This is a genomic window from Myxococcus sp. MH1 (genome assembly GCF_059738865.1).
Map to the genome: position 1 here is coordinate 3,424,251 of NZ_AP026947.1, position 57,542 is coordinate 3,481,792.

At 71.1% G+C, this 57,542-nt stretch carries 42 protein-coding genes (1 of these 42 only partly in view); 22 read left to right on the plus strand and 20 right to left on the minus strand.

All coding sequences use genetic code 11. The features are described 5' to 3' along the window. Positions 1-12: 12 nt before the first annotated feature. On the minus strand, positions 13-369 hold the full coding sequence (locus tag AC6JA9_RS13825; protein ID WP_223751534.1) for a YciI family protein: 357 nt from the start codon (positions 367-369) through the stop codon (positions 13-15). 234 nt (positions 370-603) lie between these two features. On the opposite strand from AC6JA9_RS13825, the gene AC6JA9_RS13830 reads away from it, so the two are divergent. The 4 genes from AC6JA9_RS13830 to AC6JA9_RS13845 all read left to right on the plus strand — a co-directional run bounded on the left by AC6JA9_RS13830 (position 604) and on the right by AC6JA9_RS13845 (position 5,283). Further along, entirely contained in the window at positions 604-1,938 is a 1,335-nt protein-coding gene (locus AC6JA9_RS13830; RefSeq protein WP_223785054.1) for a replication-associated recombination protein A, read from the plus strand. 117 nt (positions 1,939-2,055) lie between these two features. Further along, complete coding sequence (locus AC6JA9_RS13835; protein ID WP_223751536.1) at positions 2,056-3,327, plus strand: RNA polymerase sigma factor; 1,272 nt, start codon at positions 2,056-2,058, stop codon at positions 3,325-3,327. A 149-nt stretch (positions 3,328-3,476) separates the two neighbouring features. After that, positions 3,477-3,749 (plus strand): DUF2277 domain-containing protein, encoded by a 273-nt coding sequence (locus AC6JA9_RS13840; RefSeq protein ID WP_046717748.1) that lies wholly within the window; start codon positions 3,477-3,479, stop codon positions 3,747-3,749. A 97-nt stretch (positions 3,750-3,846) separates the two neighbouring features. After that, positions 3,847-5,283: a glycoside hydrolase family 43 protein gene (locus AC6JA9_RS13845; protein ID WP_497959903.1), complete on the plus strand. Its 1,437-nt coding sequence runs from the start codon at positions 3,847-3,849 to the stop codon at positions 5,281-5,283. Positions 5,284-5,332: 49 nt separating this feature from the next. Here the strand turns inward: AC6JA9_RS13845 and AC6JA9_RS13850 are convergent, their stop codons facing one another. From AC6JA9_RS13850 to AC6JA9_RS13870, 5 genes are all read right to left on the minus strand, one after another. Continuing rightward, positions 5,333-6,211 (minus strand): hypothetical protein, encoded by an 879-nt coding sequence (locus tag AC6JA9_RS13850; protein WP_497959905.1) that lies wholly within the window; start codon positions 6,209-6,211, stop codon positions 5,333-5,335. Beyond that, on the minus strand, positions 6,208-6,426 hold the full coding sequence (locus AC6JA9_RS13855; protein ID WP_141331497.1) for a hypothetical protein: 219 nt from the start codon (positions 6,424-6,426) through the stop codon (positions 6,208-6,210). Before AC6JA9_RS13855 ends, AC6JA9_RS13850 begins: the two co-directional genes overlap by 4 nt. Before the next feature lie 270 nt (positions 6,427-6,696). Beyond that, entirely contained in the window at positions 6,697-7,311 is a 615-nt protein-coding gene (locus AC6JA9_RS13860) for a PH domain-containing protein (protein WP_223751539.1), read from the minus strand. Positions 7,312-7,375: 64 nt separating this feature from the next. Then, positions 7,376-8,908 (minus strand): L-piperidine-6-carboxylate dehydrogenase, encoded by a 1,533-nt coding sequence (gene amaB, locus AC6JA9_RS13865; protein ID WP_223785058.1) that lies wholly within the window; start codon positions 8,906-8,908, stop codon positions 7,376-7,378. 15 nt (positions 8,909-8,923) lie between these two features. Then, a complete protein-coding gene (locus AC6JA9_RS13870; protein ID WP_223751541.1) occupies positions 8,924-9,847 on the minus strand; it encodes a LysR substrate-binding domain-containing protein in 924 nt (307 codons plus the stop codon). 124 nt (positions 9,848-9,971) lie between these two features. Here AC6JA9_RS13870 and AC6JA9_RS13875 point away from each other — a divergent pair, with 124 nt between their 5' ends. Next, positions 9,972-10,868: a DMT family transporter gene (locus AC6JA9_RS13875; protein ID WP_473570760.1), complete on the plus strand. Its 897-nt coding sequence runs from the start codon at positions 9,972-9,974 to the stop codon at positions 10,866-10,868. A 37-nt stretch (positions 10,869-10,905) separates the two neighbouring features. Here the strand turns inward: AC6JA9_RS13875 and AC6JA9_RS13880 are convergent, their stop codons facing one another. Further along, on the minus strand, positions 10,906-11,769 hold the full coding sequence (locus AC6JA9_RS13880; protein WP_223751543.1) for a hypothetical protein: 864 nt from the start codon (positions 11,767-11,769) through the stop codon (positions 10,906-10,908). A gap of 152 nt (positions 11,770-11,921) precedes the next feature. Between AC6JA9_RS13880 and AC6JA9_RS13885 the strand changes: the two genes are divergently transcribed. Next, entirely contained in the window at positions 11,922-12,899 is a 978-nt protein-coding gene (locus tag AC6JA9_RS13885; RefSeq protein WP_408891036.1) for a class I SAM-dependent methyltransferase, read from the plus strand. On the opposite strand, the gene AC6JA9_RS13890 is transcribed toward AC6JA9_RS13885, so the two are convergent. Further along, positions 12,884-13,642 carry an RNase H family protein gene (locus tag AC6JA9_RS13890; protein ID WP_223751545.1) on the minus strand — a complete coding sequence of 253 codons (759 nt, stop codon included), beginning with the start codon at positions 13,640-13,642 and terminating at the stop codon, positions 12,884-12,886. The genes AC6JA9_RS13885 and AC6JA9_RS13890 overlap by 16 nt on opposite strands. A gap of 220 nt (positions 13,643-13,862) precedes the next feature. Here AC6JA9_RS13890 and AC6JA9_RS13895 point away from each other — a divergent pair, with 220 nt between their 5' ends. Next, positions 13,863-14,450, plus strand: a complete 588-nt coding sequence (locus tag AC6JA9_RS13895) for a hypothetical protein (protein WP_408891035.1) — start codon at positions 13,863-13,865, stop codon at positions 14,448-14,450. A gap of 4 nt (positions 14,451-14,454) precedes the next feature. Beyond that, on the plus strand, positions 14,455-14,970 hold the full coding sequence (locus AC6JA9_RS13900) for a hypothetical protein (protein WP_223751547.1): 516 nt from the start codon (positions 14,455-14,457) through the stop codon (positions 14,968-14,970). A gap of 134 nt (positions 14,971-15,104) precedes the next feature. On the opposite strand, the gene AC6JA9_RS13905 is transcribed toward AC6JA9_RS13900, so the two are convergent. Both AC6JA9_RS13905 and AC6JA9_RS13910 read right to left on the minus strand, forming a co-directional pair. After that, complete coding sequence (locus AC6JA9_RS13905; protein WP_408891034.1) at positions 15,105-16,499, minus strand: di-heme oxidoreductase family protein; 1,395 nt, start codon at positions 16,497-16,499, stop codon at positions 15,105-15,107. 102 nt (positions 16,500-16,601) lie between these two features. Then, complete coding sequence (locus tag AC6JA9_RS13910; RefSeq protein WP_223751549.1) at positions 16,602-17,423, minus strand: hypothetical protein; 822 nt, start codon at positions 17,421-17,423, stop codon at positions 16,602-16,604. A 739-nt stretch (positions 17,424-18,162) separates the two neighbouring features. Between AC6JA9_RS13910 and AC6JA9_RS13915 the strand changes: the two genes are divergently transcribed. Then, a complete protein-coding gene (locus AC6JA9_RS13915; protein ID WP_267696984.1) occupies positions 18,163-19,683 on the plus strand; it encodes a cytochrome-c peroxidase in 1,521 nt (506 codons plus the stop codon). Positions 19,684-19,946: 263 nt separating this feature from the next. Continuing rightward, entirely contained in the window at positions 19,947-21,746 is a 1,800-nt protein-coding gene (locus AC6JA9_RS13920) for a hypothetical protein (protein ID WP_408891032.1), read from the plus strand. A gap of 1,098 nt (positions 21,747-22,844) precedes the next feature. Here the strand turns inward: AC6JA9_RS13920 and AC6JA9_RS13925 are convergent. From AC6JA9_RS13925 to AC6JA9_RS13935, 3 genes are read right to left on the minus strand one after another with little or no spacing between them, the layout of a single operon-like run. Next, positions 22,845-25,034, minus strand: coding sequence for an ATP-binding cassette domain-containing protein (locus AC6JA9_RS13925; RefSeq protein ID WP_267696982.1), 2,190 nt, complete (start codon positions 25,032-25,034; stop codon positions 22,845-22,847). Next, complete coding sequence (locus AC6JA9_RS13930; RefSeq protein WP_408891031.1) at positions 25,031-27,727, minus strand: ATP-binding cassette domain-containing protein; 2,697 nt, start codon at positions 27,725-27,727, stop codon at positions 25,031-25,033. Before AC6JA9_RS13930 ends, AC6JA9_RS13925 begins: the two co-directional genes overlap by 4 nt. A 3-nt stretch (positions 27,728-27,730) precedes the next feature. Further along, the gene (locus AC6JA9_RS13935; RefSeq protein WP_223752202.1) at positions 27,731-28,930 is read right to left on the minus strand and encodes an HlyD family secretion protein; all 1,200 of its coding nucleotides are present in this window, start codon (positions 28,928-28,930) and stop codon (positions 27,731-27,733) included. A gap of 2,275 nt (positions 28,931-31,205) precedes the next feature. Here AC6JA9_RS13935 and AC6JA9_RS13940 point away from each other — a divergent pair. Continuing rightward, positions 31,206-32,147, plus strand: a complete 942-nt coding sequence (locus AC6JA9_RS13940) for a hypothetical protein (RefSeq protein WP_497959909.1) — start codon at positions 31,206-31,208, stop codon at positions 32,145-32,147. 66 nt (positions 32,148-32,213) lie between these two features. Here the strand turns inward: AC6JA9_RS13940 and AC6JA9_RS13945 are convergent, their stop codons facing one another. The 3 genes from AC6JA9_RS13945 to AC6JA9_RS13955 all read right to left on the minus strand — a co-directional run bounded on the left by AC6JA9_RS13945 (position 32,214) and on the right by AC6JA9_RS13955 (position 36,000). Then, positions 32,214-33,041 carry a mechanosensitive ion channel family protein gene (locus AC6JA9_RS13945; protein WP_223785062.1) on the minus strand — a complete coding sequence of 276 codons (828 nt, stop codon included), beginning with the start codon at positions 33,039-33,041 and terminating at the stop codon, positions 32,214-32,216. A gap of 223 nt (positions 33,042-33,264) precedes the next feature. Continuing rightward, positions 33,265-35,046 (minus strand): leucine-rich repeat domain-containing protein, encoded by a 1,782-nt coding sequence (locus AC6JA9_RS13950; RefSeq protein ID WP_497959910.1) that lies wholly within the window; start codon positions 35,044-35,046, stop codon positions 33,265-33,267. A gap of 57 nt (positions 35,047-35,103) precedes the next feature. Further along, positions 35,104-36,000, minus strand: a complete 897-nt coding sequence (locus AC6JA9_RS13955; RefSeq protein ID WP_223752206.1) for a PilZ domain-containing protein — start codon at positions 35,998-36,000, stop codon at positions 35,104-35,106. A gap of 113 nt (positions 36,001-36,113) precedes the next feature. On the opposite strand from AC6JA9_RS13955, the gene AC6JA9_RS13960 reads away from it, so the two are divergent. The 3 genes from AC6JA9_RS13960 (at position 36,114) to AC6JA9_RS13970 (ending at position 40,206) form a co-directional block, all read left to right on the plus strand. Continuing rightward, complete coding sequence (locus AC6JA9_RS13960) at positions 36,114-36,851, plus strand: lysophospholipid acyltransferase family protein (protein ID WP_223752207.1); 738 nt, start codon at positions 36,114-36,116, stop codon at positions 36,849-36,851. A gap of 26 nt (positions 36,852-36,877) precedes the next feature. Beyond that, entirely contained in the window at positions 36,878-38,551 is a 1,674-nt protein-coding gene (locus AC6JA9_RS13965; protein ID WP_223752208.1) for an amidase, read from the plus strand. A 197-nt stretch (positions 38,552-38,748) separates the two neighbouring features. After that, entirely contained in the window at positions 38,749-40,206 is a 1,458-nt protein-coding gene (locus tag AC6JA9_RS13970) for a glycoside hydrolase family 6 protein (protein ID WP_223785064.1), read from the plus strand. A 10-nt stretch (positions 40,207-40,216) separates the two neighbouring features. Here AC6JA9_RS13970 and AC6JA9_RS13975 read toward each other — a convergent pair whose 3' ends face one another. Further along, entirely contained in the window at positions 40,217-40,675 is a 459-nt protein-coding gene (locus tag AC6JA9_RS13975) for a YaiI/YqxD family protein (RefSeq protein ID WP_141325926.1), read from the minus strand. Between the two features lie 79 nt (positions 40,676-40,754). On the opposite strand from AC6JA9_RS13975, the gene AC6JA9_RS13980 reads away from it, so the two are divergent. From AC6JA9_RS13980 to AC6JA9_RS13995, 4 genes are all read left to right on the plus strand, one after another. Continuing rightward, positions 40,755-42,413 (plus strand): M14 family zinc carboxypeptidase, encoded by a 1,659-nt coding sequence (locus tag AC6JA9_RS13980; RefSeq protein WP_267696979.1) that lies wholly within the window; start codon positions 40,755-40,757, stop codon positions 42,411-42,413. Positions 42,414-42,575: 162 nt separating this feature from the next. Further along, positions 42,576-43,706 (plus strand): sensor histidine kinase, encoded by a 1,131-nt coding sequence (locus tag AC6JA9_RS13985; protein WP_497960688.1) that lies wholly within the window; start codon positions 42,576-42,578, stop codon positions 43,704-43,706. A gap of 273 nt (positions 43,707-43,979) precedes the next feature. Beyond that, complete coding sequence (locus AC6JA9_RS13990) at positions 43,980-44,792, plus strand: LytR/AlgR family response regulator transcription factor (protein WP_223785066.1); 813 nt, start codon at positions 43,980-43,982, stop codon at positions 44,790-44,792. 147 nt (positions 44,793-44,939) lie between these two features. After that, positions 44,940-45,866, plus strand: coding sequence for a TolB family protein (locus tag AC6JA9_RS13995; protein ID WP_497959913.1), 927 nt, complete (start codon positions 44,940-44,942; stop codon positions 45,864-45,866). Between the two features lie 67 nt (positions 45,867-45,933). Here AC6JA9_RS13995 and AC6JA9_RS14000 read toward each other — a convergent pair whose 3' ends face one another. Next, positions 45,934-47,940, minus strand: coding sequence for a COG1470 family protein (locus AC6JA9_RS14000; protein ID WP_223752213.1), 2,007 nt, complete (start codon positions 47,938-47,940; stop codon positions 45,934-45,936). Positions 47,941-48,335: 395 nt separating this feature from the next. Between AC6JA9_RS14000 and AC6JA9_RS14005 the strand changes: the two genes are divergently transcribed. Next, the gene (locus AC6JA9_RS14005; protein ID WP_408891022.1) at positions 48,336-49,778 is read left to right on the plus strand and encodes a hypothetical protein; all 1,443 of its coding nucleotides are present in this window, start codon (positions 48,336-48,338) and stop codon (positions 49,776-49,778) included. A gap of 60 nt (positions 49,779-49,838) precedes the next feature. Further along, positions 49,839-51,200: a TAXI family TRAP transporter solute-binding subunit gene (locus AC6JA9_RS14010; protein ID WP_223752215.1), complete on the plus strand. Its 1,362-nt coding sequence runs from the start codon at positions 49,839-49,841 to the stop codon at positions 51,198-51,200. On the opposite strand, the gene AC6JA9_RS14015 is transcribed toward AC6JA9_RS14010, so the two are convergent. Beyond that, positions 51,136-52,119: an RNA polymerase sigma factor gene (locus AC6JA9_RS14015; RefSeq protein ID WP_497959915.1), complete on the minus strand. Its 984-nt coding sequence runs from the start codon at positions 52,117-52,119 to the stop codon at positions 51,136-51,138. The genes AC6JA9_RS14010 and AC6JA9_RS14015 overlap by 65 nt on opposite strands. Between AC6JA9_RS14015 and AC6JA9_RS14020 the strand changes: the two genes are divergently transcribed. Together AC6JA9_RS14020 and AC6JA9_RS14025 are read left to right on the plus strand one after the other, a co-directional pair. Beyond that, the gene (locus AC6JA9_RS14020) at positions 52,118-53,683 is read left to right on the plus strand and encodes a sigma 54-interacting transcriptional regulator (protein ID WP_408891021.1); all 1,566 of its coding nucleotides are present in this window, start codon (positions 52,118-52,120) and stop codon (positions 53,681-53,683) included. The genes AC6JA9_RS14015 and AC6JA9_RS14020 overlap by 2 nt on opposite strands. Positions 53,684-53,770: 87 nt before the next feature. Continuing rightward, complete coding sequence (locus AC6JA9_RS14025; protein WP_223752218.1) at positions 53,771-54,265, plus strand: hypothetical protein; 495 nt, start codon at positions 53,771-53,773, stop codon at positions 54,263-54,265. A gap of 11 nt (positions 54,266-54,276) precedes the next feature. Here the strand turns inward: AC6JA9_RS14025 and AC6JA9_RS14030 are convergent, their stop codons facing one another. Beyond that, positions 54,277-57,542 carry the 3' portion of a serine/threonine-protein kinase gene (locus AC6JA9_RS14030; protein WP_497959916.1) on the minus strand. It continues 778 nt past the right edge of the window, so the window shows 3,266 of its 4,044 coding nt (coding positions 779-4,044); the start codon falls outside the window, past its right edge; it ends in the stop codon at positions 54,277-54,279.

A 57,542-nucleotide genomic window follows, 5' to 3' on the forward strand; every position in this document is an offset into this window, starting at 1 on the left:
TGACGCGGGGGGCTACTCGAAACAGCTGTTCGCGATCTCGCGCAGCTCGACGATGCCCCAGTCGCTCATGGGACACATGTGGGCATATTCGAGCGCCTCGTCGCGGCTCTTGCAGTTGAGCAGGAAGAAGCCGCCGATGATCTCCTTCGACTCGGTGAAGGGGCCATCGCTCACGGTCCGCCGCCCATTGATGCTCTCGATGCGGATGGCGTTGTCGTCCGGCTTGAGGGCCTCTCCGGCGACGAGCACGCCCTTGTCCTGGAGCGTCTTCTGGAAGGCCATCATCCGTGCGTAGGCCTTCTGGCCCTCCTCGAGCGGCCGCTCCTGTCGCTTCCCGGGTGCCTCCATCATCAGCAGCATGAAAGACATCGCGCTCCCTCCTTTTTGGGGACGGCGATACTACGACGCGGCCGTGACACGCCGTCGAGGGGGCCCGGGTGGGAGTTGCTCGGTCCTGGTCGCTCGCGAGCCAACGCCACGGTGTGATTTCCGCGCGGATGGACGGGCGCGCGCGGCGTGTCCGCTTTCCGACGGCTGTGGAATGCGCTCCGCACCATGGGTGAGGGTTGACCGCGCGCTTCGGAGAGGGGAGCTTGCGGTGCGATGAGCGCCGGCCCCGACCTGTTCTCCGCCTCCGTGGATGTGAACCGCTTCGCGCCGCTCGCTGAGCGGATGCGGCCGCGCACGCCCGACGAGTTCATCGGGCAGGCGCACCTGCTGGGCCCCGGAGGTCCGCTGCGCGGGCTGATGGAGCGCAAGCAGCTGGTGTCCTCCCTCTTCTGGGGGCCGCCCGGGGTGGGCAAGACGACGCTGGCGCGGATGCTGGCGGCCAACGTCGACGCGGAGCTGGTCATCCTGTCGGCCGTGTCGGACGGAATCCCGCGCATCCGCGAGGTGGTGGCCGAGGCCGAGCGCGCGCGCAACCAGTACTCGCGCCGCACGGTGCTCTTCGTGGACGAAATCCACCGCTGGGCGAAGAACGTCCAGGAGCAGGCGCTGCCCCACGTGGAGAGCGGGCTGTTCATCCTGCTGGGCGCCACGACGGAGAACGTCAGCTTCGAGGTGCGGCCCGCGCTCGTCAGCCGGTGTCGCGTCTTCCAGCTCCAGGAGCTGACGCTCGCGGACATCCAGGGCGCGCTGCGCCGGGCGCTCACCGACGAGAAGCGCGGGCTGGGCAAGCGCCGGCTGACGGTGGGGGAGGAGGCCCTGGCGCTGCTCGCGCGGGGCGGCGCGGGGGACGTGCGCAAGGCGCTGGGCGCGCTGGAGATGGCGGCGGGGCTGACGGCCGACGGCGGCGAAATCACCGTGGACGTCGCGCGCGAGTCGGTGGGCGTGGGCCTGTCGCGCCACGACAAGGACGGGGACCAGCACTTCGACCTGCTCAGCGCGCTGCAGAAGTCCTGTCGGGGCTCCAACGCGCAGGGCGCCATCTTCTGGGCGGCGAAGCTCTTGCAGACCGGCGACGTGGTGTCGCTGTGGCGCAGGCTCAAGGTCATCGCGGTGGAGGACGTGGGCATGGCCATGCCGGAGGCCATCACCATCGTCCGCGCGTGCGAGGAGGGCTTCCACTCCACGGGCATGCCGGAGGGCCGGCTGTTCGTCGCGCACGCCGTCATCACCCTGGCCACGGCGCGCAAGAGCAACCGCGCCTATGCCGCGATGAACGCGGCGCTGGAGGCGCTGGAGGCGAACCCCAACGTCGGGCCGCCGTTGAACCTGCGCAACGCGCCCACGGACCTGCTCAAGGAGCTGGGGCACGGCAAGGGCTACCAGCCGCCGTGGGACTTCAAGGACCACTACGCGCCGGGACAGACGTACCTGCCCCCGCCGCTGGAGCGCGCCGTGTTCTACCGCCCGAGCAAGGAGGGCTACGAGGCGGAGGTCCACGAGCGCATGACGCACTGGTGGCGCGAGGACAAGGCGAGCAAGGGCGAGTAGGGCGCCCCGGCCCATGTGGGCCTCCCCCTCCACCCAGGCGACATCCTCGTCGTCGGCCGACACGCGACGTGCGCGTCGACCTTGCATCGTGAAGCGGGGGTGCTCTAGTCCGGCGCCGTGACGTCCCCCGAGAGACACCGCGCCATCGAAGCCGTGTGGCGGATTGAATCCGCGCGCCTCATCGCGGGCCTGACGCGCATGGTGCGCGACGTCGGGCTCGCGGAGGAGCTCGCGCAGGATGCCCTGGTCGCGGCGATGGAGCGCTGGCCCGACAGCGGCATCCCGGACAACCCGGGCGCGTGGCTGATGGCGACCGCCAAGCGCCGCGCCATCGACGAGCTGCGCCGGGGCAAGCGCGTCGAGCGCAAGCACGAGGAGCTGGGACACGAGCTCGAGTCCGACCAGGCCCACGGGCAGCCGGACCTGGACACAGCGCTCGACAACGACGTGGGCGATGACCTGCTGCGGCTGATGTTCATCGCCTGCCACCCCATCCTCTCCACGGAGGCGCGCGTCGCGCTCACGCTCCGGCTGCTCGGTGGGTTGACGACGGAGGAGATCGCCCGCGCGTTCCTGGTGCCCGGGCCCACCGTCGCGCAGCGCATCGTGCGCGCCAAGCGCACGCTGTCCGAGGAGAAGGTGCCCTTCGAGCTGCCCCACGGCGAGGCGCTCGCGGCGCGGCTGTCGTCGGTCCTGGAGGTCATCTACCTCATCTTCAACGAGGGCTACTCGGCGACGGCGGGCGATGACTGGATGCGGCCGGAGCTGTGCGCGGACGCGCTGCGGCTGGGGCGCATCCTCGCCGAGCTGGCGCCCCTGGAGCCGGAGGTGCACGGCCTGGTCGCGCTGATGGAGATCCAGGCGTCGCGCTCGCGGGCGCGCGTGGGCCCCTCCGGGGAGCCGGTGCTGCTGCTCGAGCAGAACCGGGGCCTGTGGGACCAGCTGCTGATTCGCCGCGGGCTCGCGGCGCTGGAGCGGGCGGAGAAGCTGGGCGGCGCGCAGGGCCCGTACGCGCTGCAGGCCGCGCTCGCCGCCTGCCACGCGCGGGCACGCACGGCGGAGGAGACGGACTGGGCGCGCATCGCGTCGCTGTATGGCGTGCTGGTGCGGCTGTCGCCCTCGCCGGTGGTGGAGCTCAACCGCGCGGTGGCCCTGTCCATGGCCTATGGCCCCGCGGCGGGCCTGGCCGTGGTCGACACGCTGACGTCGGAGCCCACGCTCGCGAACTACCACCTGCTGCCGAGCGTGCGCGGAGACCTGCTGCGCAAGCTGGGGCGCTTCGACGAGGCGCGCAAGGAGTTCGAGCGGGCGGCCTCGCTGACCCGGAATGCCCGCGAGCAGGCGCTGCTCCTGGAGCGCGCCCAGGACTGCTCCCGCCGCAGGGCGTGAGCGTGGGGTGGCAGTCCCGCGGGAATCTTCCGCGCTCCATGCAGCGCAAGCGTCGACCAGCGAGCGTCCGTGCTCGCGGCGAGGGACGGAGGCCGTCCTGGAGCACGCGTGCGGGGTGGACCCGCACCGGGATGGTCTACCCTGGGCGCATGTGCCGGAACATCAAGCCCCTCTTCAACTTCACCCCGCCCGCCACGGATGACGACATCCGCGCGGCGGCGCTCCAGTTCGTCCGGAAGATCGCCGGGACCCGCAAGCCGTCGAAGCAGAACACGGACGCGTTCGACGTCGCCGTCGAGGAGATCTACCAGAGCTCGAAGCGGATGCTGGACGGGCTGGTGGCCACGACGCCCCCCAGAGACAGGGTGCGGTTCGAGGCACTCAAGCGCCTGCGCTACAAGAAGGCCGCCGACGCGGGCTGAGGCCCCGGGCGCCCCGAAGCGCTGACCGACTGTTCCCACGCAGTGCACACACGGCGCGCGGTGCCGAGGTGGCCCGTCGTGCCCTGGAGGTCGTCCGATGAAGCGGTCCCCGTGGTGGTCCGTCGTTGGCTGTCTCTGCTTCGTCCTGTCCTTCGGCGCGGGCTGTGGCGCCGAAGCGCCCCAGGACGCCCAGGCCCCGGAGCAATCCCGCGCGGCCCTGGCCTGCTCCACGCGCATCACCTACGGCGACCGGTGGATCCACCCCGCCAACCATCCCAATCAATACGACGTGGCCTCGGACCTGGTGACGTGGGACGGCGCCTGCGTCAACGAGGGCTCCAACTCCTACGCCCTGCTCTCCAACGGCTGGAAGCCGTACTTCACCGGCAACAACGCCTGCGTGCTCGCGCTGGACACGGACTGTCCCGGGGCCTCCGCGTGCGCGACGCGCGTCACCTACGGCCCGGCGTGGATCCACCCCGCGAACCACCCCGCCCAGCACGATGACACCGGCGGGCGCGTGTTCTGGGACCGCGCCTGTGTGAATGCGTCGCCCAACTCGTACGCGGTGCTGTCGAACGGGTGGGGGCCGTACTTCACGGGCACCAACGCCTGCGGCATGTCCTTCCGCTACACGGGCTGCGGCGGGCTCTACCAGAACCCCGTGGTGCCCACGGACTGCGCGGACCCGGGCGTCATCCACGACGGCACGCGCTACGTGGCGGCGTGCACCTCCGGCGGCGCGGCCAGCGCCTTCCCGCTGCGCGTCTCCACGGACCTGGTGACGTGGACGAGCGCCGGCTCCATCTTCCCCTCGGGCACACGGCCGTCCTGGGCCACCGGTGACTTCTGGGCGCCCGAAATCCACCGCGTGGGCGGCCGCTTCGTCGCGTACTACACGGCGCGGCACTCCAGCGGGAAGCTGGCCATCGGCGCCGCCACGGCCACGAGCGCGCTCGGTCCCTTCACCGACCTGGGCCGCCCCCTCATCCTGGATTCGGGCATGGGGATGATCGACGCGACGTTCTTCACGGACGCCGCGGGGACGGGCTACCTGGTGTGGAAGGCGGACGGCAACGCGGTGGGCCAGCCTACGCCCATCTACGGGCAGGCGCTCTCCGCGGACGGCCTGTCTCTGGTGGGCACGCGCCGCACGCTCATCACCAACAACCTGGGCTGGGAGGGCGGCGTGGTGGAGGCGCCGTGGGTCGTCGCGCGCGGCGGCTACTACTACCTCTTCTACAGTGGTAACGCGTACTACAACAGCACCTACGCTGTCGGAGTGGCGCGGGCCACGAGCCCCCTGGGGCCGTACACCAAGGCGGGCGCGCCGATTCTCGCGACGGGCGGAGGCTGGGTGGGGCCGGGCCACAACTCGGTGGTCAACGGGCCGGGCGGAGACACGTACATGGTCTACCACGCCTGGAACAGCGCCCACACCGCGCGGGTCATGCTGGTGGACGCCATCACGTGGCCCAACGGCTGGCCCGCGGTGCCGGAGGCGCCCTCGGCCGGCTCGCGTCCCCGGCCGTAGCGCGTGAGGTCCTCGGGGGCACGGGGTTTGTCCGTGCCCCCGGGGGACGTCAGGGCGTTCCGGTGGACGCCTGGAGCGAGGGCTCCGGCGCCTCGAACTTCTGCGGCCCCAGGGCGGAGCGCTGGAACCAGCCGGCGAGCCCCAGCAGCACGAGCCCGGACGTGCGCAGCGTGCGCAAGAGCTCCGCGCCCAGCGCCTCGTCACCGGGCAGGAGCGCCGCCAGCCACACGCGCGCGTCGTAGAGCAGCCACGTGGCGCCCGACAGGCCCATGGCCCACCACACCCAGGCGAGCCTGCCGCCGCGCAGCATGTACGCGACGCGCAGGATGGGGGCGACCAGGAAGATGGTCGTCATGTCCGCCAGCGTGGAGGCCAGGCTGATGACGACCGACGGCGCCGGGCTCTGGCCGGACAGCAGGTTGCGCACCTCGGTGACCAGCGACGGCACGCCGACGGCCAGCGCCGCCAGCGCCGTCACCGCCCACAGCGCGCGCGAGCGCGGGCTGGACGGAGGATGCAGCCCGGACTGCTGATAGGTCATGGCCAGGAGCACGAGCGCGTACGTGGTGGCGATGTTGGCCAGCACGACGACGACCATCCGGTACGGCAGCAGGGGGGACGCCGTGAAGGGGACGTCCGGCACGGTGTGCAGCCAGTAGCTGCGCATCGCCGCGCTGACCAGCGACAGCACGGCCCCCGCCGTGAGCCCGCCCCAGACCTTGCGCAGGTAGTCGCCGGAGACGAACGCGCTGGCCGCCGCGAGCGTGCCGCCCACGGCGAGCAGCCCGCTCAACCAGCCGGCCACGTCGTGCACCAGCCCCAGCTTCGCGGGCTCGGAGCTGGCCACCGCGAACAGGTGCGCGGCCTGGAGCACCACGACGGCGCCGAACCAGGGCGCCACGGACGAGGAACGCGAGGACGCCGTCATCGCGCCTTCTCCAGCGACGTGGCGATTTCCGCGAGGATGACCTTGGCGTGCAGCGCGCCAATGAAGGTGTTGAGCATCGGCTTGAGGCCTTCGAGCAGTTGCGGGAGGTCCTGGGGGGTGACCTGCTCGGGCGGACGCTTGAGGGCGCGCAACGCGGCCGTATGGATGGCCATCTTGGCGGTGAAGCCTCCGAGCAGGGGTTCGAGGTGACGCACGAGGATGTCGTGCCAGCCGGCGGGGGCGGTCTGGGAGGACGGGTTCAGAATCGCGAACACTCCTGTTGGGGAGGCACACGCTAGAGCGATTTCTCAAGACATACGAGAGGCCCGTCCGTCCCCCGCGTCGATTGCCGCTCGTTCCGCAAGGAATTCCGGGAGGCCCTGTCTTTGTCGCCACGACAGGTGTAGGGGCCGCTGACGCGGCGTGCAGCATGCCCGGCCGCCGGGCGAGCAGGTGCGCCGGCGGCGGGCGTCATCCAACGGGTATCAGGCCTTGATGTAGCGCTCGAACACGGCGCCGAAGTCCTTCACCCAGTACTTCTGCTGGGCGCCGGTGAGCCAGGCGAAGGCGGCCTGGTTGAGCTCCTTGAAGGACTCGACGACGGGCGCGCCGCCGGACGAGCCGCGGCCGAGCGTGGTGGAGGCGACGTCCAGGCTCGTCTTGGCGTGGGCGAGCGACAGCTCGTTCTCGTGCTGCATCTCCGAGATGCGGAACAGGGCCTTGTAGAGGTCCTTCACCTGCTCCAGCTGCTTCTTGTGCACGTCGATGGAGTAGTCGCGGTTGCCCAGGCGGAACTTGATCTCCACGTCCATGTCGATGGTGCCGGCCGTCTCCAGCATGACGTTGGAGATGGGATTGGCGGCGTACGTGAAGCGACGCAGCATGCGCTTCTTGCTGGCGGCGCTGGTGCCGTCCAGGTGGATGAGCGCCCGGTTCGTGAAACAGTACTCGTCGGACTTGGACTTGATGAGGAAGTAGATCTTCTCCTGGTCCTCGTGATTCACATAGTCATCCGCGTCGACCTTGTCGTAGTCGGCCGGAGCGATGACCGAGCCGACGTCACTGAGGCCGAGTGCGTCCGCGGCGAGCTTCCCGAACATGCTGTGTCTCCCTGTGTGTACCGCCGGGCCCCCAAGGCCCGGCGGGAGCATAGGGGAGAGCCCCTCACAGGTCGAAGCGAATCCCTTGCGCCAGCGGCAGCGCGTCCGAGTAGTTCAGCGTGTTGGTCTGCCGCCGCATATAGGCCTTCCACGCGTCGGAGCCGGACTCGCGGCCGCCGCCGGTGTCCTTTTCACCCCCGAAGGCGCCGCCAATCTCCGCGCCGGACGTGCCGATGTTGACGTTGGCGATGCCGCAGTCGGAGCCGGAGGCGGACAGGAAGCGCTCGGCGACCTGCAGGTCCTTGGTGAACACCGATGACGACAGGCCCTGGGGCACGCCGTTCTGGATGACGATGGCGTCCTCGAGCGTGCGGTAGGGCATGACGTAGAGGATGGGCGCGAAGGTCTCCTCCTGGACCCACGCGTCGGTGGGCTCCACGTCGGTGACCAGCGTGGGCTGCACGTAGTGGCCGGGGCGCTCCAGCGCCTTGCCGCCGCTCACCACGCGGGCCCCCGCGGCGCGCGCCTTCTCGAGCGTGGCCTCGAAGCGCTGCACCGCGGCCCGGTCGATGAGCGGGCCCATCAGCGTGCCGGCCTCCAGCGGGTCTCCGATGCGCTTCTCCACCTGGGCGTAGGCGCTGGCGAGCTTGTTCAGCACGTCGTCGACGATGGACTCGTGGACGATGAGCCGGCGGGTGGTGGTGCAGCGCTGGCCCGCGGTGCCCACCGCGCCGAAGACGATGGCGGGGATGGCCAGCTTCAGGTCCGCGGTGGCGTCCACGATGATGGCGTTGTTGCCACCCAGCTCCAGCAGGCTGCGGCCCAGTCGCTGCGCGACGCGCACGCCCACCTGACGCCCGACGGCGGACGAGCCGGTGAAGCTCACCAGCGCGACGCGCGAATCGTCCACCAGCCGCTCGGCGCGCGCGGTGCCCGCGGCGTTGAGCAGGAAGAACACCTCCGGGAAGCCGCCGGCCTTCAGCGCCGCGTTGCAGATGCGCGTGGCGGCGATGGACGTCAGCGGCGTCTTGGGGGAGGGCTTCCAGATGGACACGTCGCCGCACACCGCGGCGATGAACGCGTTCCAGGACCAGACGGCCACCGGGAAGTTGAAGGCGCTGATGATGCCGACGAGGCCCAGCGGATGCCACTGCTCGTACATCCGGTGGCCGGGGCGCTCGGAGTGCATCGTCAGGCCGTAGAGCATGCGCGACTGGCCGACGGCGAAGTCGGCGATGTCGATCATCTCCTGCACCTCGCCGTCGCCCTCGGCCTTCACCTTGCCCATCTCCAGCGACACGAGCGAGCCGAGCGCGTCCTTGTGGCGGCGCAGCGCCTCGCCGCACAGGCGGATGGCCTCGCCCCGACGCGGCGCCGGCAGGGCCCTCCACGCGACGAAGGCCTGGGCCGCGGCGTGCATCATCCGCTCGTACTCGTCCGCCGTCGCCGACGACACGGTGGCGAGCTGCTGTCCGTTGGAGGGATTGAGGACCTCCAGCAAGGGCTCGGAGCGGGAGTCCGCCCACTCGCCGTCGCCGAGGTAGCTGCCGGGGTTGTGCTCGCCGAGGCCGAGCGCGTCGAGAATGGGATGGAGCATGGCGTTTGGGGCTGCTTACAACGTCGGGGGCTTCGTGGCGACCCGCGTCGGGGCGGGGCGTCCGGGCTGGGTCAGCAGCCAGTCCATGAAGGCGCGTGCCGCGGTGCGCAGTCGGCGGTGGGAGGGGTACACGACGAAGTAGGAGTAGCGGGTGGGCAGCGCGGGGCCGGGCAGTCGCAGGAGGCTGCCGTCGGCGAGGAAGGTCTCGCAGACGCGCTCCCGGGCGAGCGCCGCGCCCAGGCCCCACACGGCGGCCTGCATCGCGTTGGTGGTGTCGCTGAAGCTGTGGCGCACGTCCAGCGTGGCACCATGGACGTCCGCGGCGCGCAGCCAGTCCGGCCACGACTGTCGCGCCAGGTCCTCGACCAGCGGCAGCCGGGGGATGTCCGCCGGCGTGCGCACCGCGTCGACGCCGGGCAGGCGAGGGGAGGCCACCGGGAACATGGCGTCGGGCATCAGCGCGTGGGCGGTCATCCCGGGCCAGTGGCCCAGGCCGTAGCGGATGCCCAGGTCCGGGCCGCCCTCCTCGAAGCGCGACAGCGCCGTCTCCGAGTCGATGCGCACGCGCAGGCGGGGATGCTGGGCGTTGAAGTCCGCCAGCCGGGGCACCACCCACGTGTGCGCCAGGGAGTGCATGGTGGTGACGCGCACCAGGTGGCGCTCGCTCCGGGCATCCGAGAGCTCGCGCACCACGTCATGGATGTCCGTCAGCGCGCCGCTCGCCGCGTCCGCCAGCTGGCGCCCCTCGACGGTGAGCTCCACGCCGCGCGCGTGGCGCTGGAAGAGGGTGACGCCGAGCATCCCCTCCAGCTTGCGCACGTGGTGGCTGACGGCGCTGGCCGTCAGGTGCAGCTCCTGGCCCGCGCGGGCGAAGTTCTGGTGTCGCGCGGCCGCCTCGAAGGCCGCCAGGGCCGGCAGCCACGCCGTGGGAAGAGTCATGGGAGCCTCAAATCATACGCGTGGCTGACCGCAAAACCATGCGGTTGTGACTCCCGTGCCAGAGGCGCAGATAAGGGAGCGACCGGAGTCAGATTCGTGCCTCGCTCCACCTGGTGAACCGCCCATGACCACTCCCTCGCTTGTCCGTCCCGTCGTCCCGACGTTGTCCGGTGCCTGGCTGACCTTCCTGGAGCTGGGGCTCCTGGGGGCCCTGTGGGGCTCGTCCTTCATGTTCATGCGCATCGCGGCGCCGGACTTCGGGCCCCTGCCGCTCGTGGTGGTGCGGCTGGTGCTCGGCTCGCTGGTGCTGCTGCCCCTGCTGCTGCGCGCGCGCGCCTCCATCACCCCGTCGCACTGGCCCAAGCTCGCGCTGGTGGGGACGCTCAACGCGGCGGTGCCCTTCGCGCTCTTCGCCTGGGCGGCGCAGCGCGTGCCCGCGGGCATCAGCGCCATCAGCAACAGCATGACCGTGCTCTTCACCGCGCTGGTGGCCTTCCTCTTCTACGGCGAGCGCATCGGCTCGCGTCGTGGGGTGGCGCTGGTGGTGGGCTTCGCGGGCGTGGTGGTGCTCGCCAGCGGGAAGATCGAGGGCGCCAGCCCCGGGCTGGGGGTGGCCGCGGCGCTGACGGCCGCCTTCTTCTACGGCATCTCGGCGAACCTGGTGCGCAGGCACCTGCAGGGTGTGCCGGCGGGCGCCGTCGCGGCGGCCACGCTGGGCTGCGCGGCGCTCCTGACGCTGCCGTTCGCCGTCGCGACCTGGCCCGTGCAGCCCATCCGCGGCGTGTCCTGGCTGTCGGCCGCGGCGCTGGGGATGCTCTGCACGGGGCTGGGCTACGCCATGTACTACCGGCTCATCCAGCGCATCGGCGCTTCCCGCGCCGTCACCGTCACCTACCTGTTGCCCCTGTTCGGCGTGGCCTGGGCGTGGCTCCTGCTCGGCGAGCCGGTGACGCTGTCCATGGCGGTCGCCGGCGCGCTCATCCTGGGCAGCGTCGCGCTGAGCCAGCGGCAGTCCGCGTGAGCGTGCGCGCGGACCGCCGCCGGGGCGCCAACGGCTCTCAAGGACAGCCGGAGCTGACCTGGAGCGCGTCGTAGGCCATCCAGCCGTTGCGCTTGGTGCCGGTGGCCGCGATGACGTAGCCGTAGAGGAACTTCATCTCCCCCGACTGCTGGCGGTAGCGGCCCGCGCTGTCCTGGACCCAGAGGGGGATGTCGATGGAGGGCACGCCGTGCTCGGTGGGCACGTCCAGGCGCTGGAACTTGGTGCCCGCGGGGAAGTGGTCCACCGCGGGGCCGCCCAGCGCCATGCCGGGCACGTTGAAGACCAGGTTGACGGAGCGCTGCCCGTTGGCGCGCACCAGCGGCAGGTAGTCTCCGGCGCGCTCGTGGGTGGCGTCGCTGTCGTAGACGACCTTCTTGAACTCGAGCACCGGGTCATGCGTGTTGCGCACGGCGTAGCAGCCCAGCTTCGCCAGCCCCGCGCCCAGGGCGGAGACATGGCCCACCTTCTGCTCGAAGGACGTGCGCCCCAGGATGCTGGAGATGGGCAGCCACCCCGCGCTCGAATTGGACGTGGAGACGGCGAAGGCGTGCAGCTCCCCGGCGAACGTGCGCGTCTGGCCGTGGTTGAAGGCGGCGCTCGAGCGCGTGTTGGTGCCCACCACGGTGCCGTTGCCGTCGCGGATGGGCACGCCCGTCACCAGCCCCCAGTTGTCGTCCGCCGGGTCGTTGGTGGGGACGCGGTTGCCCCCGCTCACCTGCAGCTTGCAGTTGTACGCGCTCACCAGACAGTACTCGCCGTTGACGCCGGAGAAGGCCGCCTGCTCGCGCGTCTGGAGCGCGCCGTCGTCGGGCTCGAGGCCCCCTCCACACGCGGTGACGAGCAATCCGAGGGATGCAATCGAGATGGTCGTGATTTTCATGCTTAGTATGAGAAAGCGACCAGCGCGGACCCGTCAACGCGAGCCTCGTCGAGAGGCCGGAGGGCGAGCGAGGGATGTTGAGCCCCGGTCAAAGGGACGGGTGCCAACGCACCGCGTCCTGAGGTGCCGCGTCGAGGTACGCTGCCGGCGCGATGTCCCGCCACCCCGATGCCCTGCTCCCCGCGCGCCGCTTCCACGACGAGCCGCTCATCCTCATCCTCCGCCACCTGAAGGCGGGGCTCACGGAGGCGGGCCGGGTGCGCATCGAGGTGCCGGACCCGGACCTCGGGGCCGGGCGCTATCCGGGCGAGCGGGTGGGGCCGGAGGGGGGCCTGGTGCACCGTCCGCTGCGCCACTGGTGTGATCTGGCGGAGGGGCTGGGCTGCCGGCTGCGCACGCCGCGCGGCGTGGAGGCGACGCACGTGTCGCTGACCTTCGAGTCCCTGGGCGCGGAGGCCTCGTGGCACGCGGGGAGCGCGAGGACGGAGGCGGCGGTGCCCGCGGAGGAGCGATATGGGGCGGACTCCGCCTTCGCGCGCGTGCGCAAGCTGGAGGACGCGGGCTTCCTGTTGCCGTGGTTGGCGGCGCTGGGGCGCGTGAGGTTGCCCGCGGGCGCGAGGGTGTTGGACCTGGGCGTCAATCGCGGGGACGAGCTGGACGCGTTCTCCTGGCTGGACGAGGTGCCCGACGTCTCCTTCGTGGGCGTGGACCACAGCGCCTCCGCGATTGCCCAGGCGCGCGCCCGCTTCCCCGACGCGCGTCACGCCTTCCACGTGGCGGACCTCAACGCGCTGCCCGCCGCGCTGGGGCGCTTCCACCTGGTGGTGTCCGTGGGCACGTTGCAGAGCCCCGGGGTGGATGACCACGCGTTGTTGCGGACGCTGGTCCAGGAGCATCTGGAGTCCGAGGCGACGCTCGTGCTCGGCTTCCCCAACTCGCGCTTCCGCGACGGCGAGGTCGTCTACGGTGCCCGCGTGCGCAACCTGCGCGAGTCGGACCTGTCCCTGCTCGTGAAGGACCTGTCGTTCTACCGCCGCTACCTGCACCAGCACGGCTTCCGCACGTTCCTCGGCGGGAAGTTCGACCTGCTGCTCACGGCGGTGCGCGGCGGGGCTCAGTCCTCCGACTGAACGTCCCCGGGCTTGACGCCCCAGTCCGCGAGCACCTGGGCCTCGTCCTCGGGGCTCTTGGTCTTCTTGAAGCGCGCGTCGGAGACGCCCTTGACGCGGCGCTCGCACGCGGCCCACGTGGCGTGGCGCTTCACGCTGCGGCCCACCTGGCTCAGGTACGAGTGCGCCTTGGCCGCGGGCTGTCGGGGCTTCTCCTCGGGGAGCGAGGTGTCCTCGGGGACGTCGTAGACGTCCACGTCGTACGTGGACAGCGCGCCCGAGTAGAGCCGCACGCCCTTGCCGCGCGAGTAGCCCACGGCGATTTCATCGACCCGCTCGTTGCCGGGCACGCCCACGTGGCCGCGCACGTAGTGCCACTCGACGGCGGCGGCCTCGCCGGAGTGGGTCTGCTTGCGCTGGGCGAGCAGCGCCATCAGCCGCCTCCAGTAAGGGGCGTTGGCCACCTCCTTTCCCTCGGCCGTCTTCCAGCCGCGCTTGCTCCAGCCGAACGCCCACTTCGTGATTCCCTGAATCACATAGGTGGAGTCGGTGTGGATGCGCAGCGGGCCCGCCGTGGCCTCCAGGTGGCGCAGCGCCATGCCCACGGCCGTGAGCTCCATCCGGTTGTTGGTGGTCTCCCGCTCGTGGCCGCCCAGCTCCGTCACCTGTCCGTCGGGCGTGGCGATGATGACGCCCCAGCCCCCGGGGCCCGGGTTGCCGGAGCAGGCTCCGTCGGCGAAGACGACCGTGGCGTGGCTCTTCATGCGGCGCACCCTAGGCGGCCTCGGGGCGGGGCGGCCAGGACGACTCGCGACACAGGCGTCCTCGGGCTGACATGAAAGTCATGATTCCACCGGGAGCCCGAGTCCTCCTCACCTGGAGGCGTGAGCGTGGTACGTGGCTTGCTCAAGCCGCGAGGGCTCGGGCGGGAGCGCCGGTGCCCGAGGGAAAGCCATCCACACCACCATGTCGACCGAGCACTCCATGTCCTCCCAGAGCGATTCCAGGCCCGTCTCCTCGCGCGGCAGGGCGTGGGCCGCCAGGCTCGCGCTGCTGGTGGCGGCGGCCGCCTCGGTGGCCACGTCGCGCAGCGCGCCGAGCCCCCGCGTCGAGGAGTCGGCGCCGGGCGCGCTGAGGCTGACGGCGGACGCGCCCTCGGCCAGCGTGGTGTTGCCGGTGCGGCTGGCGGTGCCGAACGGCTCCACGCAGACGGTATGGGCCACGATGCGCGCGCCGCTCTCCGCCCGTTGGACGCACGACGAGGGGGGCTCACGGACGGCGCCGAGTCTCACGGCGACGCTGCGCTTCGGGCCCCATCCGCTCAAGCCGAGGACGCAGGAACTGGGGGTGTCGGAGGGGGCGGCGGTGACGTTCGACGCGGAATCGGACGGGGATGTCTGCCGGCTCCAGCAGCCGTGCGAGTGGGCGGCGACGCTCGACGTGGCGTTCGCGGAGGGCTCGCCGGTCCACGGCGTGGTGGAGGTGGACTGGAAGATGGTGGGTGAGGTGAGCTTCGACGAGACGGTGGACGAGGAGCCGCAGGGGCTCGAGTTCACCGTGGGGCCTCGCTGACCGCGTGAGGACCTCGCGTGCCACCGCGTGCGTGCCGGGTGACACGCTGCTGCATCCGCTGGTGTTCTGCGCGGTGTTGGTGCTCGTGCTGAACGACCATGTGTTCAAGGCGCGCTGGCCGTCCTGGTGGACGGGCAAGCTGTCGGACGTGGCGGGGCTGGCGATGTTCCCGCTGCTCCTGCAGGGACTCTGGGAGCAGGCGCGGGGACGAAGCGCGCGGGGCGGCTTCCGGCCGTCGCTCGCGGTGCTGACGGCGTGCGTGGTGCTGACGGCGTGCGTGTTCACCGCCATCAAGGTCTGGGAGCCCGCGGCCGAGGCCTGGCGCTGGGGGCTCGGTGGGTTGCAGTGGCCCGTGCGAGCGGCGTGGGCGGTGCTCTCCAGTCGCGCGGTCCCCGCCGTGGCGCCGGTGGCGCACACGATGGACGTGACGGACCTGCTCGCGTTGCCAGCGCTGGGCGTCTCGTACGCGCTGGGGCGCAAGCGCTGCGCGAGTCACGAGCCGGCGCGGCAGCCCGCCTGACTCGCGGGCCGCGGACGTCCCACGCGGCGACTTGGGAGACGTCGCCTTCGCGTTGAGTCGCGCTCCATCGCGGACGGGTGCATGGCCGGCTCATGCGACGTGGGCCGTAAGCCCACGCGCCATGCCGCTCCCGCTCAGAGCGAGCCGAGGAACGCGAGCAGCGCCTCACGGTCCTCACGGGGCAGCCGCGTGTAGCGGGTCTGCGCGGGGGCCGCCTCGCCGCCGTGCCACAGCACGGCCTCCTCGAGGTTCCTCGCGCGTCCGTCATGCAGGAAGCGCGTGTGACCGTTCACCGTCGCCGTCAGGCCGATGCCCCACAGGGGCGGCGTGCGCCACTCCTGGCCGGTGGCCAGTCCGTCCGGTCGTCCATCCGCCAGCGCCTCGCCCATGTCGTGCAGCAGCAGGTCCGAGTACGGGTAGATGACCTGCCGCGACAGCTCCGGGAAGCCAGGCACCTCCCCCGTCTCCATCGGCTCGTCGACATGACACGCGGCACACCCGATGGCGCGGAACACCGCCTTGCCACGCAGCACCGCGGGCGCATCCCAGTCCCGTCGCTTCGGCACCGCGAGCAGGCGCGTGTAGAACATCAGCTGCTCCAGGTCGTAGGCCCGCACGTCGACGGCCTCCGGCGCCGCTCTGGCCTCCGCCTCCTGCGCGCGCGGATAGAGCTCGTTCGTCAGCCCCATGTCCGCCACCAGCGCATGCGCCACCTGCTGGAGCAGGGTGGGCTGATTCGCCTTCCACCCGAACCGCCCCATGCGCGTGCCGCGCGTCCGCACATCCTCGACCCGGTTGGCGCGTCCGGAGATGCCATCCTGGTCGCGGTCCTCGGCATCCTCCCGGACGAGCAGCGTCTCCTCGGGGAGGGCCTCCAGCAGCCCCAGCCCGAAGTTCGCCGGCGCCACGCGAGGCGAGAAGGGCGTGCCTTCACCCAGCGGCCCCTGGGCCAGGTGCTCGAACTGGTAGATGGGCCGCGCGAGCACGTAGGGCTCACCGGAGGAGAATCGGCCGGAGAACTCCTCGTGGCGCACCACCACGGTGCCCTCGCCCCGGAGTCCGCCCAACCGGTGCAGGTCGAGCTGCTCTCCATACACGGGATGCGGTCCCGGACCGTCAGGCGAGCCCAACTGGAACGCGATGGACACGGCGGGCTCGGAAGGGGACTCGGGTGGACGCCCGCGCCCGTCCTTCACGTGGCACGTCATGCACGAGCTGGCGCTGAACAGCGGCCCCAACCCCGGTCCGTGCGCGGGGTCGCTCCAGTCGCGGTCGAACACCCGCTTGCCGATGTGGAACTGGGGCCAGCGCGCGCGGTCCAGGTTCGGCGGCGAGCGACCGAAGGCGTTGCGCCCCGTGTCCTTCACCGTCGCACCGCCACCGGACAGCTCCTCGCCGGGCACCGACACGAGCGGCAGCTCGCCGAGCACGAGGGGAGGGGGCGGCGGAGGCCGGCCTGCCCGGGCCCACACGGCCGTGAGCATCATCGCTCCAAGGGGGATGCCCAGCAGGTACAGCCGCCGTCTCATCGCGAGCTCTCCAGGAACATCGATGAAGACGCCGGGCGGCGAAGGTGCTGCCACGCGCCGCCCGGCGCCAGCCCCATGCCGTGCGCGGCATGGGACCCGGAACTACTTCGCGGCCGGGACGAAGGTCTCGCTCAGGATGCTCAGCCCCTTGCCCGTCGCCTTCACGTCCATGCCCGTGAAGCCGTTGTACGGATAGTGGCCGTCGCCGATCTCCTCGACGAACTCGAAGGAGTCACCGGTGACCACCTTGCCGTCCGCCAGCGTCACGGAGAACGTGTTGCCCGGCGTGGTCATCTGCCAGCCGCAGGCGCCCACGTTGCTCTCGGCCGTGGCCTCACCCGTCTTGGTCCAGATGATGTCCAGCTCGTAGAAGTCGGCGACCGCCACCAGCCAGCGGAAGAAGTCCCGCCAGTTGGTGAAGACGATCATCGCGTTCGGGCTGTGGGTGGACGTGCCCTGCAGCACGCCCTCGCGGTAGATGTTCATGCGGAAGCCGGATCCGCCCGGCGAACCGGTGAACGTCGGCGTCACGAAGGCCGAGTCCACGTCGCGGCCCGGCGTCACGCGCAGCGTGCTGACCACCTGGTCACCCGAGCGCGCCTCCAGCTGCAGCTGGCCCGTGGAGCCCAGCGCCACCGACGTCGTCTGCGACCAGCGGGCCGCGCGGCCGAAGCTGCTCGACACGCCGTCCGTGCGGGCGCTGCGCAAGCCCGTCACGTTCAGGCCCTTGTCCGTCGCGGACAGCTGCGCGTTGCCCAGCGCGCAGCTCGTGATGCCGTCGAAACGCGTCATGCACTGCGTCTTCGCACCGGCCTCCTGGGCGGCGACCTCTCCCTCGGTGGACGTGGGCTCCTCGCCCTGGCAGCCCGACAAAACACTCAGGAGCGCGGCCGCCATCAGACGGCTCATCATCTTCAGCTGCATGGAATGACCTACCTCTTCAATAGGGGGAATGCGCTGCTCCGCCAGTGGCCTTCCGCATCCGGTGCCGGCCCTGCCCGGATGCCACCCTCCGGCGGCGCTCCTGTCCATTGCACCCCGCACGCCAACGCCCCCGGCCGTGTTTCACCTCCTCTGTATCAGCAAGCCTTTGCACCTCCGCGGCCCGCCCCTCTGTAGCGCCCACCGTCACAGGCGACGGGCGCCATGTATCGCGGCTTGCTACACACCCACGATGCTCACCGGATGAGGCATTCACCCAGGGTGATGGGCATTCGCTCCATGTCTGGTCATGCGAATGGCTCGCATTCCTAGAGGGGCTGTCAGGGCCGTGGAGCCGGGTACCCTGGACAGGGCGCGTCATCGGGTTTAGCGCGCCCACCCAGTGAGGTCGTTCCAATCCGCGAGCGATTACTACCCGGATATTACGCTGAGGCTGGAAGTGCACCCTGGGTCGAGGCCGCCTGGACAGGAATAATGCGGAACCGGTATAAAACTGTCCGTCAGACTGGAGACACTGGTGATTCCGCCAACCTCATACAAGTCCTGACGCTCTGAGAAGGGGGCATTCTCTATGGCTCGTTCGTCGTGGTCCCGCGGAGTGAGTGGTTGGTTGAACCGCGGCCTTTTCTCGTCTGCTCTGGCGGTTTCCTTGTCGGCGTGTGAGCCGGCCGGACAGGTCGAGCCTCCCAAGCCCTCCCCCGCCGAGAATGAGGAAGTGGCGGTGGATGCGAAGGCCCTGCTGGACAGCATGGCCGTGTTCTCGCTGCGTCCGCTGTCTCATGAGCCGGTGCCGCAGCCGGTGGGCAGCCGCATCATCAACAAGGCCGCGGCCATCCGGCTGGGCAAGGCCTTCTTCTGGGACATCCAGTCGAGCGGTGACGGCGAGACGGCGTGCGCCAGCTGTCACTTCGCCGCGGGCGCGGATGACCGCAAGAACAACACCATCCACCCGGGCTTCGACAACACGTTCGACAGCATCGCGGGGCCCGGCCAGGACTTCACGCTGGCGAAGATCACCAGCGATGACCGCGTGGGCTCGCAGGGCCCGTTCCGCGCCGCGTTCCTCGGCCTGGACATGGACAACCTGGACAACCCGGCGGACCAGTGCGTGGTGGTGCCGGACGCACCGTTCAACGAGTTCCGGCTGGTGGGCCCGCGCCACACGCCGACCGTGGTGGGCTCCGGCTTCTACCGCAACCAGTTCTGGGGCGGCGAGGCGAACGTCCTCTTCAACGGCGTGAACATCTGGGGTGACTCGGGCAACAACGGCCAGGGCTTCCTGGTGCGCATCGAGGGCGCGTCGCTGGCGTCGCAGGCCACCGGCCCCGTGACGAACTTCAGCGAGCAGGGCTGCTCGGGCCGTCAGATTCTCGGCCCCGACAGCCTGGGCACGAAGCTGATTCCGCGTCAGCCGCTGCGCCACCAGCGCGTGTCCGTCAACGACAGCGTGCTGGGCGCCATGGCGAACCCGGACGGCCCGGGCCTCTTGTGCAACGGCGCGCCGTGCACGTACGACCGGATGATTCGCGACGCGTTCGGCGACGCGCTGGCGAACCTCGGCGAGAACGCCTTCTCGCTCTTCTGGGGCGAGGCGCTCCAGGCCTACCAGGCCACGCTCATCCCGGACCAGACGCCGTTCGACCGCTTCCTGGGCGGCAACCTCTCCGCGCTCACGCCCAAGCAGCTCAAGGGCCTGTCCGTGTTCGTGGGCAAGGGCGAGTGCATCAACTGCCACACCGGCGCCATGCTGACCGACGCCACGGTGTCCTGGTACGAGATCGCCGGCCCGCTCAACCGCGACGGCGGCGACACGGGCTTCCACAACATCGGCGTGCGTCCCACCGAGGACGACCTGGCGCGCGGCGACCTGGGCGTCTTCGGCGGCGTGCCCAACTCCGTCAGCCTCTCCCCGTTCGACATGGGCGCGTTCAAGACGCCCACCCTGCGCAACGTGGGCCTCAACCCGCCGTACTTCCACAACGGCGGCTACCCCACGCTCGAGGACGTGGTGGACTTCTACGAGCGCGGCGGTGACTTCGCCAACCCGGAGAAGTCGCTGGACATCGTCCCGCGCACCTTCACCGCGAGCGAGCGCTCCGCGCTGGTGGACTTCCTGCGCAACGCCCTCACGGACTGCCGCGTCAAGACCTACCGCGCCCCGTTCGACCACCCGGAGCTGACGTTCCCCAACCGCGAGACGCTGCCCGTCACGGGCCGCGCCGGGCTCGGCGTCTGCAACTGACGCGAGGCCACCTCCCGTAACACGCCAGGCCACCCACGGGAGACTTGAGTCCCCTGGGTGGCCTCGCCCTTTCTGGCACTCCCGGACGCAAGGTTTGCGCGGGAGGCCCTGGCTACCCGGCGGGAACGCGGATGTCAGGGCTCATGTCAAAATGGGCGCTGTCTCGACTCCCGGGGCTCGCTTGATGCTCCGGGGGCCTCGTGGAAGAGTTCCTGACCTTTGCGTCAGGTCTGAACAACGGGTTTCTCCCCAGGAGCAGTCGCATGAGTCAGCAAGCCGTGCCCATCGACCCGCATGAGACGCTGTACCTGCCCATGCGGCGCCGGTTCATGAGTGAGTACGTGCAGACGGAAGAGGGCACCACCGAGCTGCGCATCTACTACGGGCTCAAGGAGATCAGCATCGAGGAGCCCGAGCTGCACGCCTTCGGCGAGAACCTGCTCAAGCAGGACAGCTTCATGGCGGGGGTGGCCACGCGCTGGTCCACCGGTGAGCCGCTGCCGTGGGAGCGGGTGAAGGAGCTGCTCGAGCACCTGCTGTCGGAGAACATCCTGTCGCGCGAGGCGCCGAAGCTCGCGGCGGAGACCGACTACCACAAGATGATCATGGCGGCGGAGGCCAAGCGCCCCGCGCCCGAGTCCCCCCTGTGGTGGAACCCCGACACGGAGGGTGTGCTCAAGCAGCTGGTGGGCCGGCCCATGGAGTTCGGCTTCCTGGAGGCGATGCTGCCGGTGCACCGCGCGGCGCACGCGGCGCTCGACGCGGAAGGGCGGCACATCGGCGAGAACAACGTCTTCCCGGACTCGATGCGCATGCGCATGGAGACCGAGTGGCGCATGTGCCCGTACCCGGGCAGCCGCTTCCGCGACGACGCGCTGATGAACGTCACGGCGCTCAAGTCCATGACCAAGGTCTGGAAGCCCTCGCTGCAGGCGATGCTCATCCTGCGCGACGAGTTCCTCAAGCGCTACCCGCTGCTGCCGGACGGCCAGTGGCGCATCGGCGACCTGCACGCGTTCAGCTGCGCGGTGCTCGCGCTGCCGTCGATGATGCTGCTCCGGGGGGAGAACCCCGTCCCCAACGGGACGCTGGACCCGCTGCTGTCGTCGGTGTTCCGCGTCACCGACGGCGTGCGCATGGTGAGCATCTACCTGATGTTCCTGCCCGAGCAGCCCATGCCGTACGAGACGCCCATCAACCCGGCGTCGCTGCTGCACCTGACGGAGCGCGACAACCACTTCCTGTCCACGCGCGGCGTGTGCGCCGGCCCGCCGCACATGGTCGAGGAGTTCTTCGCGACCATGCTGGACGGAAAGCCCCTGGCGGGCGAGCCGCTGCCCCCGCCGACGTGGCTGGAGGAGATTCCCGCCGCGTTCGACTATGGCCTGCGCGGCCTGCAGCTGTACTCGCTCCAGTTCACGCTCTGGGCGCACATGTGTCACACCTACGAGCGGCTGCGCGACATCATCCTCCAGGCCGAGGCCCCGAAGACGACCGGCTGGGGCCGGCTGCGCGAGCGGCTGGAGAAGGACTGGAAGATCATCCAGCCCACCCGTCAGCACACCGAGGTCCAGCGCGCCTGGGCCAAGGCGCGCTACGTGGAGATGTACGACCGCGCCCAGCGCGGCCTGCGCGGCTTCTCCGAGGACAAGCTGCAGCACATCTCCGACGTGTTCTCGCCGGCCAAGGACGCCGTGCACGAGGAGACGGTCCAGCAGCTGCGCGCGCTGTTCCGCGAGCGGGCCCCGGCGCCCGAGGGCGCCAACCCCGAGCTGACGGACCGGCTGGCGGACGTGCTCGCCGACTACATCACCATCGAGCGCTCCGCGGTGGGCACGCTGGACAACGTGCAGCGTGAGGTCAACAAGCTGCTCAAGCGCGAGCACCCCCAGCGCCACTTCACCAACCTGGACCTCTCCATCCACCACCGGCTGCGGTTCGCCACCATCGGCGTGCTGCCCTACCTGATGGAGGTGTTCCGCGAGGAGCTCGGGCTGACCATCCAGGACGACGTCGCGTCCGTCACCATCACCCAGGGCAACCCCCGCGCCGTGGCCGCGTGAGATGACGCGGTGTTTCACTCCCGGGCCTGGAGCCATGATGGAATGTTTCAGGCCCGGGAAGCTTGACTCACATGTTTCACCGACTTATATCGGAGTAGCCAAAAACGTCAGTTAGCTGAACTGTCGCGATTGGTGCTGATGCCTCGGAGTCCTGGAGGAAGCCCCATGCAGATCAAGACGAAGGTTCGTGGCGGTCCCCGTAGCTGTGGTGGTGGGGTCGTCATCGCTGTCTGAGTCGTTCTGTCGCTGAGGTTCTCACCTCTCACCAGGAGCATGCACATGCAGATCAAGACCAAGGTTCGTGGCGGTCCCCGTAGCTGTGGTGGCGGCGTTCTCGTCAAGGCTGTCTGAGCTGTGCAGTAGCTGAGGTCCTCAACCTCTCACCAGGAGCAAGCACATGCAGATCAAGACCAAGGTCCGTGGCGGTCCCCGTGGCTGTGGCGGCGTCATCGCTGTCTGAGCTGTGTTGTCGCTGAACCGCTGAACCCGTTCTCTCTTTCACCAGGAGCAATCCAGATGAAGATCAAGACCAAGGTTCGTGGTGGCCCTCGCGGCTGTGGCCCCGGTGGCATCAGCTACGAAGTGCTGGAGTAGTCGTCGCCCGGAGTCGTCGTTCACGCATCACACACCAGGAGCAAGCACCATGAAGATCAAGACCAAGGTTCGTGGCGGTCCCCGTGGCTGTGGTCCCGGCGGCATCAGCATCTACTACGAGCTGTAATTCCAGCCTCGCACCTCAGGAGCAGACACCATGAAGATCAAGACCAAGGTTCGTGGCGGTCCCCGTGGCTGTGGTCCCGGCGGCATCAGCATCTACTACGAGCTGTAATTCCACCCTCGCACCTCAGGAGCAAACACCATGAAGATCAAGACCAAGGTTCGTGGCGGTCCCCGTGGTTGCGGCCCGGGTGGCATCAGCATCTGGTACGACGAGGTCTGATTCAGACCCGGAGTCAGTCCTTCGGCCGTCAGTGGGCTTCGTGCCTGCTGGCGGCCGTCGTGTTTCCAGCGCCTCGTCGGTGACGTGGGGCGCGCGCCGGAGGGGTTACACCGCCCGAGGGCCGTGGCCGGGCCCCGCGGGCGGCGCTCCCAATCCCTTCAGGGGTGCGCGATGACGATGAGCGTGGGCGCGCGCGCCTCGACGCACGCCATCACCTTGCGCATCGTCACCGGGTCCAGCGCGCCGAAGGCCTCGTCGAGCACCACGACCTGGACGCGCTGGAGCAGGGCGCGCGCGACGAAGATGCGGCTCTGCTCGCCGTGGGACAGCTGCCAGCCGCGCTCGCCCACCATCTGCAGGATTCCGGCGGGCATGCGCTGGAGCAGCTCGCCCAGGCCCAGCTCCTCGCACAGCTCGCGCGCCAGCTTCACGTCGTCCTGGGTGTGGGGCCAGGCGCGGCCCAGCAGCAGGTTCATCGCCAGCGTGCCGGAGATGATGTGGTTCTCGTGGAACTGCGGCGCGCCGGCGATCTGCGCGCCCCAGCCGTCCTGCGTCCAGGTGGACATGTCCAGGCCGCGCAGCAGCACCACGCCGGAGCCCTGGCGCCTGAGGCCCGTGAGGATGGAGGCGAGCGTGGACTTGCCGGAGCCGGACGCGCCCTCCAGCAGCACGCGCTCTCCGGGATGGATGACCACGGACGCGCCCTCGAGCACCGCGCGCGGCGAGGCGGGGTGCTTGAAGTACACGTCGCGCACCTCGAGCAGCGCCTGGCTCTTGGACGGCGCCTCGGTGGCCGCGAGCGGCGTCACCTGGGGCGCGGCGTCCTCGCCGTCCTTGCCCCCGCCCACGGCGCCGGAGAGCCGGGCCGCGTCGAGCATGGGGCGCACCGCGGAGAACAGCACCCGTGAGCCGATGAGCGCCAGCGCGCCCACCGCCAGCGACATCACCGCGCGGGCACCCAGCAGGGCCGCGCCCACGCCCACCGCGATGCTCGCCGTGTCCGCCCCGGCCAGCACGCCGGGGAGGATGGCGATGATGGCCACCGGCAACAGGCCCCGGCGCGCGAGCGTCGTCACCCGCGCGGTGCCCGCGTCCCAGCGCTCGGAGGCGTCCGAGTAGCGCGCCAGCTCCTGGTCCTCCTCCTCGTGCCAGCGCGAGGGCTGCTCCTGCGCCAGCCGCGTGCGGTGGCCGAGCATCCGCTCGATGAGCGCGTGGGTCATCACCACGCGCGCCTCCGTCCAGCCCCGGAACAGCAGCGACTGGCGCGCCACGAGCACGCCCAGCAGGACGCAGTAGCCGCCCAGCGCCGCGAGCCCCAGCGTGCCCGCGGGGCCCGACAGCGTCACGCTGCCGGCCAGGGTCAGGTCCACCACCGCGAGCAGGCTGGTGAAGCTGCCGGCGAGCGCCATCTGCTCCATGCCCGCGCTCTCGAAGGTCCTCCCCACGTACTCGCCGATGCCGCCGCGCTTCGCCTCGTCCACCGGCATGGCCAGCGCGCCGGCGAGAAGCCTGCGCCTGAGCAGCGCGGACAAATCCAACGCCAGCGAGCCCTGCGTCCACGCCAGCGCCGCCTGCAGCGGCACCGCCGTCAGCCCCATCAGCGCCCACGCCCACAGCCAGCCGTGGTCCAACTGCCCCTCGAACGCGCCCCGGCCAATCAGCCACCACGCGCTGAGCACGCACACCTGGATGAGCACCGCCAGCACCAGCACCAGCGCCAGCCGCGGCGCGGTGGACAGGGCCTTGAGGTGGTGGACCAGCCGGGCGCCCGGCGGCAGCCGCAGCGTGCGCGACGCCACCAGGTGCGTGTTGGCCAGCTGCGCGCCCAGCAGCGCGCGCCGGGCGAGCAGCCGCTGAGGCTCCGGCATCGCCGCGCGCGACAGCACCCGGTCCACCGTGGAAGCCTGGGTGCCCTCGACCAGGGCCTGCACCCCGGACGTGAGCCAGGCCAGGGGCACGTCGCGCTCCGTCTCGTCCGGCGCGATGACGCGCGCGGTGCGGCCGGAGGCGGACACGCGCAGCAGCGCCGCCACCTGGACGCCCTCGCTGGTGACGACGTCCAGGAGGGCAGGGGAGGCGCGCAGGAGCGCCTTCTCCACCTCGCCATGGCGCGTGTACGCCAGGTCCAGCTCCAGCCCCTGCGACTGGGCGGCGGCGTCCAGCCACTCGCCCAGCCGGTTCGGGTCCGTGGGCGCCTGCCCGACGACCTTCGCCCGCGTCCGGGGCAGCGGCAGGCCCGCCGAGCGCGCCAGCGCCTCCAGCGCCTCCGCGCCGCGCGCCATGGGCCACACCAGCCCCGCCAGGGGCTCCGCGGGCCGGGCCCCCCTCGCCTCCGAGGCGCGCGTCATGCCGCACCCCGCTTCGACTCCGGGGGCTGCTCGGCGAGCTGTCCCTGGTCCAGCATCATCCGCCTCCAGCCGCCCTGGCCGCCCAGGGCCCGCCGCATCTGCTCCTCCTCGTCCAGCAGCGAGCGGTACACGGAGTCCTCCCGCTTCGCGAGCTCGCGCGGGTTGGCGTCCTCGACCAGCTGGCCGCCCTTGATGACCAGCACCCGGTCGAACGTCAGCGTCTCCGCGATGTCATGCATGATGCACAGCATCGTCGCCCCCTCCAGCTCCTGCCGGGAGCGCTCCAGCAGCGCCGCGCGCCGGTCCCGCTCCAGGCCGCGGAAGGGCTCGTCGAAGATGGCCAGCCGCACCCCGGGCCTCAGGAGCGCCCGGCCCAGGCGCACGCGCTGCCCCTGGCCGCCGGACAGCAGGCTGCCGCCCTCGCCCAGGCGCGTCTGGAGCCCCTGGGGCAGCTTGTCCAGGAACTCGATGAGGTCCGCGGACCTGAGCGCCTGCCCCACGCGCGGCAGCACCTCGCCCGTCTCCACCCCGTAGGCCAGGTTGTCCACCAGCGACTTGTTCCACAGCGTCACCTCGGGCTCCACCCACGCCGTCTGCCGGCGCAGGCGCGCCAGCGTCTGGCCCTTGAGCGGCTCGCCGTCCACCGTCACCTGTCCGGAGGACGGGCGGTGCCAGCCCAGCAGGATGCCCACGAGCGACGACTTGCCCGCGCCCGACGGGCCGACGATGGCCACGTGCTCGCCGGGCCGCACCGTCATGTCGATGCCCTGCAGCACCGTGAAGCCCGCCGCCTTGACCTCCACCTGCTCGAGCGTGAAGCCCACGCCGCGGGGCTGGCTCGCGAGCGCCTCGGGGGACGGCTCCTCCACCGCCTCCAGGCCCGCGCCCACCTCGTCGGGGGCCAAGAGCGGCTCCATCAGCCGGCCGGTGAGCGACGACGCGGCGGGGTACTGCCGCAGCGCGTCCGCCAGCTGCTTGCCCACCGTGGCCAGCGCCAGGGCCCAGTACACCAGCAGCAGCACCGCCCCGGGCTGGATGCCCTGGGACACGGCGTGCAGCACGATGGCCACCGAGCCTCCGGTGGCCGCCAGCATGGACAGGGTGTCGGTGAGGATGCCCCGGCCCAGCAGCGTGCGCGCGGCGCCCACGTACTCGTGCAGGGGCTCCTCGTGCGCGCGCCGCAGGGTCAGCTCCGCGCGGTGCGCGCGCAGCGCCACGGCGCCCCGCATGGCGTCCAGGTAGAAGCGCGACAGCACGCCGTCGAAGTCGCGCATGCGCCGGTCCGCCTCCAGCAGCGAGCGCTGGGCGAGCAGCGGCACCGCCAGCGCCATGGCCCCGCCCAGCACGATGAGCGGCGCGCTGCCGGGGGCAAGCCACACCAGCCCTCCCAGCGTCACCAGCATCTCCGAGGTGGCGCGCAGCACGCCGACGCCGAGCGTGGGCACGCTGCGCACCTGGTGGATGCCGTGGCAGCGCTGCGCCATGTCGGAGACGAGCCGGCTCTTGAAGTAGCGGTCCCCCAGCCGGGGAATCTTGTCGAGGAACGCCAGCCGCAGCCGGACCTCCAGGCGGCGGCCCAGCTTCAGCGTCCCCATGGCCAGGGGCAGCTCCAGCGTGAACAGCACGCCCATCAGCACCAGCAGCGTCACGATGCCCGCCAGCCGCTGCTCCTGGGTGGTGAGGTAGCGGCCCGCGTCGATGATGCCGCGCAGCAGCAGCGCCTCCAGGAAGCCTCCCACCGCGGCCGTCAGGGCGATGGCCGCGAGGATGGAGGGGGCCAACAGGCCGTCGCGGCGCATCAGCCCGATGAGCTCGCGCAGCGGACGGGTGGGGGGCTCCAGGAGCGCCGCCTTGAGGTCCGCGGACAGGGGCTCCTCGTCCTCCTCCCGCGTCTGGCGCAGGCCCCGGGCGAGGATGCAGACCACGCCGCGCAACGTCACCTCCTCGCCATCCGGAGCGCCCACCGCCGTCCAGTAGGTGGCGGGGATGACCTGCTCGGCGCGGCCCTCCTCCAGGGCCACGTGCACCTCCTTCAACAGCTGCTCCAGGAAGCGCGCGGACCCCTCGCCGTGCTCCACGCCGCCGCCGTCCACCAGCGTCTGGACCATGCGTGTCGTCGCGTCCAGGCACGCCACGCCCTTCCAGCTCGCGTCGGCCAGGGCCTCGTCGAGCAGCCTCGCCGCGAGCGCCTTGTCCACGAGCGCCTGCAGCCTCAGGCGCATCCCGGCGAGGAACTCGTCCGTGCCGGCCCAGTCGCGGAAGGCCTCGGCCGGGACGGGCAGGGCGTGGACGTAGAGCCGGTCCATCAGCTCCGCCACCGACACCCAGCGCCGTCCCAGCGCGGGGTCCATGATCTGCACCCGGTCACCGATGCGGCGCCAGACGACGATGAAGTGCAGGTTGCTGTCCGCCAGACGCACCACCATGATGGCCGGCAGCGTCTTCGTCTCCGGCATCAGCACCTGGTCGCGAGGCAGGACGACCTGGGTGGCCTCCAGGCCCAGCTTGCCGGCCAGCTCCTCCAGCACGTCCACGGACGTCCCGTCGATGTCCGTCTGGCAGGCCTCGCGCAGCCGGCCGTAGCTGACGGACACGCCGAAGCCGTCGAAGAGCGCCTTGAGGGCCGCCGGACCGCAGTCCATGGCGGAGGTCTGGATGACTTCGGGGATGAGCAGCCTTCGTGTGCCCGCCATGGCTCAGCTCCCGCCCCGCGACATCTCCAAATCCCCCGACGAGCGCGGCGGCAACGGGCGCGAGCGCGCCGGCGCCTCCAGCCCCCGCCCCAGCGCGCGCAGCACCAGCTTGAGCGGCGTGGAGTCCTCCACCGCGATGTCCACGGTGCCCGGCAGGCCGTGCTCCAGGGGGATGCCCACCGGCATCTCGTCCACGGACAGCTCCACGCGCACCAGCCCGTCGCGCGCCTCGCTCGCCACCGCCACCACCGTGGCGCGCACCATGCCGAACTCCGTCCAGGCGAAGCCCTCCAGCTTCATGCGCGCCGGCTGGCCCGCGCGCACCCGGCCCAGCGCCGTGGCGGGGGACAGCTGCGCGACGATGCGCACGTCGCCGCCCGCGACGACGGTGGCCATGCGGTCCCCGGCCCTCACCTGCGTGCCCACGCGCACCGGGCTCGTCTCGCCGAGGATGCCGTCGGCGGGCGCCTTCACCACGCGCCGCTCCAGCTCTTCACGCAGGCGCTCCACGGAGGCCTGCGCCACGCTCTCGGCGGCCTCCAGCTCCGCGATGTCCCGCTTGAGCGCCGCGGCCCGGATGCGCCGCTCGGTGGCCAGCATCGTCCCATCCATCTTCACGCGCGTGAGCGCCGCGCGGGAGGCCTGCTCGGAGGCCTGGGCGCGCTCCAGCTCGGTGCGCACGCGGCTCCACTCGGACTCGCTGATCAACTGGCGCGAGTGCAACTGCTCCGCGCTCGCCTTCTCCTCGAGCGCCCGGCGCGCCAGCGCCTCGGCCTCCACCAGCCGGGCCTTGGCCTCCTCCACGCCCGCAGCGCCGCGCTCCTGCTGGGCCACGAGCGCGCCCTGCTCCACCTCGAGCTCCGCGCGCGCCGCCGTCAGCTGCGGCCCCAGGCCCCGAAGCTGGGCCTCCGCCTCCGCCAGCTGCCGCGCCTCCTGCTCGTGGGCGAGCTCGAAGAGCACCTCGCCCGCGCGCACCTGCCGGTGCAGCTCCACCCGCGTCTTCACCAGCCGCCCGTCCACCGGCGCATCCACGGCGTACACCTCGCGGTGGACCTCCAGCCGCGCCTGCACGCTGGGCTCGTAGACGGTGATGCTCGCTCGCAGGAACCACACGCCCCAGACGGCGAACAGCCCCACCGGCAACAACCAGAGCGCCGAGCGCCCTCGCCCCCGCAGCAGCGCGCGCACGGTGCGCGGGAACATTCCTTCACCAACTCTCATGAGCGAAGCCTACCTCATCACCGTGGAACAGACGGACTCCCCGCCAGACCTTCCACCCGGGACGCTCCCGGAGGTCGGCGCCCATCCTCGCCCGGCGGACTGACGCGCGGCAAAGCCAGGGGCGTCACCTCCCCATGCCGCACGCGCCCCGTCCGCGATTGTCTTCTCCGCGCCTTCGTGAATGGACAATCCATCCAGGCCCGGAGCCGCGCGGCGCCCGGAACACAGCCGGCCGACATGTCAAGGGTTGTCCAGGTCAGTCCTATCTCGAAGATAGGGCTCATAAAATGGCTAAAACATGTTTTCAGGATATTGCGACGCGGGGCGTGATGCGGTCTCCACGTATCACCGAGGCGGCGCCCCTCCGCCGCGTCCGGAGCCGGCCCCTTGTAACCGGTTCGGGCGCACTGGCTTCGGGCCCCAGGTGGATTCATGACCCAGGGGTCTCTCAGGTTTCGATAAACTGCGCCATCTATCCAAGTCCCCGGATCTATTTGGATTAGCGGGTTTTTCAGTTCAAGGCTTGACTCCCAATTTTCATCGATTTTTAATGATTCTACTCCGGGTGTGCATGGGCAACCGTGTCGCCTGGAGCGAACGTGGTTCAACCCAGGAGCGACATCATGAAGATCAAGACCAAGGTTCGTGGCGGTCCCCGCGGCTGTGGCCCGGGCGGCATCAGCATCTGGTACGACACCGTTCTGGCGTAGTCGTCCAGACGTCGTTGTTTCACCGTAGTGACTCAATCACCAGGAGCAGACACATGAAGATCAAGACCAAGGTTCGTGGCGGTCCCCGTGGTTGCGGCCCCGGCGGCATCAGCATCTGGTACGACGACGTGCTCCAGCAGCTCCCGTAGTTTCGTCCCCGGGCGGTGATTCGCTCGGACGAAGCTCGAAATCGCCAGTGAGCGGAACATCGCTCGCTGGCGATTTTTTCATGCCTTCGCGAGGTCGCCTGTATTTTCTTCCGATTCGCGAAGTCTGAGATTGGCTGTGGCGTGAGAGGTTACAAAGACTTTCGCCGCATTCTTTGCGTGGTCACTTGACTGGCCGATTACACCCGCCTTTAATGATTCTACTTCCGATGCGGACCGGGAACGGTGAATCGCACGCAATGGCGACTCGGGAGCCGCGTAATGGCTGGATGGACGGGGAATAGGGGCGGGTAGCGCGGGTTGTGGAGGGGCCGGGAGCAGCGCCGGCCGAGGGGCGGCGGGACCGCGGGTGACCTTGGAGCTCGCGTGTCAGAGGGGTGTGTATAGATTGGCTGGCACCTGAAGAACCAGAAGGTGTCGTCGTCCGTAGACTCAAGAGCTTTTCATCAACGCCTTCCAGCCATCCAATCCCCGGGGTTGGGTGTCTGGTGTCAACGCAGTACATCCAGGAGCGTACCATGCAGATCAAGACCAAGGTTCGTGGCGGTCCCCGTGGTTGCGGTGGTGGCGTGGTGCTGACCAACCAGGTCCGCACGCAGCTGCCGTAGTCGACTGGCATCACCGCTTCATCCATCCGACTCCAGCGATGGAGTCATCCTCACCAGGAGCTCATCATGCAGATCAAGACCAAGGTTCGTGGCGGTCCCCGTGGTTGCGGCGGTTCCCTGCCCGTGCTGACCGGCACGGTCCGCACCCAGCTGCCGTAGTCGGCGCTGGATCATCCTCACCCGACTCCAGCGATGGAGTCATCCTCACCAAGGAGCTCATCATGCAGATCAAGACCAAGGTTCGTGGCGGTCCCCGTGGTTGCGGTGGTGGCGTGATCATCGCGGTGCGTTCCGACGCGCTCGCGGCCATCCCGTAGTCCTCCGTCAGCATCCCGAGCTGACTTCACTCACACCTGATTCCGAGGAGTCCATCATGCAGATCAAGACCAAGGTTCGTGGCGGTCCCCGTGGCTGTGGCGGTGGTGTTGCGATTCCCGTGCGCACCACGGGCGGCGTCCTCACGCAGATCCCGTAGTCGTCAGTCTTCCAGACTGAGTCCAACCCAGGCTGTTCTCGATAGGAGCTCGTCATGCAGATCAAGACCAAGGTTCGTGGTGGTCCCCGTGGCTGTGGTGGCTCTCTCCCGCTGCCCACGCAGCCCGTGCTGGACGCCGCCTACGCGCTGTAGTCCTTGTTTGGGCACGTAGAGTGCCTGTCCAAGACGCGAGTCGCCAGGGGGCGGAGTTCCTCGCCCTCTGGCGGCTGTCATTGCGGGGCCCGGTGAGGCTCGCGCGAATCCCTGTCGTGGGGAGGGCGCGCTAGAGTCCCCGGGATGATCAACCCGGTTCATGTGTATGCCTGGCAGGCGGCCATCGTCGGCAACGCGCGGCTGGAGGGCCGCCCGGTGCGCGCGCTGATGCTCGAGGACCCGTGGGCGGGCTCCTTCGCGCGGAGCCCGGAGACCTTCCTGGGCTTCGAGGTGGACGGGGGCTTCGAGCCGTCGTTCGACCGGTGGTTCGAGCGGATGAAGGCGCGGGGGCTCCTGGCCATCCGCTCGCTCCGCGTCTCCGACCCTTCGATCTGGGTGCTGTACGAGCCGCCCGACTCCCCGCCCCGGTTGCCGGAGCTGGCGCTGGTGTTCCCGGACCGGGTGGTCTGGTACCGCTACTTCTTCCCGTGGCCGGGCCCCCAGGCCCGGTCCGCCGTGTCGCAGGAGGACGGCTTTCGCGAGGTGCCGGAGACGCGCTCGGCGGCGGTGCCCTCGGTGGAGGACGCGGAGCGGGAGCTGCTCGCGGCGACGCGGGAGTACGTCGCGTTCGTGGGGCCTCAGGCTCGCAAGGACCACTCGAGCGACGTGTTCTACGCGGCCATGGGGCAGAAGGCGCTGGAGCTGCTGACGGACACGGAGGCGAGCTTCCAGACGCGACTGGCGGCCCTGCGGGAGGCGGACGTGAAGGAGTCCCGCCGGCGCAGCAAGGACTGGTGGCCCGTGCAGCCGGCGACGCGCGCCATGCGGCCACAAATCTTCGAGAACGCGGCCAGGAGCCTGGAGCGGGACGACTACCTGCGGGTGATGGAGGCGGCGGGGCTGTCCTGGAGGGCCGTGCGGCTGGCCTGCGCCGCCCAGGACATCTGGCCGCTCAACATGCACAACGAGCGCACGTCGGAGGACATGCTGCCGCCGTTCGTCCAGGCGCCGGGGTACGCGGCCATCGGGAAGCGCTGGGCCGACGCGGCCAACGCCGCGTGCAACGCCGCGGTGAACGCGCGCTGAGCGCCTCCGCCGGACCTGGGAGCGCCCCTCTCGGCTCCAAGGGGCGCCCCGGGAAGGCGCCTTGCTTCAGCCGGCCCGGGCCAGCTGTGGCGGCGGCAGGGCCGACGGCGCGAGGACGACGTAGCCGGTGGCGATGAGCGTCTCCTCCACGGCGAGCGAGACGGCGCCCTGCACGGCGCCCGCCTGGGTGGGCTTGCAATTCACGCCGATGGCGATGACGGGCCCCTGCGCGGTGAACTCCGCCACGTCGACGCTGGGCACGGGCACCGCCTGGACGCCGGGCACCACCACGACGCGCTCGCGGAAGGCCTTCATCAGCCCATGGATGTCCCCGCCGTGCGTCAGCGGCACCTTCACCACGATGCGGCGGTGGGGGTGGTGGCTGAAGTTGATGATGTTGTCGCTGAAGAGGCGGTTGTTGCCGACGGAGATGCGCAGGTTGTCGCCCGTGTCGATGGTGGTGGCGAACAGGCCGATCTCCTGCACCAGGCCCGTGACGCCGGCGGCGGAGATTTCGTCGCCCACGCGGAAGGGCCGCAGCACCAGCAGGAAGATGCCCGCGGCGAAGTTGGAGAGCAGCCCGGACCACGCCGTGCCGATGGCGATGCCCGCGGCGGCCAGCAGCGCGGCGAACGAGGTGGTCTCGAACCCCATCATCCCCAGGATGCCCAGCAGCAACAGGATGGTGAGGGAGCCCGCGAACAGCGACTCGATGTACCGGATGAGCGTGGCGTCGAACTGCCGCTTCTGCAGCGTCAGGTTCAACACGCGCCGGAAGGTGCTGATGATTGCACGTCCCACGAACCACAACACGAGGGCGCCCATTGCCTTGAGCAGGAACGGGAAGGCCTCCGCGAGAGCCAACGTCTTCAACTGTTCGATGACCGCGTCCATGACGCTCCTGAAGCGGCCGAGAGTCCACGGACGTGGCGGGCCTGCTCCGGTCCGGCCGCGTGTGCAGGGCACGGGCCATCCCGGCGGCCTCACGTAAGTCTGCGAATGCCCGGCTTCCTCATGCCGAGGTCACAAGCGACGCGGGGAGGTCCTCCCCAGCCTGGACACGTCAGCCGCGAACGTTGACGCGTCAGGGGGGCCTCGACGCGGCGGCGTGGGCCCTTCAGGGCGCGGTGACGAGCCGCAGCCCTCGCTCCCGGACCAGCGCCCCGAGGGCCTCGTCCGACACCGAGGTTCCTCGTACATCCAGCACGCGCAACTGGGGCAGGGCGCGCAGCGCGGCCAGGCCCGCGTCGGTGACACCGGTGCGGGGCAGGTGGAGCGTGTGCAGCGTCCTGGGCAGATGTCCCAGGGACGCATCGCCGATGCGCGCCCGGGCGAGGCTGAGCCAGGTGAGCTGGGGGAAGCCCCTCAGGGCCTGGAGGCTCTCGTCGTTGAGCCACGTGGCGCCCAGGTCCAGTCGTGTCAGGCGCGGCAGTCGCTGGAGGGCCACCAGTCCGGAGCCGCTGATGGGCGTGCCCGCGACGTGAATCGACTCCAGGCCGGCCAGCTCGGCCAGCTGCCCCAGCCCCAGGTCGGTGAGCAGGGTGCGCTCGGCGCGCAGGGACTGGAGGTGGGGCAGGGCGCGCAGCGCGGGCAGCCACTCGTCGTTGAAGGCGGTCCGGCTCACGTCCAGCTCGCGCAGGGCCGCGTGCAGATGCCCCAGGGCCTGGGGGCCCATGGGCGTGGCGCTCAGGTCGAGCCGAACCAATCGCTCCAGCCCTCGAAGCGCGGCGAGCGAGTCATCCGTCACGGCCAGGCCGGACAGGCCCAGCCGCTCCAGCGCGATGAAGCCCGCGAGCACGTCGAGTCCCCCCGCCGCGACGGCGGTCCTCGACAGCTCCAGCTCCCGCAGGGCCACGAGTCCTCGCACCTGTCGCAGGGCCGCGTCGTCCACGCGGGTGTCGTCGAGGTGGAGCAGCTCCAGCGCGCTCAGTGCCGCGAGGTGCCGGAGCCCCGGGCCCCGCAGGTGGGTCTTCGTGAGGACCAGGGCGCGCAGCGCCTTCAGGCCGGAGAGGTGGCCAAGGCCCAGGTCGGTGATGCGGGTGTGGCCCAGGTGCAGCGCCTCCAGGTTCCGCAGCGTGCCGAGGTGCGCGAGGCCCGTGTCGGTGAGCCCGGTGCGCGCGAGGCCCAGCCACGTGAGGCCCGGCAGCTCCCGCAGCCGCGCGAGGCCCGCGTCCGTCACGTGCGTCCCGCTCAGCACCAGCGTGTGCAGGCGCGCTCCGGGCACCCAGGCGAGGACGGTGTCGTCCACCGCGGTGTCGGAGAGGTCCAGCCACTCGAGCTCCGACTGGGCGGCGAGGGCAGACAGCGCACGCGGGCTGATGGCGGTGCTCGCGAGGGTGAGGCGCCGCAGCGTCGTCAGCCCGGACAGGAAGCCGAGGCCCGCGTCGGAGATGGCCGTCTCATCCAGACGCACGACGGCCAGCCTCCGCATCTCCCTCACGTGCGCGAGCCCCCCGTCGGTCACCCGGGTGCCGTCCAGGTGCAGGGCCTCCAGGGCGGTGAACTCCCGCAGGGCCTCCAGGTGCGCGTCGCCCAGCGGGGTGCCCGAGGCGCGCAGGCCCACCGCGCCCGAGTCGCGCAGCAGCCGCGCGAGGAGCGACGGGGCGGGCAGGGGCGCCGAGTCGAAGCAGAGCTCGGGCACCTGATGCGCCTTCAAAGCGGTGGCCCGCTGACGTGCCTCCTCCTCCGTCACGAGCGCGCCGAGCGGCTCCGCGCACCACGTGCCCCCGGTGGGGGGCTGGAAGCCGGTCGCGTCCGTCGTCAGGGGGCGCCAGCGCTCGAGCCCTCCTTCGGGAAGCACGCGGTAGGCGGTGAGCAGCGCGGGAGGTGGCTCGACGCGCGGAGGAGGAGCAGGAGGGGCGACAGGCGGCGTGGTGGCGCAGCCCATCAGGAATCCCACGAGGAGCCGCCACGTCCCAGGTCTCATCGGGCCGAGCGTAGCGGTTCCCCTCCCGGCTCAGGAGGACTTCGTCGCCGACAGGAGCCTCTCCACGGCGACGAGCACGGCGGCCGCGCTGGCCGGGTGCTTGACGAAGGCGGCGGGGCTGAGGTTGGACAGGCGGCCCATCAGCGAGTCCGGTCCGCTCACGTTCACCATGACGATGCGCGAGCCGGGGCGCGCCGCCGTGCTGAGCACATCCAGCGCGGAGCCCGTGTCCACGATGATGATGCGCGCGGGCTTGTCGCTGTCCGTCACGACGCGCAGGCCCTTCTGCTCGAACAGCTCGGTGATGAGCGCCATCAAGCGCGCGTCCGACAGGCGCACCAGCACCGGCTCCCGCGTGTCCAGCTCCACCGCGTTGGCGGCCTGGGGCGCGGGCCCCTTGCCCAGCTCCCTCACGTCCTTCTTCAAGAGCTCCATCACATCCGTCTTCAGCACGCCCCGCACGCGCTGGAGCAGCGAGGCGTCCTGGGCCACGAACGCCTTCAATCGCTGCTCACCGTCGGGTGCCAGCTGCGTGAAGGCCACGCCCATGCCGTCCTCGCGCGACCACGCCACCTGACCGAAGGCCCGCAGCGCCTGGGCCGAGTCGGGGAGGGTGATGCGCAGCTCCAGCGTGCTCCCCACCGGCAGCGCGCGCGGGGTGCGGATGGCGAGCCCTCCCGTGCCGATGTTCCTGCTGTACGCGCGCACCACGTCATCCTGCGTGGCGAACGTCAGCTCCAACACCGCGTCCGCGCGAGCGGGACGCGCGGGCAGGGGGCTGCCCTCGGGGGGCAGCGCTCCCAATTCCAGCAGCACGTCCCGGAGCAACTCCAGACGCTGCGCTTCGTCGGGGCCGAGCGGCGCCGTGCGCTGTCGCTCCAGCAGCGTCTTGTATTCCTCGAGCGCGTTGGCGCGTGGACTTCCCATGATGCCCCCCTGCCTGCCTTTCGCGCCTCCCAGCCTGCCATGTCCTCACGGACTGGCGCGAGAGGTCCACTTCCACCCTGTCCTCATGCATACACCCTGGTATAGGCCAGCGCATGGACGTCCCTCCCTCGCTTCCTACCCGCCCGGGCCTGCTGTCGAGCCTGCTGCGCTGGGGTGTGGCGTGCGCGGCGATGCCGCCCCTGCTCACGCCCGCGCTCCTGCTGGGGCCCGTCAGCCCCGGGGCCTCGGACGCGCTGATGCGGACGTGGTGTCTGTGGGCCCGGCGCGTCTTCGGCGTGGACGTGGAGGTGGTGGACCACAACGAGGGCCGCTACGACGCATCCTCGTATCTGTTCCTGCAACTGAACCAGACGAGCTTGAGCGAGACGTTCGTGACGCCCCCGGCGCTGCCCCGGCCCGTGCGCATCTTCATGAACATCGAGTATGCGGCGCTGCCCTTCGCGGGCTGGGTGCCCTGGGCCCAGGGCTCCACGGTGGTGGTGCGCCAGTGGAGCGCGCAGGCGCGCCGCGCCGTGGACCGCGCCGCCCAGGCCCTGCGCGAGGGCGCCAGCTATTACATGTCCATCGAGGGCCGACGCAGCGAGGACGGCCGGCTCAATCCCTACCGCAAGGGCGCGGCGGTGCTCGCCATCCGCTCCGGCGCCGCCCTGGTCCCCATGGTGTTCCACGGCGCGCGGGACGTGCTGCCCTTCGGGGAGTGGCGCGTCAGGCCGGGGCGGGTGCGCGTGGAGCTGTTGCCCGCCATCCCCACCGAGGGCCTGCGCTACGAGGACCGGGACGCGCTCGTGGAGCGGCTGCGCGCCCTCGCCCGGGAGCGGGGCTTGGAATAGCCCCGCCCGGGGGTAGGCTCCAGGGCATGTCCTACCAACGCAACCCGGTGAAGGCGCCACGCGTGTCGGGGCTGGCGCTCAAGGCGTTCGTCAACACCCTGGAGAGCGCCGTCGGCTCACCCGTGCTGGAGAAGCTGGTGCGCGACAGCGGCATCGACCGGTGGCGGGAGCTGTCCGCCGGTGATGCGCCCCCGCTCCAGTACCCGCTGCCTCCGGGCGCGCCCGCCACCGAGCCCCAGTCCCCCACGGAGCAGGCCTCGCGCGCCATCCTGGCGCAGCCCGTGACGCCGGAGCGCGAGACGGTGGGCGCGTATGTCCGGGCCTACCGCGAGGGCGGCGCGGACCCGGTCTCCGTGGCCCGTCGCCTGAACGAGGCCATCGACCGGCTGGAGCGCGGCGAGGCGCGCATGGGGTGGTTCATCGCGCGCAAGCCCGACGAGGTGCTCCGCGCCGCCGAGGCCTCCGCCGGGCGCCATCGCGAGGGCCGCGCGCTGAGCGTGCTGGACGGCGTGCCGGTGGTGCTCAAGGACGAGGTGGACCTGGCGGGCTTCCCCACCACGCTGGGCACGCGCTTCCGCCACCAGGTGGCCTCGGTGGACTCGACGGTGGCCGCGCGCCTCAAGGCCGCGGGCGCGCTCATCCTGGGCAAGGCCAACATGAACGAGATTGGCATCAACCCCATCGGGTTGAATCCGCACCACGGCGTCGCGCGCAACCCGTGGAACCGGGGCCACATCACCGGAGGCAGCTCCAGCGGCTCGGCCGCCGTCGTCGCCGCGGGCCTGTGTCCGCTGAGCATCGGCGCGGACGGCGGTGGCTCCATCCGCATCCCGGCGGCCCTGTGCGGCATCGTCGGCCTCAAGGCGACGTGGGGCCGCATCCCCGAGACGGGCGTGCCGCCCCTGTGCTGGAACGTGGGGCACGTGGGGCCCCTGGGCCTCACGGTGGACGACGTCGCGGCGGCGTATGCGCTGCTCGCCGGACCTGACGGCAAGGACCTGGTCTCCCAGGGCCAGCCCCCGCATCACCTGTCCGGTTACGAGCGCGCGGACCTGACGGGCGTGAGGCTGGGCATCTGCTGGCCCTACTTCGAGGACGCGTCCCCGGACGTGGTGGCGCGCTGCAAGGAGGCGGTGCGCGCGCTGACGGCCGCGGGCGCCACCGTGGTGGAGGTGCCCGCGCCGGATTTGAACACCGTGCTCTGGACGCACAGCTGCATCATCCTCAGCGAGATGGCCGAGTCGATGCTGCCGCACTCGCGCGAGCACGCCTCGGACTTCGGGCTCGACTCGCGCACCAACCTGGCCATCGGCAGGCACTTCCGGGCCACGGACCTGGTGCACGCCCTGCGGCATCGCCACCGGCTGACGCGCGAGCTGCTCGCCGTCATGGCGGGCGTGGATGTCCTCGTCACCCCGTCGACGGCCACCACCGCGCCCCTCATCCCCGAGGGCACGCTGCCCGACGGCGAGTCGAACCTGCCCGTCGTCGACGCGCTGATGCGCTTCGTGCGCGAGGGGAACCTGACGGGCTTCCCCGCCCTGTCCGTCCCGGCCGGCCACGACAGCGCGGGGCTGCCCGTGGGCCTGCAGCTCATGGGGCGCCCCTACGAGGAGCACCTGCTGCTGCGCCTGGGCCGCGTCGTGGAGCGCGCCACGGCCGCTCGCACGCCCGCCGTGCATGTCACCGCCCTGCGCTGAGCACGATTCAAAGACATCCTGGAATTTGCCAAGCCCATCGTTCCTGGTGGGCTTGTGTGTATTAACGCTGGCAAAACCAGAAAGACCCGCCCATTATTCCCTCGGCGCGGCAGCGTGGACTCTCCAGGCTGCCACAGGCCCGTGATTCGCTGGACGTCAATTCCTGGCATCCGGTTCCGGGCAGGAGGAATTGTTGCATGCAACTGCGTCCGCAGGTGGGTTGGGTGCCGTTCGTCCTCGCGGCGTCGCTGGTGGCGGCATGTGGTCCGTCCTCGTCGGAGACGCCCGCGCCAACGCCGGAGTCGACAGGCGTGCGGGCCGCGGAGTTGGTGGAGCTGGTGGTCAACGGAGATTTCAGCAACGGGCAGACCGCGCCCTGGTGGAGCGGACCGAACACTCAGTCGGTGGTGGAGAACGGCCGGCTGCGCGTCAACGTCACGGGTGGCACGGCGAATCCGTGGGACGCGCCCATGGGGCAGGACAACATCGCGCTCGCGAACGGGCAGGCGTACACGCTGACCTTCACCGCCTCCGCGACGGCGAACGTGACGGTGCGGGCCACGGTGCAGCTGGGCGCGGCGCCGTACACCGCGCCGCTGGACCAGAACATCACGCTGGATGGCACGGCGCGCACGTTCACGTTCCCCTTCACTTCGAATCTCGCGACGGCGGCGGGGCAGGTGACGTTCCAGGTGGGCGGGCGGGGCGCCTTCTCGCTGTTCCTGGACAACGTCTCGCTCACCACGTCGGGCGGAGGCAATCCGGGCGGCGGCGGGCCGGTGGCGATGACGAGCGGCTTCTACGTGGACCCCCACTCCAACCCGGCCGTCTGGGTGCGCGACAACGGCGGGGACTCGCGCGCCTCGCGCATCCAGACGTCCATCGCGAGCAAGCCGGGGGCGCGCTGGTTCGGCAACTGGAGCGGCGACATCACGGCCGCGGTGTCCGGCTTCGTGGGCGCGGCGGACACGGCCGACAAGCTGCCGGTGCTCGTGGCGTACAACATCCCCGGGCGTGACTGCGGCAGCCACTCCGGCGGCGGCGCGGGCAGCCCGGAGGCCTATCGCGCGTGGATCTCCGCCTTCGTCACCGGCCTGGGCAGCCGCCCCGCCATCGTCATCATCGAGCCGGATGCCGTCGCGCAGCTGGATTGTCTGCCCAGCGACCCCGAGCGCCAGACGCGCCTGGCCCTGCTGCGCTACGCGACGGAGCAGCTGCGCGACAGGGCGCCCAACACCTGGGCCTACCTGGACGGCGGCAACGCGAACTGGATTGGCGCGGACACCATGGCGCAGCGGCTGGAGTCCGCGGGCGTGCGCAACATCCGCGGCTTCGCGCTCAACGTGTCGAACTTCTACACGACGGCGCAGTCGACGACGTACGGCACCCACGTCAACACCGCGCTCACCTCGCGCTACGGCTACACGAAGCCCTTCGTCGTGGACACCAGCCGCAATGGCAACGGCCACAACGGCGAGTGGTGCAACCCCGGCGGCCGCCGGCTGGGCGTGACGTCCCAGGTGGGCGGTGGCGCGGAGCTGCTCCTGTGGGTGAAGGTGCCAGGGGACTCCGACGGCAACTGCGGCATCGCGCCGAACACGCCCGCGGGCACGTTCAGCCCCGACCTGGCCCTCCGGCTCATCGACGGCACCTGACGGGCGGGGCTCAGCCTCGCTTGGGCAGGAGCCGGGCCAGCTCGCGGTCCAGCGTGGCGGCGAAGCGCTGGCGGTCCTGGGCGTTGAAGCCGCTGGGGCCGCCCGTCACGACGCCGCTCTCGCGCAGCTCCTGCATGAAGTTCCGCACGGACAGCCGCTCGGCGATGTTCTCCTCGGAGAACAGCTCGCCGCGCGGGTCCAGGGTCACCACGCCGCGCGGCACCAGCAGCGCCGCCAGGGGGATGTCCTGGGTGACGGCCAGGTCCCCCTTCTGGGCGGAGGTGGCGATGTGCTGGTCCGCCACGTCCAGCCCCGCGCCCACCTGCACGGTGGAGACGAGCTCCGAGCGGGGCAGGGACAGGGACTTGTTGGCCACGAAGACGAGCGGCACCTTCAGGCGCTGTGAGGCGCGCAGGAGGATGTCGCGGACGGGCGTGGGGCAGGCATCGGCGTCGACCCAGATTCGCATGGCGCTCGCATCCTCGCGTGGACAGGCGCGAAGATGAAGTGCTTGACGCCGCCCATGCGTGGCGCTCGGATGCGCGCCCATGTCCGAGCTGCTCACCCGCGCCGAAGCCTCGAATCACGCTGAAACCTCGCGTCATTCCGACGTGCTCGCCTTCATCGACGAGCTCTGCCGCCGCACGAAGCTCGCCCGACGGGTGGACTTCGGCACCAGCGGCGAGGGCCAGCCCCTGGTGTCGCTGGTGGTGAGCGACCGCAACTGCTTCACGCCGGAGCTGGCGCGCAAGCAGAAGAAGGTCGTGGTGATGGTGGAGGCCAACATCCACGCCGGCGAGGTGGAGGGCAAGGAGTCGGTGCTCGCGCTCGCGCGGGATTTGACGCTCACCAGGCTGGGCCAGAAGCTGCTCGACAAGCTGGTGCTCGTGCTGGTGCCGAACTTCAACCCGGACGGCAATGACCGCATCAGCCCCAACAACCGCAAGCTGAACCTCCAGGACCTGGAGGGGCAGGTCAACCCGGCGGGCGGCGTGGGCACGCGCTACACCGGCGAGGGCTGGAACCTCAACCGCGACAGCACCAAGCAGGAGGCGCCGGAGACGCGCGCCATGGCGAAGCTGCACCAGACGTGGTGGCCGGAGCTGTTCATCGACTGCCACACCACCGACGGCAGCATCCACGACTTCGACCTGACCTACGACACGTCGCACTCCAACGAGCCGCTGTTCCAGGAGCTGCGCGACTACAACCGGCAGATGCTGGACCGCGTCGCCCAGGCGGTGCAGAAGCGCCACGGCTTCGACAGCTTCTGGTACGGCAACTACCGCGAGGAGGGCGTGCCCAGCTCGGGCTGGCATACGTACCCGGCGCTGCCGCGCTTCGGCAGCCACTACCGGGGACTGCTCGGCCGGCTGGACGTGCTGCTGGAGACGTACAGCTACATCGACTTCCCGCGCCGCTGCGCGGTGATGTACGCGTGGCTGCTGGAGCTGATTCGCGAGGCGGCCCGGAGCGCGAAGACGTACCGCGCGCTCACCCAGGCGCAGGAGGAGGCCATCATCGCCCGGGGCACCACGCCGGATCCGCAGACGCTGGTGGGCATCAACTACGGCGTGGCCACGCGCGACGGGGAGGGGAAGCTGACGTTCGACTACCCGGCCTACGTGAAGCCCGGTGACCTGGCGCGCATCCAGGCGTTCGACGAGAAGAGCGTCACGGAGCGGCGCTTCCCGGGCAAGAAGCGCAAGGTCTACCGCGTGCCGCACTTCCGCACCTTCATCCCGACGCAGTCGGTGAGCACGCCGGAGGCGTACCTGGTGCCCGCGGAGCTGGCGCCCCGGCTGGAGTCGCAGGGCATCCGCTTCGAGGTGCTCCCCAAGGCGCAGCGCTTCCTGGTGGACAGCTACCGCATCGCCCGGCGCGAGGAGACCTTCAGCCCGGACGTGGCCGCCAATGTGCCGCCGCCGGGGCAGGCGGAGGTGCCGCTGAGCCAGAAGCCCAAGCCGGTGCGCTTCGAGACGGTGCTGACGGTGTCGCCCGAGCGCGGCGAGCGCGAGTTCGCCCAGGGCACGCTCCGCGTCCCCACCGCGCAGCGCGCGGGCACGCTGGCCGTCTACCTGCTGGAGCCGCACTCCGATGATGGCTTCTGCCGGTGGCAGTTCCTGGACACCTTGTTGGAGGTGGGCGGTTACTACCCCGTGCACCGCGTGGTGAGCCCCGCTCCCGCGCCGAAGAAGGCGGAGTGAGGCCCAAGGGCCCTGACGCGGGTCGGGGTCCAGCAGGATGGCAACGTCACCGCGACGCTGGATTGCCCGCCTGACGGGGGGCACGCCGTTCATCCCTGAGGCGGCGCGGTTCATCCCAGGGCACGTGGAAGCGGTCCCGGGAGATGGCTAGCCTCCGTGCGCATGCGCGACGCGGAGCCGGTTCGTCCCCGAGTGGATGAGGTGGAGCCCCTGCCGTCCTGGGCCGTGTGGCTCGGGGCGTTGGGGTGGTGGCTCGCGGATGCGCTCATCTCCGTGAGCCAGACGCAGCTGCTGCAACGCATCGGCGAGCTGAAGGTCGTGGAGGGGGCGCTGTGGCGGATGTCGCTGGCCAGCTCCCTGCTGTGGGTGCCAATCACGGTGATGTGTCTGCGCCTGTCCGAGCGGGTGCCCCTGTCGCGGGGGCACCTGCGGCGGGCGCTGGGCTTCCACGGAGGGGCGCTGCTCGTCGTCGTGCTGGGGCGGGCGACTTTCGTCGTGCTCACGCAGGACCTCATCGGCTGGTACGAGCGCACGCCGCAGGTGCTCGACGTGCTCGCGCAGAGCGTCGTCAACAACCTGCTGCCCTTCGTGTTGCTGACGGCGGGAGCGCATGCGCTGGGCCTGGCGCGCCGCGCGCACGTGCGTCAGCGGCGCGCCGACCAGTTGCAGGCGCAGCTCGCGCAGGCGCGGCTGCAGGCCCTGGCGTCGCAGCTGCGCCCCCACTTCCTCTTCAACGCGCTCAACGCCGTGTCCTCGCTGGTCCACGTGGACCCGGACGCCGCCGAGAAGATGCTGGCGCGCCTGGGGGACTTGCTGCGCCACAGCCTGGAGTCCCATGCGCGGCAGGAGGTGACGCTGCGCGAGGAGCAGCAGGCGCTGGCGCCGTATCTGGACATCGAGCAGACGCGCTTCGGGCCGCGACTGGAGGTCGCCTGGAGGCTGGGGCCCGACGTGCTGGATGCGCGCGTGCCGTATCTAGCGTTGCAGCCGTTGGTGGAGAACGCCATCCGTCATGGGCTGGCGCCGCGCGCGGAGCCCGGGCGCATCGAGATCTCCGCTGAGCGGGAGGGCGACGTGCTGCGCCTGTGCGTGAGCGATGACGGGATGGGCCCCCCCGTGAGCGGCCCTCCGCGAGGTGGCGGGGTGGGGCTGTCGAACCTGCGCGCCCGGCTGGCGACGCTGTACGGGCCTCGTGCCGTGCTGGAGCTGCGCGCGGGGACGCCTCGCGGCGCGGTGGTGGAGCTGCGGGTTCCGCTCGATGACGCGCCCGGCGCGGAGCGGGTGGCCGCATGAGCGCCGCGCGTGGGGGGGCGTGATGGAGCCCGCCTCCGGGGGCAGGGTGATGATGGGCGGCAAAGAGGTCGTGGAGCCGTCGGTGCTTCGCGTGGCGCTCGCCGGAGCGGGTGGCGGCAGGAGGGCCGCGCGTGGAGGGGGCAGGGTGATGATGGGCGGTAATGAGGTCGTGGAGCCGTCGGTGCTTCGCGTGGCGCTCGCCGGAGCGGGTGGCCGCATGAGAGCCGCGCGTCGGCGTGTCGTGATGGAGCGCGCGTCCGGGAGGGCTGGGTGATGATGGGCGGTGGTGAAGCGGTGGAGCCGTCCGTGCTTCGCGTGGCGCTCGCGGATGACGAGCCGCTCGCCCGTTCGCGCCTGCGCGCATTGCTCGCCGCGGAGCCGCATGTCGAGCTCGTCTCCGAGGCCGCCAGCGGCGCGGAGGCCGTGCGCGGCGTGCTCCAGTCCTCGCCGGACGTGCTGCTGCTGGACGTCGAGATGCCAGCGGGAGACGGCTTCGAGGTCCTCCGCGCGCTGCCGCCCGAGTCGCTGCCCGTGGTCGTCTTCGTCACCGCGTGGCAGCAGCACGCCGTGCGCGCTTTCGAGGCCCAGGCGTTGGACTTCCTGCTCAAGCCCTATGACAAGGAGCGCTTCCGCGCCGCGCTCGCCCGCGCGCGCCAGCAGGTGCGGCTGGTGCGTCGAGGCGAGGCGGTGGCTCGGCAGGAGGCGCTCCTGTCCGGGCTCGCGCTGGCGGAGGCCCCGCTGCGGCGTCTGCCCGTCAAGGTGGACGGTCGCATCCGCTTCGTCGACTGCTCCGCCATCTCCCACGTCGAGTCCGAGGCCAACTACGTGCGCGTGCACGTGGGCGCGGAGCAGCACGTGCTGCGCGAGACGCTGACGCACCTGGAGGAGCGCCTGGACACACGGCGCTTCCTGCGCGTGCACCGCTCCGTGCTCGTGAACCTGGACCAGGTGCGCGAGGCGGAGCCGCTGTCCCAGGGGGAGTACCTGCTGGTGCTCGGCTCGAGCGGTACCGCCGTGCGCACCGGTCGCAGTCACCGCGCGCGCGTCGAGGCCGCGCTGGGATTGGGAAGCGACAGCGCCCGCTGAAGGCGCCGTCCCTGGTGGCGCGCCATCCATCCCGCGCCCCCCTCGCTTCATCCCCGCTTCCCGGACAGGCGAGCGGGCACCCTGTACCTCTACGGCCATGGCGAGAGCGAGCCCGGCTCCTTTCGCCACACCCGAGAGGAGCTCACCATGTCGTCGTCCCGTCGCATCCCCACGCTGCTCGCGACGCTCGCGCTGTCCGTCGCGACGTCCGCCTCCGCCTCCGCGCCCAGCACGCCGGAGGTGCTCTCCCCCGGCTTCATCTCCCTGCCCGAGCAGGAGGAGTGGCGCATCGCCTTCACGCCGGACGGCCGCACCGCGTTCTGGGGCGTGAGCGCCGGCTTCTTCCCCGAGACGCGTCAGGCCACCATCGTCTTCTCCGAGTGGCGCAACGGCCGCTGGACGCAGCCCCGCCCCGCGTCCTTCTCCGGCGTGCACTCAGACATCGACCCGTTCGTCTCCCCCGACGGACGCCGCCTCTTCTTCTCCTCCATCCGTCCCGTCAACGGCCAGCCGCGCACGGACGTGGAGATGTGGGTGGTGGAGCGTCGCCGCGATGGCGGCTGGGGCGAGCCGCGTCACCTGGGCGCCGCGGTCCACAGCACCGCCGACGAGCTCTACCCGAGCGTGGACGCGGAGGGCACGCTGTACTTCGGCTCGGACCGCGAGGGCGGCTACGGCGGCTGGGACATCTACCGCTCGCGCCCGCGTCACGACGGCTCCTACGGCCCCGCGGAGAACCTGGGACCCGCCATCAACACCGAGTCCTGGGAGTTCAACCCCAACGTCCTCGCGGACGGCAGGACGCTGCTGTTCGCGTCCATCGCCCGCCCGGATGGCCACGGCTACGGTGACCTCTACGTCGCCCGCAAGACGTGGCGTGGCTGGCAGCCGGCGCGCAACCTGGGGCCGACGGTGAACACGGACCTGGACGAGTACCACCCGACGCTCTCGCCGGACCAGCGCACGCTCTACTTCGTGCGCCACCAGTACGAGCCGTTCGTCCCCGGGGAGCTCTACCACGTCCGCGTCGGCGGGCTGCTGTCCGACGACGGCACCTGCGACGTGAGCCACTGAGCCACCGCGTGAGCGCCTCCGCCCGGAGTCATCCCTCTTCCGGGCGGAAGGGCCCCGCGCGAGCATCTCAGCGCGACTGCAGGCGCAGGTTGTCCAGGGCCACGTCGGGGTGGCCCTCGGGCAGGTCGACGAAGAACGCGACGGGCTGCGCGGTGCCCAGCTGGAAGTTGGCGCGCACCCGCTTCGCCACCGCGTCACACGGCATGCGTGGCTCCCGCCCGTCGGCGGTGATGAAGCCGCACATCATCCCCCGCGTGGCGCGCGACGTGTCGAAGGCCACGGCCCAGCCGCGCCCCGGCACGAGCGCCTGCCGCGTCGCCACCCACCGCTGTCCGCCGCGAAGCAGCGACGCGAAGCGCGAGGTCTCACCCCGGGTCCACGTGGCCGGCACCGGCACGGACGCTCCGGGCTCCAGGATGCCCACCCCCACGCGCTGCGAGCGGTACTCGAAGCCCTGGGCCAGCGTGTCGGAGACGACGACCCACTCCGTCACCGCGGCGGCGCCGGAGTCCGCCTCCAGCGAGAGCTTCAGCGTCTGCGTGCCTCCGCTGGTCGCGACGAAGGTGGTGGCGACGAGCCCCGCGGCCTCGCCCGGACGGCTCTGGGGCCTGGCTCCGCGCAGGAGCGTCTGGCCGCCCAGGGTGAGGGTGACTCGCGGCGGCGTGGCCTCCAGCGCGCGGACGCGGACCGACACGCGATAGCTCATGCCGGAGACCACCCGCGCGGGCGGCAGCGAGAGGGGGCTGCTCCGCCCGACGGGCACCAGCGGCTCGTTGGGGAAGCGCACGCGCTCCCAGGCGGAGCACGTGGCCTCGACGCAGGGCCAGGGCTTGGGAAAGGCCTGCGGCGTGAGCGGGGCACGGCGCAATAGCCAGACATCGTGCTCCAGCCACAGGTGGAGGTTGGGGAACAGGCCGGGCGATTGGGCATCGCAGACATCCGAGGCGCTCCTCGACTCCACGAGCTTGCGCGTGAAGGCCAGCCGCGCGTAGCCCAGCCCCGCGTCTCCCGGGCCGCGCGCGGTGCGCTCGGGGTCCTCGCAGAGGAAGTCGTAGTCGTGCGCCAGGAACACCCACGAATCCCACACGGCCACGGGCCCGAGCAGCTCCTCGGTGCCCAGCGCCGTGTTGCGCTGGGTGATGCCCGCGCCCGAAGAGCCGTGGCAGCCATGCAGCTCGGTGAGGCGAGCGTCCGTGCCCGTCGACGTCACGCCCAGCGAGACGCGGGGGCGGCCGGAGGGGGACCACGGCGTGGAGCGCAGCGGCAGCAGCTGGTGGGCGTCGTAGTAGTGGTAGTTGAGCGTGGGCTCGTGGCCGGCGTAGCGCGTGTAGTGGCGCCAGAGGTCGGAGCCCCGGTCCGCGGGGATGGTGTAGACCTCGTGGGTCCACGACATCGAGACGGGGAGGCCCTCGCCCTCGGACCCGGCCACGCCCAGGTAGTCATAGCGACAGCCGGGGCTCGAATCTCCGCAGTCGAGCAGCGCGGTGTCCGCGCGGGGGAAGGCCGCGGGGCAGCGGTAGTCGCCATACGGCCCTCCGCAGCGCGCCACCACGCGGCAGCCGTAGGACGTCGTGCTGTAGCCCGGCCCCAGCGGTGTCTTGCGATAGCGCGGGAAGGTGCCCGACAGGCTCCGCGCAGTGGCCTCCCAGCCCACCTCGTCGCTGCGCATGGGGTCATACATGCGGACCTCGAGCAGCTGGTTCGCGGGGGACCACACGTTCGTGGCATCCACGCAATGCGCCGCGGTGATGGCCCGGCGCGGTGAGATGAACGTGACACCACACGTGTAGCGCAGCGGTGTTCCATCCAGCCCCAGGACAGGGGCGTGCGTCCCCGGGCGCAGCATGGGGACGAACACCGTCCCATGGCTGAGCCGGCTGCTGGCCAGCGCGCCCGAAGGGCCGAGGTCCACGCGGTAGTAGTCCTGATAGGCCCACTCCACGCGCTGGTCCACGGCCTCCCCCCCGGATGTGTCGGGTGACTCCAGGTGGCCGCCGCAGCCGACGAGACAGGTCATCAGGATGGCCAGATGAAAGCTCGCGCGGACGCGCACGGCGCGTCGTGTCGTGTCCATGAATGTTCCCCCCTCGATGACCCGGCGCGGCGTCCCCTCTCCGCGCGAGTGCTGGTGTCACCGGCACCCCGCATCATGCTGTGCATCTCCCCCGCCCAGAGCCCGCACGACCCGCCCGCGCGTCTGTCGCCCGTCCCACCTTGGAGGTGTTTCACGTCTTCGGGATGGCACTGCTCCCGCGTCACCCCGTGTGCGGGTTGGCGTGGATTTATGCCAATGAACAATGTATAAACGTGTAATCACGGCATATCTTGCCAAGTCGTGATTCCGGCAGGGGCCGGAGTTGCTCATCCCTGGCAGGGGGCGCGGCCGTCCGCGCGGGTGTGAGAACGCGAATGCAACGCATGTTTGAAATGCGCCAGGGAAGCTGGCGCGTGGGAGTGGTGTGCGCGCTGTTGGCCTTGGGTTCGGCGTGTGGGGACGCGGCGGTGGAGCCCGAGTCACCGGTGCCCGAGGTGGTGGAGGCGGACCCGGCGCGTCATCCGGAGCGTCGTGGCATCGGCATGTTGCCGTTGCCGAGCGGGCCGTCGGCGATGGCCATCACGGTGGACCCTCGGGCGTCGCTCATCGTCACCGAGGACGCCATCGTGAGGAACTTCACGCTGCTGCGGGTGATGACGCAGCTGGTGACGCAGTCGGGGGTCGCGGGCCTGACGCCGCTGGCGCTCTTCCAGGACTGGTGGAGCACGCAGGCGCCCCCGGGCTGTCTGCCCGTCTTCAACACCTTCCCCTTCGAGTGTCCGCGGCCGGAGTCGAACCAGGCGTTCGTCAACCCCTTCATCAACCCGGGCACCAACCCCGACGAGTACATCCCGCTGGCGCTGGTCAACCGCTTCGACCTGGCGCCGGTGTCGGGCAGCGACTGCGGTGAGTACCGCATCGTCTTCGGCAAGCGCTCGGGCATCCCGGGCGGCGGCAATCGCAACCTGCTCATCTTCGAGGCGGTGCTGCCCAACCCCAACCCCGCCGCGGGCCTCAATGGCTGTCAGCCGGTCGCCAACTTCTGGGCCTCGCTGACGGGGATGACCACGCTGTCGTCCCGCATCGCCGCGCTGCAGGGCTTCTACTTCAACGGCCTGCCGGGCGCGGGCGTCATGCCGGTGGTGCACATCGACAACTACGGCAACCGCTCCGGGAGCGTGGCGACGGGGCAGGTGCGCACCAACCAGTTCATCGGGCGGCCGTGGACGCTGCGTGAGTTCAGCGTGCGCCGGACGATGTGCGGCGCCACCCCCTGCCAGCTGCGCTTCGTCCCGGTGACGGTGAAGGTCAACCCGGGTGGGACGCTGTTCAACCCGGCGTCCGGCCACGCGCTCGCGCCCACGTTCCAGGGCTCGCTGTTCCCCGGACAGGTGCCCGCGCTGGCCGTCAATGACATCAACCTGTTCAACAACACCATCCCGGACGCGTTCAACAGCGGGCAGAGCCACGTGGGGGTGTTCGAGAACCAGTACGTCGCGCAGTTCGGCCCCGGCCCCAGCCCCTTCCACACCAACGTCCAGGCGGCGATTGCCGCGGCGGGCAGCACGCTGACGCCGCAGCAGGTGGTGGCGCGCTCCATGGCGCTGTCGTGCGCCGGCTGCCACGAGAACAGCAACGGCGCGAACCTGGGCGGCGGGCTCGTCTGGCCTCCGTCGGGCGGCTTCGTGCACGTGGGTGAGCAGTTCGACCCGCTTTCGGGGGTGTTCGGCCCGCGCTACCGCATCTCCCCGGCGCTCACCAACGTCTTCCTGCCCCACCGCAAGGCGGTGCTGGAGACGTTCCTGAACGCCTCGTGCGGGGATGCCACGTGCCAGCCGTGGGAGACGACCACCGTCTGCCCGGCTGACTGCCCGTAGTCCTCGGTCCACCAAGGTTCGGATGTGGGCGCGGAGGCATGTCTATACTCCGCGCCCACCATGACGGCGGACTCCCTCAAGCAGCACCTGCGGCGCACGCTCCGGCGGGATTTGTGGCTGACGCTCACCCCCGCGCTGCTCCTCATCGGCGTCGCCTTCGCCGCCGCGTTCCACTTCATCAAGCCCGCGCCGCCCAAGACGCTGGTGCTGGCCATGTCCCAGGACGAGGGCGGCTTCCGCTACTACGCGCGGAAGTACCAGGACTTCCTGGCCAGGCACGACATCAAGCTGGAGCTGCGCTCGACGAAGGGCTCCATCGAGAACGTGGCGCTGCTGGCGGACGAGTCCTCGGGCGTGGACGTGGCCTTCGTGCAGAGCGGCACGGTGGCGGGGGAGGCCGCGGGGAACGTGGTGTCGCTGGGCAGTCTGTCCTACGTGCCCCTGTGGGTGTTCTACCGGGGTGAGCCCCTGGAGGACGTGCGCCAGCTCAAGGGCCGCAAGGTGGCGGTGGGGCCGGAGGGCAGCGGCACGCGCGCGCTCGCCATCACGCTCTTGAAGGCCAACGGCATCGACGAGGCGCCCACGGAGCTGATGCCGCTGGAGCGCGAGGCCGCCATCGAGCAGCTCAAGCAGGGGACGGTGGACGCCATCTTCCTCATCTCTCCGGCCGAGTCGCCCGCCATCCACCGGCTGGCGGCGGTGCCCGGCATCCGGCTGTTGAGCTTCACGCGGGGCGCGGCGTACGCGCGGCGCTTCCCGTACCTGTCGCGGCTGGTGTTGCCCCGGGGTGTGTTCAACCTGGCCTCGGACGTGCCGGCCGAGGACGTGGTGGTCATCGCGCCCACGGCGAACCTGGTGGCGCGCGACTCGCTGCACCCGGCGCTGGCGTATCTGCTGATGCGCGCGGCCAGCGAGGTCCACGGCAAGGCGGGCCTGTTGGACGGCGCGGCCGAGTTCCCCGCGCCCCGCGAGACGGGCTTCCCGCTCAGCGATGAGGCGAAGCGCTACTACGAGGCGGGGGTCCCCCTGCTGCAGCGCTACCTGCCGTTCTGGGCCGCCAACCTGGTGGACCGGCTGTGGGTGATGCTGGTGCCCATCATCGCGGTGGTGGTGCCGCTGTTCCGGGCGGTGCCGGCGGTGTACCAGTGGCGCATGCGCTCGCGCATCGTGCGTTGGTATGCGCGGCTGAAGGAGATTGAAATCCAGCTCGATGAGAACCCCGGGCAGCAGATGCTCGAGGACATGCTCAAGCGCCTGGAGGAGGCGGAGCGCGAGGTCAATCGCATCCCCATGCCGCTGGCGTACGCGGAGAACCTCTACTTCTTCCGCGAGCACATCGAGGTGGTGCGCCGTCGCCTCATCCGTCGGCTCTCCGGTGGGCGGGACGGGGCGGACGCGCACGCGCACTCCGCCAGCGCGTAGTCGGCTCGGACCTCGCGCGGGGCGCTCGCGTGGGCGCCACGCCCGGGGTCGTGGGGGCGCGAGGTGTCGGCCCCGGCTCGGGGCTCCACCCGCCCGGCGCCGGCGACAGCCCCGCGCCCGTCACGCGCGTAACGGGGGCACGGGGGACTGGCCCCCTCTGCGTGCTTCGGTCGACGCCTCCCGTCATGGCCACGCGCAGCACCTGACAGGCGCGCATCAGGCGCCGCCGCGTGTTCACGTGGGTGAGCCCGAGCTGTGCGGCCATGGTGCGTCCATCCAGGTCCCGCTCGAAGCGCATGACGCAGGCCTGGCGCAGGGCTTCCGGCAACTGGGAGACGTGGCGCCACAGGAGCCGGGCCCGCTCGCGCTCGAGCAGGAGGTGCTCGGGCGAGGGGGCGTGGAGGGGGGCCGTGGCCTCGGTGCACGTGTCGTCGGTGAGGTCGTCCGCGCGGCGGGCCCGTGCGCGGTGCTGGTCCACACAGGTGTTGTGGAGGATGCGCGTCAGCCAGGCCTCGGGGTTGTGGAGGCGGTGGGACTCGCGGGGCCAGGCCTCCGCGGCCCGGAGCATCGCGGCGCCCAGCGCGTCCTCCGCGTCGGCGTGGTTGCCTCCGAGCTGGCGCACGCTCCTGGCGAGGAGCCTCGGTTGGTGCTGCCGCCACAGCTCCCAGAAGCGGGTCGACGTCGTTTCGTTGAGAGTCTTCACCGTGGGCTCACCCCTGCGTGTGAGGCCCCCTTGAGCAACGGCCATGCCCACGCCTGTCCCTCGGACGGCGGCGCCCGGAAGCGTGGACTGGCATGTCAGCGGCGGGCGCTGACATGTCAGCCGAAGGCCCGGGGAGGCTGGCGTCAGACTCGACCCGGGCCTCCTCGGTGTAGCCTGGAGGAGAACCCCGGCTCCGGCGCCGAGCGTCCCCCTCATGTCGCAGCGATTCCTCGATGATGTCTCCACCGCCAGCCCCCCGCGGCGTGGCGGCGACTCCCAGTCCGCGCCCCTGGCGCCGGCGCTGACGCTGGTCTCCCATCCGCTCGCGTCGAGGGTGGGGGAGCGCTACGTGATGGAGGCCTTGCTCGCGGGGTGTGAGGTGGCCCTGTCGCGCAACGAGCCGCTCTTCACGCGCGTGGGGGAGGGGGTGGGGCGACCGCTGGCGGACCCGTTCCTGAGCCGACGTCCGCTGCGCTTCCTGCCGCGTCCGGAGGGCGGGCTCCGGCTGGAGGTGGACGCGGAGGGCACGTCCGTGGTGGTCGGAGGTGTGCCCGGGGGTGCGTGGGATTTCCGGCCGGAGGTGCTCGCGGCGGGGGTGACGCTGGAGCTGGGCGGGCGGGTGGTGGTGCTGCTGCATCGCGTGGCGCTGGACGCGGAGCGCTCGGCGGACACCCTGGGCATGGTGGGGCAGAGCCTGGCCCTGGGCCGCGTGCGCACCCGCGTGCGGCAGGTGGCGGACCTGGAGGTGCCGGTGCTCGTGCGGGGGGAGACGGGCACGGGGAAGGAGCTGGTCGCCCGGGCGCTCCATCAGCGGAGTCCTCGTCGCAGGGGGCCGTTCATCAGCGTCAACCTGGGCACGCTGGCACGCGAGCTCGCGGCCTCGGAGTTGTTCGGCGCGCAGCGCGGGGCCTACACAGGTGCGTCGCAGAGTCGCGAGGGGTTCTTCCGCGCGGCCCATGGCGGCACGCTCTTCCTGGACGAGGTGGGGGAGGCTCCGCCGGAGGTGCAGGTGGCGCTCTTGCGCGTGCTGGAGACGGGGGAGGTGTTCCCGGTGGGGTCACATACGCCCGTCGTCACGGACGTGCGGCTGGTCGCCGCGACGGACGCGCCCTTGGAGGAGCTCATCGAGCAGGGGCGGTTTCGCGCACCACTGTTGCATCGGCTCTCCGGTTACACGCTCCAGATGCCGGCGCTGCGGGAGCGGCGTGAGGACATCGCGCTGCTCTTCCATCACTTCGCGCGGCTGGAGCTGGAGTCGCTGGGCGAGGCGTGGCGGCTGGAGCCCGAGGACCCCTACGCGGAGCCGTGGCTGCCCGCGTCGCTGGCGACGCGGCTGTTGGACTTCGAGTGGCCCGGCAACGTGCGCCAGCTTCGCAACGTGGTCCGGCAGCTGGTCATCAGCAGTCGGGGGCAGCCTCGGCTCCAGGTGGATGCGTCGCTGGAGGCGGAGCTGGGCTCCGGCAAGCGCGAGGAGCCCGTGGCGCTGACGCGCCGCAAGCCGGCGGAGGTGTCGGAGCGGGAGCTCCTGGAGGCGCTGCGGGAGTGCTCGTGGGATTTGAAGGGCACGGCGGAGCGGCTGGGCATCACCCGGGCGTCGCTCTACAACCTGGTGGACCGCAGCCCGCATATCCGCACGGTGAAGGACGTGAGCGCGGAGGAGATCTCTCGCTGCTTCCACGAGTGCGCGGGGGACCTGGACGCGATGGTGCGACGGCTGGAGGTCTCCCGGCGCGCGCTCCAGCGGCGGGTCCGTGAGCTGGGGCTCGGGCCCGCCGAGTGATGGCGTCATCCGGCGTGGCGGGCTCTCGCGGCCACGCTCCATTCAGTCGAACGACGTGAGGAGGCTCGCGTGATGAAGTTGCATGGGATGGCAGTCGTGATGTGGCTGGGAATGGGGTGTGCTCCGGAGCAGGCCGCGCCCGAGGAGGTCCTCGAGACGGGGGCGCAGGCGCAGGACGTCGAGTGTTCCAAGCTGCGGGAGGTGTCTTGCACCTTGGTGCACGGACTGTGTCCGAAGATCGCGCCGGACGAGGTGTGCACCATCACCATCGGACGGGGGCCGGAGCCGGTGACGCCCGCCTTCTCCTGCATCCATCGGAGGCAGTGGCTCAAGCTCCGGCTGGCTGAGGACGTGTCGCACGCCACCATCCACTTCGACGGTGACCCCTCGGGTCACCTGTTCGAGGGGGAGCCGTCGGACATCGTCAAGCTGGACTCCTGGTACAGGCCTTCGTGGTGCGCAAAGGTCTCGGCCAAGGCGTGGTGGATGGACTATCCCTTCCGGGTGTCCTCGGGCACGGGAGAGGGCCAGCCTGGAGAGCTGGAGGTGGTGAGGGATCCAGGCGAGCCCGAGGAGGGGTGAGGACCGCTTGCTCAACGCGGTGAGGTCGTGAGCAGGGGCACCCAGGTCCGCCCGAGTCGAGGGCGGGCCACCAGCGCGCGCGACAGGGCCTCACGGGCCCGCGCTTGTTCATCGAGGGGCTGCGTGGGCGATGAGCGCACGCGCAGGAGTTCCAGCGCCGCATGCAGTGCGCGCGCCTCGAGGTCATCGGGGCGCACCTTCAGCACCGCGGATGCATGCGCGAGGCCTCTCTCCAGCGCGTCGCCTGGGGAGGCATCGGCGAGATGTCGGGCGAGGGCGTGGTCCATGAGGAGTCGCGCGAGCGCGAGCCGGTCGTCATGGGGACGCGCGCTGAGGGCGAGCACGGCTTCGTGCGCCTGCGCCGCCTCGGTGAAGACCGCCTCTTGTTCCCGCGGGAGGCCGGAGGGCGGAGGGCTCGCGATGAGGGGGGCTGTGCCTCGTGTCCCTCGCCATACGAGCGCCCTCAGGCGTCGGGCCTTCGCCACATAGCGCAGGGCTTCCTCATCGCGGGGATTGCGCGTGACCGCTTCGCGCAGCGCGAGCTCGGCGGCTTCGAGCGGGTGGACCACCTCAAGGGCGTCCCGCGGATTGCGCTGGGCCGCGTCGCGAGCAGCAGCCTCGGGCGAGTGGTTCGCAGCATGCTCATCGCGTGGAGCGCGCGTTGCCGCGCCTTGCACCGCATCTTCGCCCGGGTGGTTCGCAGCATGCTCATCGCGTGGAGCGCGCGTTGCCGCGCCTTGCACCGCATCTTCGCGCGCGTGGTTTACCGCAGAGGCCTCGCGTGGAGCGCGCGTTGCCGCGCTTTGCAAGGCATCTTCGCGCGCGTGGTTTACCGCAGGGGCCTCGCGTGGAGCGCGCGTTGCCACGCCTTGCACCGCATCTTCGCGCGGGTGGTTTACCGCAGAGGCATCGCGTGGAGCGCGCGTTGCCACGTCGCGCAGGGGGGCCACGCGTGCGTGGCTGAACCCCAGGCCGCGCTCCCACGCGTACGTCGCGAGCAGCAGCTCGGCGTGGCCCAGGTTGGCCCACGCGGTCGACAGCTCCGGCTGGAGCGCGAGCGCCGCCTGGGCCTCGCGCTTCGCGGCCTGGGCGTCCTCGCGCGGGTCCTCCCCGAGCTCCAGCCGATACGCCGCGCGAGCCGCCAGCGCCTCCGACAGGTTGCTGTACGTCAGCCCCTGTTTCGGCGCGAGCGCGCGAGCCCGGACGAAGGCCTCGCGGGCCTCGTCGACAGCAGGGAAGGGGGATTCTCCTCGCTGCCACGCATCGCGAGCACGCTCCAGGTGCACCAGCCCCACGCCACCGTGGAGCTGCGGCACCTCGGCGTTGAGCGCGAGCGCGCTTCGATACGAACCGAGCGCCGCGTCCAGCGCGGACCGTGCATCCTTGCCCGAGTCACGCGCGCGCGCCGCGCGGAGCGCATGCACCTGCGCTTCGTAGAAGTGGCTGACCAGGTTGCGCGGGTTGAGGCTCCGCGCCTTCTCCAGCGCCTCCCGGGCGCGCTCCAGATCCTCATCCGCCGTGGTGCTGCGTGGATTCGACGCGCGCTTGAACCAGGCGCTGCCCAGGTTGATCCACGCATCCGGCAGCGACTCGTCGATGCCGATGGCGGTGCGGTACGCCTCGATGGCGCGCTGCCGGTTGCCGAGCGAGTCCTCGCCCACCGCGTCCTCATGGTCCGCCCAGACCTTGAAGATGAGCCCCAGGTTGGCGTGATAGTTGTAGCCGCGCTCCCGCGGCGCCACCCCTTCGAACGCCTCGATGGACTGACGCAGCAGCGCGCGAGGGTCCTCGCTGCGCGCCTGCCGCAGCCGCGCCTCCTGCCAGAGCACCAACCCGAGCGCCTGCCGCGCCTCGCTGCGATTCGGCTCCACCTCGAGCGCCGCGCGCGCCGCCTTCAAAGCGGCCTCCAGTGGCGCCCGCACATCCCCACCCTGTCTGCCGCGATACTCCGCGAGCCTGCGATGCAGCATGGCCTTGCGGACCAACGACGGCACATGCCGAGGCGAGGCCGTGAGCCCGCGCTCCAACGCCTCCAAGGCCCGCTCCAGGTGGGGCGTCACGTCCCCCTGGCCATACAGCCCCATGCGCAGCGCCACCTGCTCCACACCCGCGAGCGCCAGGTGCGCCTCCGGCAGACTCTCCGCGAGCGACGCGGCCCGGGCATGCGCCCGTCGCGCCGCGTCCAGGTCCTCCTGCGCGGACTCGCGCCGCCCCGCATCCCAATGACTCGTGGCGCGCGCCACCAGCACGTCCCCCCGCAGCAGCGGCGCCTCGAAGAACCAGGGCAGCCGCTCACCCAACGCATCCAGCCGCTCCAACGCGTCCGCGTAGCGCTCCTCGTGGTACGCGAGCAGCGCCGCGACGTACTCGGCGGGGGGCAGGTCCACGTCGCCGCCCTTCCTCAACCACTCCAGCGCCGGCTCCCGATACTGCGCCACCAGCGCCTTGCGTCGCCCCTGCCGCTCCAGCGCGGGCAGGTGCTCGGACGCGCGCAGCTGCTCCTGGTAGAGCTGCCCCAGCGCGAGCGCCAGCGCGCACGCGACGCGAGGCGTCCGCGTCCCGTGGTGCCACGCGGCCTCCAGCGCCTCCTTCGCGCGCCCGGGCTCCCCCATCGCCAACCAGCCCCGTCCCAGCGCCTCGTTGCCCGGCCCCAGCGCGCGCTCGCCTCCCGCGCGCATCTCCCGAGCGATGTCCTCCAGGCGCGCCTCCAGCGTGCGCCGCTCCTCCCGCGTGTCGTGCAGCCGCGCCAGGGCGGTGTACCGGGCGCGGGCCTCCACGTGCTCGGCGAGCTCGGAGAAGCGGCGCGCAAGATGTTCGCGCACGTCCGCCTCGCGTCGGGCGAGCACCGCCTGCACCCCCGCGAGCAGCAACACCAGCCCCACCACCGCCGCCAGCGTCAGCCCCCGCCAGTACCTGCGCGCCAGCCGCGCCATCCGGTAGCCCGGCCCCGTCGAGCGCGCGAGCACCGGCGCCCCATCGAGGAAGCGCCGCAGGTCCTCCACCAGCGCCCGCGCCGAGTCGTACCGGCCCCCACGCTCCTTCTCCAGGCACTTGAGGACGATGGCCTCCAGGTCCGCGGGCACCTCGGGCGCCAGCGCGCGCGGAGGCCGGGGCTCCTCCGTGGGGATGCGGCTGAGCACCTCCAGCGCGTTGCTCCCGGGCACGGGCGCCTGGCCCACCAGGAGCGCGTAGAGCGTGGCGCCCAGCGCGTACACATCCACGCGACGGTCCAGCCGGCTCACCTCGCCGCGCGCCTGCTCGGGCGCCATGTAGTGCG

Excerpts from the sequence above, each read along its gene's own strand:
- AC6JA9_RS14020 (WP_408891021.1), top strand. The coding sequence starts at position 52,118 with ATGTCGCAGCGATTCCTCGATGATGTCTCCACCGCCAGCCCCCCGCGG.
- AC6JA9_RS13970 (WP_223785064.1), top strand. The coding sequence starts at position 38,749 with ATGCAACTGCGTCCGCAGGTGGGTTGGGTGCCGTTCGTCCTCGCGGCG.
- AC6JA9_RS13995 (WP_497959913.1), top strand. The coding sequence starts at position 44,940 with ATGTCGTCGTCCCGTCGCATCCCCACGCTGCTCGCGACGCTCGCGCTG.
- AC6JA9_RS13965 (WP_223752208.1), top strand. The coding sequence starts at position 36,878 with ATGTCCTACCAACGCAACCCGGTGAAGGCGCCACGCGTGTCGGGGCTG.
- AC6JA9_RS13955 (WP_223752206.1), bottom strand. The coding sequence starts at position 36,000 with ATGGGAAGTCCACGCGCCAACGCGCTCGAGGAATACAAGACGCTGCTG.
- AC6JA9_RS13975 (WP_141325926.1), bottom strand. The coding sequence starts at position 40,675 with ATGCGAATCTGGGTCGACGCCGATGCCTGCCCCACGCCCGTCCGCGAC.
- AC6JA9_RS13845 (WP_497959903.1), top strand. The coding sequence starts at position 3,847 with ATGAAGCGGTCCCCGTGGTGGTCCGTCGTTGGCTGTCTCTGCTTCGTC.
- AC6JA9_RS13875 (WP_473570760.1), top strand. The coding sequence starts at position 9,972 with ATGACCACTCCCTCGCTTGTCCGTCCCGTCGTCCCGACGTTGTCCGGT.
- AC6JA9_RS13925 (WP_267696982.1), bottom strand. The coding sequence starts at position 25,034 with ATGACGCGCGCCTCGGAGGCGAGGGGGGCCCGGCCCGCGGAGCCCCTG.
- AC6JA9_RS13850 (WP_497959905.1), bottom strand. The coding sequence starts at position 6,211 with ATGACGGCGTCCTCGCGTTCCTCGTCCGTGGCGCCCTGGTTCGGCGCC.
- AC6JA9_RS13905 (WP_408891034.1), bottom strand. The coding sequence starts at position 16,499 with ATGAGACGGCGGCTGTACCTGCTGGGCATCCCCCTTGGAGCGATGATG.
- AC6JA9_RS14010 (WP_223752215.1), top strand. The coding sequence starts at position 49,839 with ATGACGGCGGACTCCCTCAAGCAGCACCTGCGGCGCACGCTCCGGCGG.
- AC6JA9_RS13910 (WP_223751549.1), bottom strand. The coding sequence starts at position 17,423 with ATGCAGCTGAAGATGATGAGCCGTCTGATGGCGGCCGCGCTCCTGAGT.
- AC6JA9_RS13840 (WP_046717748.1), top strand. The coding sequence starts at position 3,477 with ATGTGCCGGAACATCAAGCCCCTCTTCAACTTCACCCCGCCCGCCACG.
- AC6JA9_RS13940 (WP_497959909.1), top strand. The coding sequence starts at position 31,206 with ATGATCAACCCGGTTCATGTGTATGCCTGGCAGGCGGCCATCGTCGGC.
- AC6JA9_RS13985 (WP_497960688.1), top strand. The coding sequence starts at position 42,576 with ATGCGCGACGCGGAGCCGGTTCGTCCCCGAGTGGATGAGGTGGAGCCC.
- AC6JA9_RS13920 (WP_408891032.1), top strand. The coding sequence starts at position 19,947 with ATGAGTCAGCAAGCCGTGCCCATCGACCCGCATGAGACGCTGTACCTG.
- AC6JA9_RS13960 (WP_223752207.1), top strand. The coding sequence starts at position 36,114 with ATGGACGTCCCTCCCTCGCTTCCTACCCGCCCGGGCCTGCTGTCGAGC.
- AC6JA9_RS13860 (WP_223751539.1), bottom strand. The coding sequence starts at position 7,311 with ATGTTCGGGAAGCTCGCCGCGGACGCACTCGGCCTCAGTGACGTCGGC.
- AC6JA9_RS13930 (WP_408891031.1), bottom strand. The coding sequence starts at position 27,727 with ATGGCGGGCACACGAAGGCTGCTCATCCCCGAAGTCATCCAGACCTCC.
- AC6JA9_RS13980 (WP_267696979.1), top strand. The coding sequence starts at position 40,755 with ATGTCCGAGCTGCTCACCCGCGCCGAAGCCTCGAATCACGCTGAAACC.
- AC6JA9_RS13945 (WP_223785062.1), bottom strand. The coding sequence starts at position 33,041 with ATGGACGCGGTCATCGAACAGTTGAAGACGTTGGCTCTCGCGGAGGCC.
- AC6JA9_RS13870 (WP_223751541.1), bottom strand. The coding sequence starts at position 9,847 with ATGACTCTTCCCACGGCGTGGCTGCCGGCCCTGGCGGCCTTCGAGGCG.
- AC6JA9_RS13935 (WP_223752202.1), bottom strand. The coding sequence starts at position 28,930 with ATGTTCCCGCGCACCGTGCGCGCGCTGCTGCGGGGGCGAGGGCGCTCG.
- amaB (WP_223785058.1), bottom strand. The coding sequence starts at position 8,908 with ATGCTCCATCCCATTCTCGACGCGCTCGGCCTCGGCGAGCACAACCCC.
- AC6JA9_RS14025 (WP_223752218.1), top strand. The coding sequence starts at position 53,771 with ATGGCAGTCGTGATGTGGCTGGGAATGGGGTGTGCTCCGGAGCAGGCC.
- AC6JA9_RS13895 (WP_408891035.1), top strand. The coding sequence starts at position 13,863 with ATGTCCTCCCAGAGCGATTCCAGGCCCGTCTCCTCGCGCGGCAGGGCG.
- AC6JA9_RS14015 (WP_497959915.1), bottom strand. The coding sequence starts at position 52,119 with ATGAGGGGGACGCTCGGCGCCGGAGCCGGGGTTCTCCTCCAGGCTACA.
- AC6JA9_RS13880 (WP_223751543.1), bottom strand. The coding sequence starts at position 11,769 with ATGAAAATCACGACCATCTCGATTGCATCCCTCGGATTGCTCGTCACC.
- AC6JA9_RS13830 (WP_223785054.1), top strand. The coding sequence starts at position 604 with ATGAGCGCCGGCCCCGACCTGTTCTCCGCCTCCGTGGATGTGAACCGC.
- AC6JA9_RS14000 (WP_223752213.1), bottom strand. The coding sequence starts at position 47,940 with ATGGACACGACACGACGCGCCGTGCGCGTCCGCGCGAGCTTTCATCTG.
- AC6JA9_RS13825 (WP_223751534.1), bottom strand. The coding sequence starts at position 369 with ATGTCTTTCATGCTGCTGATGATGGAGGCACCCGGGAAGCGACAGGAG.
- AC6JA9_RS13990 (WP_223785066.1), top strand. The coding sequence starts at position 43,980 with ATGATGGGCGGTGGTGAAGCGGTGGAGCCGTCCGTGCTTCGCGTGGCG.
- AC6JA9_RS13890 (WP_223751545.1), bottom strand. The coding sequence starts at position 13,642 with ATGAAGAGCCACGCCACGGTCGTCTTCGCCGACGGAGCCTGCTCCGGC.
- AC6JA9_RS13885 (WP_408891036.1), top strand. The coding sequence starts at position 11,922 with ATGTCCCGCCACCCCGATGCCCTGCTCCCCGCGCGCCGCTTCCACGAC.